This is a genomic window from Bacillus sp. V33-4 (genome assembly GCF_002860225.1).
GTDB lineage: Bacteria > Bacillota > Bacilli > Bacillales > Cytobacillaceae > Bacillus_BJ > Bacillus_BJ canaveralius.
In genome coordinates this window covers 115,343-162,777 of the sequence record NZ_PGVC01000023.1, presented here as the reverse complement: position 1 = coordinate 162,777, position 47,435 = coordinate 115,343, and the positions used below count along the sequence as shown (strand labels likewise).

50 protein-coding genes (1 of these 50 cut by a window edge) are annotated in these 47,435 nt (G+C 44.4%); 30 read left to right on the top strand and 20 right to left on the bottom strand.

Features of this window, described 5'->3' with window-relative positions:
* Positions 1-592: hypothetical protein (locus CVD23_RS21920; RefSeq protein WP_180955610.1), on the top strand; the 592-nt coding region annotated here is incomplete at its 5' end.
* Between the two features lie 55 nt (positions 593-647).
* Here the strand turns inward: CVD23_RS21920 and CVD23_RS09275 are convergent.
* From CVD23_RS09275 to CVD23_RS09230, 10 genes are all read right to left on the bottom strand, one after another.
* Entirely contained in the window at positions 648-1,298 is a 651-nt protein-coding gene (locus tag CVD23_RS09275) for a TetR/AcrR family transcriptional regulator (protein ID WP_101665832.1), read from the bottom strand.
* 79 nt (positions 1,299-1,377) lie between these two features.
* The gene (locus tag CVD23_RS09270) at positions 1,378-2,403 is read right to left on the bottom strand and encodes an ABC transporter permease (RefSeq protein ID WP_101578141.1); all 1,026 of its coding nucleotides are present in this window, start codon (positions 2,401-2,403) and stop codon (positions 1,378-1,380) included.
* Positions 2,400-3,125, bottom strand: coding sequence for an ABC transporter ATP-binding protein (locus CVD23_RS09265; RefSeq protein WP_101665831.1), 726 nt, complete (start codon positions 3,123-3,125; stop codon positions 2,400-2,402). The genes CVD23_RS09270 and CVD23_RS09265 overlap by 4 nt, the downstream gene beginning before the upstream one ends.
* 128 nt (positions 3,126-3,253) lie before the next feature.
* On the bottom strand, positions 3,254-4,156 hold the full coding sequence (locus tag CVD23_RS09260; protein ID WP_101665830.1) for a FixH family protein: 903 nt from the start codon (positions 4,154-4,156) through the stop codon (positions 3,254-3,256).
* Entirely contained in the window at positions 4,140-4,829 is a 690-nt protein-coding gene (locus CVD23_RS09255) for an ABC transporter ATP-binding protein (protein WP_101578138.1), read from the bottom strand. Before CVD23_RS09255 ends, CVD23_RS09260 begins: the two co-directional genes overlap by 17 nt.
* Positions 4,826-5,623 (bottom strand): ABC transporter permease, encoded by a 798-nt coding sequence (locus CVD23_RS09250; RefSeq protein WP_101578137.1) that lies wholly within the window; start codon positions 5,621-5,623, stop codon positions 4,826-4,828. The genes CVD23_RS09255 and CVD23_RS09250 overlap by 4 nt, the downstream gene beginning before the upstream one ends.
* On the bottom strand, positions 5,587-6,930 hold the full coding sequence (gene nosD, locus CVD23_RS09245) for a nitrous oxide reductase family maturation protein NosD (RefSeq protein WP_180955609.1): 1,344 nt from the start codon (positions 6,928-6,930) through the stop codon (positions 5,587-5,589). The genes CVD23_RS09250 and nosD overlap by 37 nt, the downstream gene beginning before the upstream one ends.
* Positions 6,927-7,502 (bottom strand): hypothetical protein, encoded by a 576-nt coding sequence (locus CVD23_RS09240; protein WP_308314931.1) that lies wholly within the window; start codon positions 7,500-7,502, stop codon positions 6,927-6,929. The genes nosD and CVD23_RS09240 overlap by 4 nt, the downstream gene beginning before the upstream one ends.
* 57 nt (positions 7,503-7,559) lie before the next feature.
* A complete protein-coding gene (nosZ, locus tag CVD23_RS09235; protein ID WP_101665828.1) occupies positions 7,560-9,434 on the bottom strand; it encodes a Sec-dependent nitrous-oxide reductase in 1,875 nt (624 codons plus the stop codon).
* Positions 9,435-9,455: 21 nt separating this feature from the next.
* Complete coding sequence (locus tag CVD23_RS09230; RefSeq protein WP_101665827.1) at positions 9,456-9,923, bottom strand: cytochrome C; 468 nt, start codon at positions 9,921-9,923, stop codon at positions 9,456-9,458.
* A 227-nt stretch (positions 9,924-10,150) separates the two neighbouring features.
* Here CVD23_RS09230 and CVD23_RS09225 point away from each other — a divergent pair, with 227 nt between their 5' ends.
* A complete protein-coding gene (locus tag CVD23_RS09225; RefSeq protein WP_101665826.1) occupies positions 10,151-10,894 on the top strand; it encodes a Crp/Fnr family transcriptional regulator in 744 nt (247 codons plus the stop codon).
* A gap of 172 nt (positions 10,895-11,066) precedes the next feature.
* Positions 11,067-11,558: an SRPBCC family protein gene (locus CVD23_RS09220; RefSeq protein WP_257988241.1), complete on the top strand. Its 492-nt coding sequence runs from the start codon at positions 11,067-11,069 to the stop codon at positions 11,556-11,558.
* 32 nt (positions 11,559-11,590) lie between these two features.
* Here CVD23_RS09220 and bshB2 read toward each other — a convergent pair whose 3' ends face one another.
* From bshB2 to pdxK, 3 genes are all read right to left on the bottom strand, one after another.
* A complete protein-coding gene (bshB2, locus tag CVD23_RS09215) occupies positions 11,591-12,259 on the bottom strand; it encodes a bacillithiol biosynthesis deacetylase BshB2 (RefSeq protein WP_101665825.1) in 669 nt (222 codons plus the stop codon).
* Between the two features lie 31 nt (positions 12,260-12,290).
* Entirely contained in the window at positions 12,291-12,638 is a 348-nt protein-coding gene (locus tag CVD23_RS09210) for a YojF family protein (RefSeq protein WP_101665824.1), read from the bottom strand.
* A 218-nt stretch (positions 12,639-12,856) separates the two neighbouring features.
* Complete coding sequence (gene pdxK, locus CVD23_RS09205; protein WP_101665823.1) at positions 12,857-13,675, bottom strand: pyridoxine/pyridoxal/pyridoxamine kinase; 819 nt, start codon at positions 13,673-13,675, stop codon at positions 12,857-12,859.
* A gap of 372 nt (positions 13,676-14,047) precedes the next feature.
* On the opposite strand from pdxK, the gene fdhD reads away from it, so the two are divergent.
* The 11 genes from fdhD to CVD23_RS09150 all read left to right on the top strand — a co-directional run bounded on the left by fdhD (position 14,048) and on the right by CVD23_RS09150 (position 25,858).
* A complete protein-coding gene (fdhD, locus tag CVD23_RS09200) occupies positions 14,048-14,815 on the top strand; it encodes a formate dehydrogenase accessory sulfurtransferase FdhD (protein ID WP_101578129.1) in 768 nt (255 codons plus the stop codon).
* A 47-nt stretch (positions 14,816-14,862) separates the two neighbouring features.
* Positions 14,863-17,841 (top strand): formate dehydrogenase-N subunit alpha, encoded by a 2,979-nt coding sequence (gene fdnG / locus CVD23_RS09195; RefSeq protein WP_101665822.1) that lies wholly within the window; start codon positions 14,863-14,865, stop codon positions 17,839-17,841.
* A 2-nt stretch (positions 17,842-17,843) separates the two neighbouring features.
* Positions 17,844-18,665, top strand: a complete 822-nt coding sequence (locus CVD23_RS09190) for a 4Fe-4S dicluster domain-containing protein (RefSeq protein WP_101665821.1) — start codon at positions 17,844-17,846, stop codon at positions 18,663-18,665.
* Positions 18,655-19,332, top strand: coding sequence for a formate dehydrogenase subunit gamma (locus CVD23_RS09185; RefSeq protein WP_101665820.1), 678 nt, complete (start codon positions 18,655-18,657; stop codon positions 19,330-19,332). Before CVD23_RS09190 ends, CVD23_RS09185 begins: the two co-directional genes overlap by 11 nt.
* 101 nt (positions 19,333-19,433) lie before the next feature.
* Positions 19,434-20,237, top strand: coding sequence for a formate dehydrogenase accessory protein FdhE (locus CVD23_RS09180; protein ID WP_101665819.1), 804 nt, complete (start codon positions 19,434-19,436; stop codon positions 20,235-20,237).
* Positions 20,238-20,257: 20 nt separating this feature from the next.
* Positions 20,258-20,881, top strand: a complete 624-nt coding sequence (mobA, locus tag CVD23_RS09175; RefSeq protein ID WP_101665818.1) for a molybdenum cofactor guanylyltransferase — start codon at positions 20,258-20,260, stop codon at positions 20,879-20,881.
* On the top strand, positions 20,878-22,107 hold the full coding sequence (locus CVD23_RS09170; protein WP_101665817.1) for a molybdopterin molybdotransferase MoeA: 1,230 nt from the start codon (positions 20,878-20,880) through the stop codon (positions 22,105-22,107). Before mobA ends, CVD23_RS09170 begins: the two co-directional genes overlap by 4 nt.
* A 12-nt stretch (positions 22,108-22,119) precedes the next feature.
* Complete coding sequence (locus tag CVD23_RS09165) at positions 22,120-24,042, top strand: molybdopterin biosynthesis protein (protein WP_101665816.1); 1,923 nt, start codon at positions 22,120-22,122, stop codon at positions 24,040-24,042.
* Between the two features lie 31 nt (positions 24,043-24,073).
* The gene (locus CVD23_RS09160; protein WP_101578121.1) at positions 24,074-24,538 is read left to right on the top strand and encodes a molybdenum cofactor biosynthesis protein MoaE; all 465 of its coding nucleotides are present in this window, start codon (positions 24,074-24,076) and stop codon (positions 24,536-24,538) included.
* Complete coding sequence (gene moaD / locus CVD23_RS09155) at positions 24,531-24,764, top strand: molybdopterin converting factor subunit 1 (protein ID WP_101578120.1); 234 nt, start codon at positions 24,531-24,533, stop codon at positions 24,762-24,764. The genes CVD23_RS09160 and moaD overlap by 8 nt, the downstream gene beginning before the upstream one ends.
* Positions 24,765-24,838: 74 nt before the next feature.
* Positions 24,839-25,858, top strand: coding sequence for a thiazole biosynthesis adenylyltransferase ThiF (locus CVD23_RS09150; protein WP_101578119.1), 1,020 nt, complete (start codon positions 24,839-24,841; stop codon positions 25,856-25,858).
* Positions 25,859-26,065: 207 nt separating this feature from the next.
* Here the strand turns inward: CVD23_RS09150 and CVD23_RS09145 are convergent, their stop codons facing one another.
* Positions 26,066-26,398 carry a general stress protein gene (locus CVD23_RS09145; RefSeq protein ID WP_101665815.1) on the bottom strand — a complete coding sequence of 111 codons (333 nt, stop codon included), beginning with the start codon at positions 26,396-26,398 and terminating at the stop codon, positions 26,066-26,068.
* A gap of 199 nt (positions 26,399-26,597) precedes the next feature.
* Between CVD23_RS09145 and CVD23_RS09140 the strand changes: the two genes are divergently transcribed.
* The 3 genes from CVD23_RS09140 (at position 26,598) to CVD23_RS09125 (ending at position 28,266) form a co-directional block, all read left to right on the top strand.
* On the top strand, positions 26,598-27,275 hold the full coding sequence (locus CVD23_RS09140; RefSeq protein WP_101578117.1) for a uracil-DNA glycosylase: 678 nt from the start codon (positions 26,598-26,600) through the stop codon (positions 27,273-27,275).
* A 317-nt stretch (positions 27,276-27,592) separates the two neighbouring features.
* Positions 27,593-27,868: a YwdI family protein gene (locus CVD23_RS09130; protein ID WP_101665814.1), complete on the top strand. Its 276-nt coding sequence runs from the start codon at positions 27,593-27,595 to the stop codon at positions 27,866-27,868.
* A 26-nt stretch (positions 27,869-27,894) separates the two neighbouring features.
* Positions 27,895-28,266: a DUF423 domain-containing protein gene (locus CVD23_RS09125; protein WP_101658080.1), complete on the top strand. Its 372-nt coding sequence runs from the start codon at positions 27,895-27,897 to the stop codon at positions 28,264-28,266.
* A gap of 60 nt (positions 28,267-28,326) precedes the next feature.
* Here the strand turns inward: CVD23_RS09125 and gerQ are convergent, their stop codons facing one another.
* Together gerQ and hemQ are read right to left on the bottom strand one after the other, a co-directional pair.
* Positions 28,327-28,821, bottom strand: coding sequence for a spore coat protein GerQ (gene gerQ, locus CVD23_RS09120; RefSeq protein ID WP_257958410.1), 495 nt, complete (start codon positions 28,819-28,821; stop codon positions 28,327-28,329).
* Positions 28,822-29,022: 201 nt separating this feature from the next.
* The gene (gene hemQ, locus CVD23_RS09115; protein ID WP_101665813.1) at positions 29,023-29,769 is read right to left on the bottom strand and encodes a hydrogen peroxide-dependent heme synthase; all 747 of its coding nucleotides are present in this window, start codon (positions 29,767-29,769) and stop codon (positions 29,023-29,025) included.
* Positions 29,770-30,062: 293 nt separating this feature from the next.
* On the opposite strand from hemQ, the gene pta reads away from it, so the two are divergent.
* Together pta and CVD23_RS09105 are read left to right on the top strand one after the other, a co-directional pair.
* Entirely contained in the window at positions 30,063-31,037 is a 975-nt protein-coding gene (pta, locus tag CVD23_RS09110) for a phosphate acetyltransferase (RefSeq protein ID WP_101665812.1), read from the top strand.
* Positions 31,038-31,187: 150 nt separating this feature from the next.
* Entirely contained in the window at positions 31,188-32,075 is an 888-nt protein-coding gene (locus CVD23_RS09105; protein WP_101665811.1) for a lipoate--protein ligase family protein, read from the top strand.
* Between the two features lie 96 nt (positions 32,076-32,171).
* Here CVD23_RS09105 and CVD23_RS09100 read toward each other — a convergent pair whose 3' ends face one another.
* A complete protein-coding gene (locus CVD23_RS09100; RefSeq protein ID WP_101578111.1) occupies positions 32,172-32,909 on the bottom strand; it encodes an RsfA family transcriptional regulator in 738 nt (245 codons plus the stop codon).
* 275 nt (positions 32,910-33,184) lie between these two features.
* Here CVD23_RS09100 and CVD23_RS09095 point away from each other — a divergent pair, with 275 nt between their 5' ends.
* From CVD23_RS09095 to CVD23_RS09085, 3 genes are all read left to right on the top strand, one after another.
* Positions 33,185-33,409, top strand: coding sequence for a DUF1450 domain-containing protein (locus CVD23_RS09095; protein ID WP_101578110.1), 225 nt, complete (start codon positions 33,185-33,187; stop codon positions 33,407-33,409).
* A gap of 261 nt (positions 33,410-33,670) precedes the next feature.
* Positions 33,671-34,969, top strand: a complete 1,299-nt coding sequence (locus tag CVD23_RS09090) for an HD domain-containing protein (RefSeq protein ID WP_101578109.1) — start codon at positions 33,671-33,673, stop codon at positions 34,967-34,969.
* Between the two features lie 139 nt (positions 34,970-35,108).
* Positions 35,109-35,618, top strand: a complete 510-nt coding sequence (locus tag CVD23_RS09085) for a YwgA family protein (RefSeq protein ID WP_101578108.1) — start codon at positions 35,109-35,111, stop codon at positions 35,616-35,618.
* Positions 35,619-35,686: 68 nt separating this feature from the next.
* Here the strand turns inward: CVD23_RS09085 and CVD23_RS09080 are convergent, their stop codons facing one another.
* Complete coding sequence (locus CVD23_RS09080; protein WP_257985665.1) at positions 35,687-35,890, bottom strand: 2-hydroxymuconate tautomerase; 204 nt, start codon at positions 35,888-35,890, stop codon at positions 35,687-35,689.
* Between the two features lie 280 nt (positions 35,891-36,170).
* On the opposite strand from CVD23_RS09080, the gene CVD23_RS09075 reads away from it, so the two are divergent.
* Together CVD23_RS09075 and CVD23_RS09070 are read left to right on the top strand one after the other, a co-directional pair.
* Positions 36,171-36,827: a site-2 protease family protein gene (locus CVD23_RS09075; RefSeq protein WP_101578106.1), complete on the top strand. Its 657-nt coding sequence runs from the start codon at positions 36,171-36,173 to the stop codon at positions 36,825-36,827.
* A gap of 30 nt (positions 36,828-36,857) precedes the next feature.
* Positions 36,858-37,376 carry a YwhD family protein gene (locus CVD23_RS09070; protein ID WP_101578105.1) on the top strand — a complete coding sequence of 173 codons (519 nt, stop codon included), beginning with the start codon at positions 36,858-36,860 and terminating at the stop codon, positions 37,374-37,376.
* Between the two features lie 164 nt (positions 37,377-37,540).
* Here CVD23_RS09070 and CVD23_RS09065 read toward each other — a convergent pair whose 3' ends face one another.
* Positions 37,541-39,634: a transglycosylase domain-containing protein gene (locus CVD23_RS09065; protein ID WP_257988238.1), complete on the bottom strand. Its 2,094-nt coding sequence runs from the start codon at positions 39,632-39,634 to the stop codon at positions 37,541-37,543.
* Between the two features lie 214 nt (positions 39,635-39,848).
* Here CVD23_RS09065 and speE point away from each other — a divergent pair, with 214 nt between their 5' ends.
* The 5 genes from speE to CVD23_RS09040 all read left to right on the top strand — a co-directional run bounded on the left by speE (position 39,849) and on the right by CVD23_RS09040 (position 44,191).
* Entirely contained in the window at positions 39,849-40,676 is an 828-nt protein-coding gene (gene speE / locus CVD23_RS09060) for a spermidine synthase (protein ID WP_101578104.1), read from the top strand.
* Between the two features lie 64 nt (positions 40,677-40,740).
* Complete coding sequence (speB, locus tag CVD23_RS09055; protein WP_101578103.1) at positions 40,741-41,613, top strand: agmatinase; 873 nt, start codon at positions 40,741-40,743, stop codon at positions 41,611-41,613.
* A 132-nt stretch (positions 41,614-41,745) separates the two neighbouring features.
* Positions 41,746-42,189, top strand: coding sequence for a DUF1934 domain-containing protein (locus CVD23_RS09050; protein WP_101579390.1), 444 nt, complete (start codon positions 41,746-41,748; stop codon positions 42,187-42,189).
* Positions 42,186-43,856, top strand: coding sequence for an arginine--tRNA ligase (argS, locus tag CVD23_RS09045; RefSeq protein WP_101665810.1), 1,671 nt, complete (start codon positions 42,186-42,188; stop codon positions 43,854-43,856). The genes CVD23_RS09050 and argS overlap by 4 nt, the downstream gene beginning before the upstream one ends.
* Before the next feature lie 155 nt (positions 43,857-44,011).
* Positions 44,012-44,191, top strand: coding sequence for a XapX domain-containing protein (locus CVD23_RS09040; RefSeq protein ID WP_101579387.1), 180 nt, complete (start codon positions 44,012-44,014; stop codon positions 44,189-44,191).
* Positions 44,192-44,305: 114 nt separating this feature from the next.
* Here CVD23_RS09040 and cls read toward each other — a convergent pair whose 3' ends face one another.
* Positions 44,306-45,508 carry a cardiolipin synthase gene (gene cls / locus CVD23_RS09035; protein ID WP_101665809.1) on the bottom strand — a complete coding sequence of 401 codons (1,203 nt, stop codon included), beginning with the start codon at positions 45,506-45,508 and terminating at the stop codon, positions 44,306-44,308.
* 252 nt (positions 45,509-45,760) lie between these two features.
* Between cls and CVD23_RS09030 the strand changes: the two genes are divergently transcribed.
* Positions 45,761-47,435, top strand: partial view of a heterodisulfide reductase-related iron-sulfur binding cluster gene (locus CVD23_RS09030; RefSeq protein WP_101665808.1) — the 5' portion only. 437 nt of this gene lie beyond the right edge of the window; the window shows 1,675 of its 2,112 coding nt (coding positions 1-1,675); the start codon lies at positions 45,761-45,763; its stop codon lies off the right edge, out of view.

Below are 47,435 nucleotides of genomic sequence, written 5' to 3'. Positions count from 1 at the left end.
GGTTCGGACAGGGCAAGGCCAAAAAAGCGAAATCCAGTCAGAAAGCGGGTCTGGTTCGGACAGAGCAGGGCCAAAAAAGCGAAATCCAGTCAGAAAGCGAGTCTGGTTCGGACAGAGCAGGGGCAAAAAAGCGAAATCCAGTCAGAAAGCGAGTCAGGTTCGGACAGAGCAGGGCCAAAAAAGCGAAATCCAGTCAGAAAGCGAGTCTGGTTCGGACAGAGCAGGGGTAAAAAAGCGAAATCCAGTCAGAAAGCGGGTCTGGTTCGGACAGCGCAGGGCCAAAAAAGCGAAATCCAGTCAGAAAGCGGGTCTGGTTCGGACAGGGCAAGGCCAAAAAAGCGAAATCGCAGTCACAAAGCGGGTCTGGTTCGGACAGGGGAAAGCCAAAAAAGCTCGATCTAGTCACAAGCGAGTCTGGTTCGGACAGGGCAAGGCCAAAAAAGCTCGATCTAGTCACAAAGCGGGTCTGGTTCGGACAGGGCAAGGCCAAAAAAGCGAAATCCAGTCAGAAAGCGAGTCAGGTTCGGACAGCGCAGGGCCAAAAAAGCGAAAGCCAGTCAGAATGCGGACCAAGGGACAGATAAAGTTTTAATAATTTATGCTTTAACTGGAGTAAAAGGCCCGGATCGCACAGATCCGGGCCTTTACTATCTAGGTGATAAGCCATGCATAATAAACTGGATGGTCCGCTCAATCTCTAAATCATCTTCCCAGTCCTCTTCAGGAAACAGCAGGTAGCGCCCGATTATATAACCGAATATTGTTGATGCTGTAAGCCGGACTACACTGTAAGGAGGGAGATCGATGATTTGCCCCTTAGCCTGGTAGTAATGGATAAGCTCAGTGAATCGTTCGTAAACCTTTTCTGCTAAGTGCTCTTTAAAAAGTTTCTTTAATTCTGGATGGAACGGTATTTCCTGGAAGAGAATCTTGAAAAGCGGCAAATTATTTTTGAAAAATATTACCCTGTTTTCGATCATCGCCCTTAAAAAATCTTCGTAGTTCTCATATCTTGTATTCAGAACTTTATTTAAATCGTTGATCACAAACGGAGCGATAAATTTGGCCATCATCGGAACAACAATTGACAATAACAAGTCTTTTTTTGTTTTATAATGACGGAAAATCGTTCCTTCCGCAACACCAGCTTTCTTGGCAATCTCGCTCGTTGAAGTGGCGGCAAAGCCTTTTTCTGAAAAAGACTCAATCGCGGCGGCGATGATTTTTCTTTGTTTGTCCGTTAAACCATCCTTTTCCTCTTCAAAAAATTCTTCAATGATAGAATCCTGGTCCGACATTTTTTGCTCCCTCATCCGTTATTTGTCCATTAAACAACATTGTAAAGGAATTCATTTTAAAAGTGAATCAGAGTTGATTTTATATTTTACGGTATCTTTTCAATGTAATGATGTTCAAGAACATAAATAGGATAGAGAATCCGGCCAGCACTAGTAAATCTATATAAATCTCACCGAGCCCATACCCGCGCACCATGACGTCCCTTAAAGCATCAGCTGCATAAAATAGGGGCGTGAAAGGGCCAATCCAGCTTAACCAATCAGAAATGGTCTCTAAATTAAATAGACCGGAAAAGAAAATTTGCGGAACGACGACGATTGGAATAAACTGAATCATTTGCAGCTCATTGTTTGCAAAGGCCGATAATAAAATTCCGAGTGTAAGTGCTGATAAAGATAAAATAAGGGTAATCAATAGCACGTATAAGAAGGATCCTTCCATCATCATATTTAAGACATAAATCGCATACCAGGCGATGATTCCCGCCTGCAGCATCGTGAAGATCCCGAAGCCAAGGACGTAGCCAACGACAATTTCCCAGCGTCGGAGTGGACTGGATAGAAGCCTCTCCAATGTCCCGGTTGTTCTTTCGCGCAGAAAAGAAACACCGGCGATCAAAAAAACAAAGAAAAACGCGAAGAAACCAAGCAGCACGGGGCCAAAATAATCAAACTGTCCCATTTCACTGGAGCCGTGGTAATAATCAACCTCCGGTTCAGGTGCGCCATCTTGCTGGAGAGGTTTAAGCGCCCTATTCATCCACTTCATAACAGCTCCATTTACGCTCGGGTCACTTCCTTCAACAACGACAGAAGGTGTTTGCCCATCGAGTTTTAGATATCCATCTATTTCTTGTTCCGATAAATCTGTTTTTGCCTGTTTAGTAGACTCATATTCTGATATTTTGGCATCTTCCAAGTCCATTTGATTGATAACTTGTTCGGGAAAGCCAACCAACCCGATTTTCGGAGTGTAATCATCACCATTAAAGACAAGATGAAGCATTGATAATATTAAGATCGGGGCTAAAATCATCAACGCCATCGTCCGCTTATCACGCAAAAATTGCCGCAAAATTCTTATCACTAATGCACCGATTCTCACGATTTTGCACCTCCATAGCTTAAAAATGCTTCTTCGATAGTGGCAGTCCCCGTATTGGCTTTTAATTCTGCCGCAGATCCAACCGCAATCAGCCGTCCCTCGCGAATCATTCCGAGTCGATCACATTTTTCCGCTTCGTCCATGACATGGGTCGTGACGATAATGGTCGTTCCTTTTCTTTTAAGCGCATAAAAGCTTTCCCAAACGTTTTTTCTTAATACAGGGTCAATGCCGACAGTCGGTTCATCGAGTATGAGCAGCTCGGGTTCATGAAGCAATGCAATCGCGAGCGACAAGCGGCGCTTCATCCCCCCGGAATAATTGGATACGAGCTTTGTCATGTGTTCTGACAGCTGAACGATTTCCATTACTTCATTCATTCTTTGTTGGCGCTCACGGCCTTTTAAACGATAAAGAGAAGCGAAAAACTCGAGGTTTTCCTTTGCTGACAGTTCACCATACAGCGCATCGGACTGAGCCATATACCCAATCCTTTCAATCAGGGACAATGACGGCATTTTTTGATTGAAAATAAAATTACTTCCTTCTGTTGGAGTGTCAAGACCCACTAACTGCTTTACGAGTGTTGTCTTTCCTGCCCCAGAAGGACCAAGAAACCCAAAAATTTCACCCATTTTGATATCCAGGTTAATATCGGCGAGCACTTGCTGATTTCCAAAAGACTTGGAAACATTCTGGATCGATATAATGTTCTTTTCCATACGAAGATCATCTCCTTTATGAAAGTGAGTAATCACTCATTTTTATTTTAAAATGAAATGACTTGTTTGTAAAGTGAGTAATCACTCACTCGTTAAAAAACAAAAAAATGCCCAAAGGCATTTTTTTGTTATAAAAACTCAATCTCCATCGAATTAACCTGTGAAACAAGCAATTCTTCGTATTGTTTCTGTGCAAGGTATTGGATTTCTTGCTCGCTGGCTTTAGGGTTTTCTTTCGTTACTCTTTCAATCAAATCCTGCTGAACCTTTTGCGAGAGAACGATCAGTTCGTATTGCGTCCGCTCGGTATCCCAAAATTTATCTTCGCCAAAGTCATTGATTAACTTTTGTGCTGCTTCCGATTGTTGATATTGCTCCCAGACTTGGTCAATCTCAGCCTTTACTTCATCCGGGGCAGCTTCATGCCCCTTTTCAAGCGCAAGCAGCGCCATGGAACGAAGGCGGATGATTTGTGTCAACAGCTGGTTTTGGTCTTCATTCAACTTTTCCTGGGCATCCCAATAGGCCATTGCCTCTTCCAAAGCTTTTCCTTTATATTTTTCATTATCAGCTTCGCGGCTGATTTCGATATGAAGCTTGTTAATAAAACGGTAAAACTCGAGGTCATCATTGGTGATCCACTCACCGTTTAAGGTGGCAACTCCCTTGGCGCCCTTCACTTCATATTGAACGACTTTCTCCGTTTCTTTGCCGTCCTTTTCCATCGTAAATACGATTTCCCACTTGCCTTCCATTGGCAGTTCCGCCTCGCCGGCATAAATGCCATCTTCCTTTTCGGCAAGGGCAATATCGAAGCTGCCGTGATCCATATTAACCATCGAAAGAGCGGCCGAGACCTTCAATCCTTCGACTGCTTTATCTCCATCGGTTACCTTGATCTCAAACGGGACCGCTTTTTCTTTTGAAAAATAGAGCGGCTTTGTAAAATTCACCTCCCAATCATTACTTTCACTGCAGCCGGATAACAGGATCAAGAGGAAGATGATCAATCCGCTAAACAACTTTTTCATTATCGTAATCCCCCAATCGTTGTGCCTTCATAAATTCAGTTACCGTATACTTTTTAATGATGCTGTTTTCCAAGAATGCGACATGCGTACATACCTGCCTAATCTCATCGAGGTGATGGGATGAAAGGAGGATCGTTTTCCCGGACAGGGATTTCAGCACCTCGAGAATTTCTTGTCGTCCCATCGGATCTATCCCGCTCGTTGGTTCATCAAGAATAAGAATATCTGCATCCTGATAAAGTGTAATCGCAAGGCCGAGCCGCTGCAGCATTCCTTTTGAATACTGCTTTACCTTAGTATCGCGGTCGTCCCAAAGGTTCACTGCTTTTAGCGAAATTTCAATTTCCGCCACATCAGGCTTTCCGCTTGCCGTCCCGGCGAAAAACAACATATTTTCCATGCCTGTTAAAGCAGGATAGAGCATAAATTTTTCGGGAAGAAAGGCAATTTCGTTTTGGAATGTCCGCTTCTTTCCCGTCCGGGTTATATCGTTAATTTTCACCGTTCCCTGTTTAACAGGGAGGAGGCCGAGCAGGCTATTGATAAATGTTGATTTCCCGGCTCCATTTCTTCCGACAAGCGCACAAATCTCACTCTTTTCAATCCGCAGGTCGATATCGGCAAGGACGATTTTTTTGCCAAATCCCTGGGTTAATCCGGTTACTTCAATCATTCATATCCCTCCTTGCGGTGCATCGTAACGGAGGCTGTCATAGAAATTGTCAGCCAGATCACCAGATTTGCTGTTAAAAAGATTGCGGGTTTCGTCCATAGAAACGATTCAAACAGTTTGGACATATGCCCGGATGAGTAGACGCCAAGCCCTGACTCAAGGTAAACGCGCACAGCTTGAATCGGGTTTAGAAAAAAGGCGGCCGAAAAGAGTTTGATATTTTCATAGGATACGTCAGGGAGCAGCGAGAGCAGGACGATATCGTGTAAGAAGAAAAAATAAAACCAAATAAGAACGGTAAAGCCAACAATTTGGATTTTCGACCTGCCAATGCTGCCAACAAAGGCGCCAATTTGTGTGAATACGATCATTAAGCTGAGAACAGCAATGATAAAGGTTAAATAGGCGCTGAAATCGGGTTGAAAATAAATTTTCAGCGGCAGTAAATAGACAAATAACCATATCAATATCAAGCCGGTTAATACAACTTGAATGGCCACGCTCTTTTTAACGAGAAACGTGAAATAGCTTTCCTGTTTGGAGAGCAGCATGATCATTGTTTTTTGTTCTTTTTCCTGATAAACAGAAAAGGCACTGAAAAACAGGCAGAGTACGGGAATTACATAAATAAGTGCATCAAACAGGTTGATCAGGAGGACGTAAAAACCCTGGTCGAATGAAAGAACAGAAGACTGGATCAGCAAGGCGGCCGAAAGCAGAACAATGATGATACCAGCCAGCCAGAATCCTTTTCCTCTTAAGCTTTCCTTCCATTCCTTCCAAATGTAATACATAGTCGATTTCTCCCTCTTATTAAAATCAGCAGAGCAATCACTGCGGCGAAAATAAGCCAACCCTTTTGAAACTCTTTGTTTGTGGTTTGCACAAGCGGATAGTGGTCTTCAAACATTTTGTCATTTTTTTGTAAAAGGCCGTTGATTCTGTCGAACAGCTTTATTGCCGGGCTTTTTAAAAATAAATAGGTTAATTCTTGATCTTCGATTTGTTCATAAAGTGAAGAATAATAGGAAACCGGCTGATCGCCAATCCCGTTTTGGTCCAAGTCAGCTAACGGAAACTGCGGTCCCCAATCGTTTCCTGTTCCATCGGCATTCCATGAATTATCGGCGCTCCCGCCCAGGGTGAGCGCAGGGATGGAATTACCGTGAATTTGATTCTTTGAAAAAACCTGTTCGCTTGAGCTGGCCCACAGTTCAATACCAATTTGATTTTGGATGATGCGGTTATTGGTAATCATGTTTCGTGACGATTGATCTATATATAACCCTCTTTGATTCAGATAGAAAGTGTTATTCTCAATTTCATTGTCGTTAGCTGATAAAATCAGCAAACCGAAGGACCGGTGGCCATAGTTGAAAATAAATTCGTTGTTGGTCAGTGTCAGGCGGTTGGAATTCATCACCGCGGCACCGCCGCTATTTAGGGTAAAGATGTTGCCTTTAAAAATATTATCATCAGAGTACATATAGTGGAGCCCGTATCGTGTTTCACTAATATGATTGTTAATGGTTCGGTTATTGTTTGCATAGTCAAAAAACATTCCGTCCCTTGAGCCTGAGATCCGGTTGTTTTCAAATATATTGTTATTTGAGTAATAAACATGGAGGCCATTGCCCTGTCCGGCAATTTCCCCGTTTCCGCTGCCGGAAATGACGGAGTTTTTGATCGTATTATGATCTGCTTTGCTTAAATAAACGCCGTGATACGAATTTTTAACCGTTAAATTGTCCAATACATTGTGATCTGAATAGATTTTAACGGCAGCATATTCCTCGGCTGAGTTTCGATTCATGCTGCTTCCACTAACAGTAAGATCGTGTAATTCAACTCCAGAGGCATGAATTGAAACAACATTTCCTGTGCCGTCCCCTTTAATGCTCGTTCGAGTCGAACCGATCAGCGTCAGCGCCTTGGAAATTGCGATATTGCCTTGGTAAGTTTTATTTTCCAGCTGAAGGACGGCGCCTTCTTCAGCTGAATCAATCAGCGCCTGTAGATCTTCTGCGGCTGCAGCCCGATCATCAGGCCATCCGAATAGGACAATGGCGGTCATAAAGAAAAAGGCGATCAGCTTTCTCATCTTCGGCGATCCTTCCATAAAGGAATCACAATCAGAATAAACGCCGCCATGATCAGGTATGATCCTATCCCTAGATAGCTCGTTGTAATAAAGTTGGCAATCTGGTTTTCTCCTAACATAGGCGGGACAAAAGGATCTACTTTAATCGGAGCCGTCGGGCTTAAGTTCGTACCAAAATTGTTAAGCCAGCGGTATAAATCGTAAACACCAAGCAATCCGCCCACCATGAAGACGGCGATCAGCCCATAGAGGATTGATTTTCTGCGCAGCAATGCTGTTGCCAGCGTTAAAAGCGCCAGGCCGCCGATTATATAAGCTAAATAGCTTAACTCAGGAAAGTTTTCTTCACTGAATTCGGCCATTCCGATGTAATGATTGAGTCCGTTGACAATGTCAATTTGTCCATCCAGTTTATTTGGATAGACGATGATATTCAATCCTTCCGGATATTGCGGAGCAAAGAACTCCATTCTCCACCACGGAAAGAAAATTGAAGCAGCGACCAGTATTGCCGCACACACAACAAACAGTGATGAGATTCCGGATAATCGCTGTTGTTTCAGGGTAATCACACCTTTCTGAAAACGGGATAAGGGTATCCAAGTGTCATTAGATACCCTTTTCCTGGTTTAGTTCTTCGGTTTTACAAGAAAGTAACCGGTCATTTCCTGATGCAGGGCCGAGCAGAAATTCGTACAATAGAGCGGGAATGTTCCGGCTTTATTGGCCGTAAATTCGATTGTATTGGTCTGTCCAGGCTGCACTTCAATATTCAGGTCATAGCCGTTAATCGCGAAACCGTGAGTGATATCCTGATCGAAATCGATGTTGGTTAAGTGGATAAACACTTTATCCCCTTCGTTAACCGCGATTTCATCAGGGCGCTCTGCTTTTGCATCAAAGATAAATTTGGAACGCATCGCAATTCCATAAACGTGTACTTCATTGCCGTTTCGGACAATTTTCGTATCCTCCTGTTTATAAACGGCATCTTTATTTTTCTCATCCTTTGGATAAACGGAGATCGTTTTAATTTTGTCGGCTTTGATCATCTGTGCATAGTGCGGCTCAGGGTTTACTGGAGCCGATTGAATGACCTCCATCTTCTTGCCGCGTAAATCAATCAGCTGCATTGATTCAGGATGGGAAGGACCGACGGAGAGATAGCTGTCCTTGGCAATTTTATTTAATGCGACAATATATTTTCCATCAGGAGAAACAGAATCGCCTTCGGCTGCGGCAGCATGCCCGGGTGAATATTGGACAGGGACGCGGTCTAATGTCTCTCCTGTAGCCGGATCCCATTTGACGATTTCAGAGGAGATGAACATCGTTGTATAGGCCAATCCTTTATCATCAAACTGGGTGTGGAGCGGCCCAAGCGCATTTTCCGGGTTGACTTCTCTTTCCATGACAGATTCATATTTCAGGACCGGAATACCATTGCGTTCCTCGGCAAAATCACCCTTTTCAATCGCTGCGAACGCTTTTTCAAAGGAAAAAACAGTCATCGCAGGCGCGAGTTTGCCTGACGCAATAAAGTATTTACCGTCGGGCGTAACATCGACTCCGTGAGGCGATTTCGCTACCGGGACTAAATAAATTCCGCCTTTATGCTTTTCCGGGAAAATCATTTTTTGTCCGGTTACTTCGTCGTACTGTCCGTCCTTGACCTTCTGTTCAAGCTCTTTCCAGTTAAACAGAACGATATAATCGCGATCCGCCTGGGAGGCGTTGATTTCAAGGTTTGTTGTCGCTTCTTCGGTATTGTAAGTCGTCAAGACAGCCCAATCAGCCGATCCCTTTTTCCCGGCATCCGATAGATCATAAGACCAAGGCGGCAGAGCCACCTGATAAGCAATGTTCAACTTTTCACTGCTCTGGTCAAATGTGACTGCTGACATAACACCGCGGTACTTCTCGCTGTATTCATCAAGAGGTGCGTACTCTCTGCCAATCGGTACGGCAAAACGGGTCGGCAGGAACATGTACTCGGTGTTTTCAGTTACAAATGCTGCACAGTGAGGGCCGCTGGTATTTGGAACATCGATAATATCTTTTGTTGTAAACGTTTCCAAATTCATCGCGGCTGCACGGCTGTTGCCTACATCTGTGGCAAACATATATTTTCCGTCATATTCACCCTTCGTTTCGGAAAAAGCCGGGTGATGGAGGTCGCCCCATGTGTAATCGCCGAGCATTTCTTTCGTATGAGTATCCCAGCCATAACCGGTTGCTGAATCTTTGGAGAATACCGGAATCGTCCGAATATGGCGCATCGAAGGCACCCCGTAAATAAACATTTGACCGGAATGGCCGCCGGAGGCAAACAAATAATACTCATCTTTTTCGCCAAAAGGTACATACACCTTTTCAGCATTGCTATTATTATTGCTGTCATTTGTTGCTTCGCTGCGCGGTCCGGGTGAAAAATCAGCAAAGAATACCATCGCCGCCATAAAACCAGCTATTAGCCCCGTAACGGCAGGAATCCACTTTTTCATTCAGGCTGCACCACCTTCATCTTATTTTTCTGAAGCTTGTTTCAATAATTCTGCAATCTGGCTGATTTCTTCGTCTGTTAATGGGTTGCCACTAATGACACCCGACATAACAGCCGACGTTGGCTCTTTTAAAAACTCTTGGAGCGGTTTTCCATGCTTTCCTTCAACATTACTGAAAGCCTGGGATAAATCAGGGCCTGTTGCTCCGCCTTTAAGATCGAGAGAAGCTGCGGAGTGGCATCCAAGACAGCCTTTTGTTTGAAGGATATTACCTTCTGCTGCAACGGTTTCCTCCTCCTTGTTACCCTCGCTGTCCGGATTGCTGTTCGCGGCATTATCGCCTTTACTCGATGCCTCTTCCTGCTGCTCGGTCGGGGCTGTCGATTCAGGCGTATCCGTCGTTTTTCCGGAAAACACATCAAACACTAAATAACCGAGTCCAAGCCCCAATAATGCAAATATAACGAAACTGGCTGCCGCTTTTTGCATTGCTTTCCCCCCTTTATGTTTCTACAGTTTTATCCTATCTCGTTACCTTCGTGGGCAAAGTGATAGAAAGCACAGTTTGCAGGGCCGATTGTGAAACTTCTGTGACGTACAAAGCGATCAAGCTGACACGCTCCATGGACACTGATCGTGACAAATCTCACTTTCTAAACATCCAGACTTGGCTAGAATGAAAAGGATAAGGAAATTGGTCGAAGGGGGTAGACAGAATGACCAATTATAAAGAAAGAATACAGTCCAGCCATGCAGTCCGGCCAACTGATATTGAAGATTTTTTGAGGAAAATAGAAGTGTTTAAAAATTTTCCGAGACAATCAATCCAAGTGATAGATAAGCAGATTATCAAGAAAAGCTATAAAAAAGGCGAGCAAATTATTTCCGAGTATGATGAAGCACAAGGGGTGTTTTTTGTTCATTCCGGAATCGTAAAATTAACGAAGCAGGACGAAGAAGGCAACGAGATCATCGTCTGTATGAAAAAGAAAGGGGATATTTTTGCCGAAGCTTGTCTATTCAACCAGGCAGGGAGTCATTACCCGGCCACAGCGAAAATGGTCAAGGACGGTGAAATCTTTTTCTTAAATACGGTTGATTTAGAATATGAGCTGATGATGTCCCCGGAGCTTTCTATTGAAATTATCCGCTATATGAGCGCGGAGCTTCGCGAAATGACTTCGATTATGAGGGACCTTGCTCTGTTGGATGTTTATACAAAAACGTTAAAAACGCTCGAAAGGCTTGCCGCAAAATTTGGTGCAACCCGCTGTAATCGCATTCATATAGAACTGCCTATTACTGTCCAGGAGTTTGCTTCTCTCGTAGGAACATCGCGGGAAAGTGTCAGCCGCGTTTTCTCCAAGCTTAGAAAGGATGGCATTATCGATGTGCGCAGTAAAGAAATCGTTATCATTGACTGGTGCCGGTTTTGCTCATTGTTTCATTCGCGGTTATAGCAGTATATACTTTGGTGCAGCTTAATATTAATCTTTGAATATACCGTTCTATTTTTCGCCGCCAATCAACCTGACACGGAACTCTTGTCAGGACTTTTATTTTTTTAGCAAAAAGTTTGCACAACTGTGCCGGTATGTCACAATCGGGTATAATATGAGCAGATAACTGACAGTGCTCATTCAGCGCGTTGACAGCAATAAAGGAGAAATTGTCCAAATGGCTGATTTCCAAACAAGTATTACGATCGACAAGCCTTTAAACGAAGTATTTGCTTTTATGGTCAATCTGGAAAACTCCCCGGACTTTATGCCGAACCTCATAAAGTCGGAAAAAATAACCGATGGGCCGATAAGCGCCGGCACCAAGTATTTGGAGACAAGATATATCAGCGGGCGGCAGACGGTGGCGGAGGTTGTTTTCACCGAATTTAACGAGAACCGGTCATATACGGTCAAAAGCGAGACAAACGGGCTCGGCGTCGTCTTCGATTATAACTTTCAAGAAGTGGACGAAGCGACCCGGATAGAATTCGCCGCAACTATTGAGACGAGCGGCTTCATTATGAAGCTGACGAAACCGCTGCTAGTCAAAATGATTAAACGTGAAGACGGCAACCAGCTTCAGTATTTAAAAGATATATTGGAAGAAAATAAAACAAATTAAAAAAGAGCCGGCCGGCTCTTTTTTAAATTTGACTATTTAAACTTGTAAATCCAAAACCGCTCGTTATTAATCCATGCCAACGCTTGCGGATCGTTATGCTTTAGCTTTTCTTCCATTTCTGCAGCCATCAGTTGCGTTTGGGACCGATGTGCTTTTATCGTCTCGATTTTGATATCGGCGACTTCGCTTACATCGTTGATGATGTCAGCCTGGCCGAGTTCTTCAACACAATTGTTTGAGAAAGCTACACAGTGAAGCTTCGGGCGGCTGGCCGCAGGTATTTTTTCGAGGGCACGAACGACTGCTGCCCCGGACGCGTCATGATCCGGATGTACCGAATAGCCTGGGTAAAACGTGATCACTAGCGATGGATTTAATTCATCAACCAGAGATGTAATCATGTCTGTCAGCTTTGTTTCATCCTCAAATTCAACCGTTTTATCGCGCAGACCCATCATTCTCAAATCTGCAATCCCAAGGACTTTCGCCGCATTTTGAAGCTCTTGCTTACGAATCAACGGAAGTGTTTCCCGCGTTGCAAATGGGGGGTTCCCCATATTCCGCCCCATTTCGCCGAGCGTCAGACATGCATAAGTTACCGGGGAACCTTGTCGTACATGGGTGGCAATCGTTCCGGACACACCAAATGCTTCATCGTCCGGGTGTGGGAATACGACAAGTACGTGTCTTTCTTTTTCCATTAGATACATTCCTTTCTGGGCGGTAATCGCTCTATTCAAAAGGGGACTGGCTAATTTGCAGGGCAACAGCCAGCTTCCCGTTCGCATCATGACCGGCCATTAACAAACGGTCTGCGCCATCGAATTCATAGTGGGTAATTCCTTCTGCATATACCCAGCCGTACTCAAGCTTCAAGCCGACACGGAATGGCCCGGGTCCAGTAATCCTCCCGTGTTCATACTGAATTTTCGCATTGCGGATATATGCTCCCGCCGAGAAAAACGATTGGTCAACATGGGAAGCGTATGCTCCGTTTGTCGTCTCCATATGGACAAACACTGGTTTGTTGGCAAAGTGATCAATCGCTTTCTGGACTTCTTTTTGACTGACAACCTCCACGTGTACTCCCCCTTTCAAAAAAACTCCTCAATATAAGCTGTATATAAAATCATCATTTTAAACGCGAGTGCTACTTTATATTACTAAATAATAGAGAGAATTGCGAAGCAGCCGCTTTTGAAACATGATTGCTTAGCGCTTCTTTATGTAATAACAAGTTATCTCAAAAAACAGGGCCACATAAACGGCCCTGTCTGACTTACTGATTTTATCTGTGTTCAGCGTTTTCCTGCGCCAAAATGACGGTAGGCTCCGTGCATTGTCGGCCCAACATATTGGTTCAGCTGGAACCCGTGGCTGATCGCTGCAGTGATAAAGTCTTTCGCCACTGCAACTGCGTCAGGAACCGATTTTCCCTTTGCCAGTTCAGCCGTAATTGCTGAGGAATAAGTACAGCCCGCACCGTGCGTGTAGGTGGTTTCAATCCGTTCAGTTTCGTAAAGCGTAAAGTCCGAACCGTCAAAAAGAAGATCAACCGCTTTTTCATGCTCCAGCTTGCTTCCACCTTTGATCAGGACGTATTTCGCCCCTAGTTCGTGGATTTTTAGAGCCGCTTCTTTCATATCGTCAACCGTCTTGATCGGGCCTGTCTTTGCAAGCTGCCATGCTTCAAACAGGTTGGGAGTGACAACCGTTGCCCGCGGCACTAAAATGTCACGCAAAGTTTCTGCAGTCTCCGGATGCAGCACTTCATCTTCCCCTTTGCAAACCATTACAGGGTCGATCACCACGCCCGTAAACTGGTTCTCATCGATGGTCTTTGCAGCCAGTTCAATAATCTCTACCGAACCAAGCATTCCTGTTTTCATCGCATCAAGCCCGACGGAAAGTATCGTTTCGAGCTGCGCTTCAAGCGTCTTGATGTCAATCGGAAAAACATTGTGGTGCCAGTCGTTTTTCGGATCCATGGTCACAATCGTCGTTAACGCGGTCATCCCATACACACCGAGCTCCTGGAATGTTTTTAAATCCGCCTGGATTCCGGCACCGCCGCTCGAATCCGATCCGGCAATCGTTAGTACTTTTTTCATACCCATCTGTTTATGTTCCTCCTTGGAGATTATAGATCATCGCATGTCTTATAGAAATTATAACAATAACAGGGAATATCACAATAAATTCATACTACCGGCTTGCAGTTTTTGAGAAAACTCTAAGATAAGCGGTCACAAAAAATTAACACTGATTAAGAGATTTTGTCACGTTTGCGACAAAATTTTTTTTGTTCTTTTTCATTAAGACCATGTTAATCATGCGTAAAAATCGTTTTTTCTCATTTTGACTATAAAAATACTGCGTAATTATCCATTGTGACAAATGTCGCAGATTGTTTGTTTTTAAGTCTCTTAAAATGAAAGAGGGGAGAAGGTGTTTTTACCTGTATTCTAAAGAGTCTAAGGGGTGGAAGTATGAACGGGAAAGGCTGTCCTGAAGAATATCCGATTACCCTTATCGTCAATGGTAATGAGATAGCTGTATTCCAGCTGACTAACCAGGATCTTGAAGATTGGGTATACGGTTATTTGTATTCAGAGGGATTGATTGAGTCGGCAGATGATATTGAAGAAGTTCAGATCAATGAAGAAACGCTGACACTGTATGCCTCACTGAACAATGAGTTTGCAGAAGAAGCTTTTTTTACAAAAAAGAAACACTATACCGCAGGCTGCGGCAGAGGTGTAACTTTTTTTTCAATGACAGATGTGAAGAAGTTTGAAAAAGTTCATTCTTCTGTCACATATCACTTAAGCTACTTACTTAAAAAACAAAGTGAATTCGCCCGAAACTCACCTTTGTATCTGCAAACAGGCGGTATGCACGGGGCATGCCTTATTGAGGCGGACGGGAAGATCACGATCCGCGAAGACATAGGGCGCCACAACGCTGTCGATAAAATGATTGGTCATGCACTAAGAAAGCGCTTAAATCCAGAAGAGCTCATCTTGCTGACGACCGGAAGGATTTCGTACGAAATGCTTTCAAAAGCAGCGCGATTTGGTTTTGCAATAATCGGTTCGCGAACGGCTGCCACAAAGCAGGCTGTCCAGCTCGCCAAGTTCTTAAATATAGAAGTAGTCGGCTATTTGCGGGGGAAAATGGCGATTCCTTATACTTCATGTGGCCGCATTATTAAAGATTTACGGGAAGTTACTGATGGGGGTTCATCCAATTTTTAGGATTAATTAATAGATGTTCTATTCAAGTAAGAAGAGGGGGATTGTAAATGGAGTTTACTAGAAGGCAATTTTTAAAATTGTCCGGTGCAATGGCAGCTACGATTGCAGTAGTGGAACTTGGCTTTGATGACAAAAAAGCCTGGGCAGATTCGAAGCAATTTAAGATTGCAGAGCTGAAGCCGACACCGACGATTTGCCCATACTGCGGGGTAGGCTGCGGGATTCTTGTTTATTCGCAAGGGGACGATGTCATCTATACAGAAGGGGACCCCGATCATCCGATCAACGAAGGGAGCCTTTGCAGTAAAGGGACAACGGTCCGCCAGGTTTATACTTCGGACCGCAGGATGAAAAAACCGCTGTACCGTGCGCCCGGAAGCAGCAAGTGGGAAGAAGTCGATTGGGATTGGGCGTTGAACCGCATCGCTCAAAAAACGAAGGAAACGCGGGATCGCACGTTCAAAACGAAAGAAAATGGCTTGACTGTCAATAAAACGGAAGCGATCGCAAGCCTTGGCGGTGCAGCTCTGGATAATGAGGAAACTTATTTAATCGGCAAGCTGCTGCGGGCCGGTTTAGGATTAACCTATATTGAACACCAGGCCCGAATATGACACAGCTCAACGGTTGCCGGTCTGGCACCAACATTGGGTCGAGGAGCAATGACGAATCACTGGAACGATCTTCAGCATACCGATGTAGCAATGATTATCGGTGCGAACCCTGCTGAAAATCATCCGATCAGCATGAGATGGATTTTAAAAGCAAAACAAAAAGGCGGAAAAGTAATTTCTGTTGATCCGCGCTATACACGGACATCAACGCAGGCAGATGTTTATGCACCATTACGTTCAGGTGGAGATATCGCCTTTATTGGCGGATTGATCAATTATATTCTTGAAAATAATCTATTCCATAAAGAATATGTGGCAGCCTATACGAATGCCTCTTTAATCGTGGCCGACAGCTACTCGTTTGATGATGGATTATTCAGCGGCTATGATCAATCAACAAGAAGCTATGATAAAAACAAATGGACATTCAAAAAAGGTCCGGATGACAAGTATTTAAGGGATGAAACGCTTCAGGACCCCCACTCTGTCTTCCAGCTGTTGAAAAAGCATTATTCCAGATATGACATTGACACAGTGACGGCTGTAACCGGGACACCGAAGGATGCATATTTGAAGGTAGCTGAGACATTCGCGTCAACCGGAAAGCCAGGCAAAGCGGGAACGATTATGTATGCGATGGGAGCAACCCAGCATACGGTTGGGACGCAAAACGTACGGGCGTATACGATTTTACAGTTGCTGCTTGGCAACATCGGTGTACAGGGCGGTGGCATCAATGCGATGCGCGGCGAGTCAAACGTCCAGGGGTCGACCGATTTTGCACTGCTCTACAATAACGTAAACGGTTATATGGAAGTTCCGACAGCCGCGCCAGAAGAAGCGACCTTAAAGGGTTTTCTTGAAAAGGTAACTCCAAAGGCTGGTTACTGGACAAATAAACCGAAATTTTATGTCAGTATGCTGAAAGCTTACTACGGGGATAACGCCAATCAGAATAATGAATTTGGCTATCAGTATTTACCAAAGCTGACACCGAAAAAAGATTATTCGCATATGAAACTATTCGAAGCGATGTATAAAGGCGAGCTTGAGGGCTTGTTCCTGTTCGGCACAAACCCCGTTGTCGGCGGACCGAACGCAGGCAAAGAAAAAGAGGCACTGAGCAAATTAAAATGGATGGTCGCGATCGACCTTTGGGAAACGGAAACATCCGCCTTCTGGCAAAAAGAGGCTGGATCTGATCCCGCTTCGATTCAAACCGAAGTTTTCCATCTGCCTGCCTGCTCGTCTTTTGAAAAAGAAGGGTCGATTACAAACAGCAGCCGCTGGATGCAATACCGCTGGCAGGCAATTAAACCAAAGCATGAATCAAAAGCCGACCTGGAAATTGTTCATATGCTCGCAACGCGCATCAAGGCATTGTACAAAAACAGCACCAATCCGGCAGACGAGCCAATTAAAGCAATGACCTGGGATTATGGGCATGGCGACCATCCCGACATTGATCTTGTATGCCGCGAAATCAACGGGTATGATATGGCAACGAAAAAGCTGGTGCCGGGCTTTGCGAAACTCGCTGATGATGGATCTACTTGCAGCGGCAACTGGATATACAGCGGTTTTTATCCTGAAGAAGGAAAAAATCTCGCAAAGAGCCGCGATAATAAAGATACGGGCATGGGCAACTTCTTAAATTGGTCGTTTGCATGGCCGGCGAACCGGCGGATTCTGTATAACAGGGCATCAACCGATCCGAGCGGCAAGCCGTGGTCAAGGGACAGGGTAGGAATTTACTGGGATGCTTCGAAAAATCTATGGACAGGAAACGATGTTCCCGATTTCACGAAAGACCGCGCTCCCGATGCTGCAGGCGGAAAAGATGCATTCTTTATGTTGCCGACTGGCCTTGGCGGGATATTTGCCGGGGTGAACGAAGGGCCGTTCCCTGAACATTATGAACCGTTCGAAAGCCCGATTCCAAACGCTTTCTCAAGTATACAGCTAAATCCTGCCGTGAAATTTGGCTTGGAAGAACTGAATCCTAAGGGCGATGCAGCGAAATACCCGTATATTGCGACAACGTACCGGGTTTCTGAGCACTGGCAGTCCGGATCGATGACCAGGAACCAGGAATGGCTCTCAGAGCTGATGTCCCACATGTATATTGAAATCAGCGAGGAGCTTGCCAAAGAAAAAGGGATAAGCAATAAGGACAAAATTATTGTGTCTTCAGCCAGGGGTGAAATCGAGGCTTTCGCAATGGTGACAAAACGCTTTAAGCCTTATACCTTGCAAGGCAAAAAGGTCCACCAGATTGGAATGCCATGGCATTTTGGCTACAAGGGTATCGTCACCGGTGAGACGGCCAATCGCCTGACTCCTCATATTGGTGATGCTAATACGAATATACCGGAATATAAAGCATTCCTGTGCGATGTAAGGAGGGCGTGATCATGGCAGATTACATTAAATTCGTCGATGTGACGAAATGCGATGGGTGCCGGGCTTGCATGGTAGCGTGCAAAAATTGGAATGACCTTCCTGCAGAATTTGAAGACTTTCAAGGAAGCTATCAATCTCATGAAAAGATAACAGCAAACACGTGGAACGTCCTGACCTTCAACGAACAGGAAAATTCTGATGGCGACTTTGACTGGCTATTCCGGCATTCATCCTGCCTGCACTGTGTTCAGGCGGCCTGTGAAAAAGCCTGTCCGGAGGATGCGATCAGCCATACCGAATTTGGTTCGGTCGTGATTGACGCAGACAAGTGTGTAGGCTGTGGATACTGTGTGCAAAACTGTACGTTTGATGTAGTAAAGCTGGCAACCTATCAAGATAAGAATGGCAAGGAATACAAAAAAGCACAAAAATGTACGCTCTGTACGGACCGGCTTGAGCAGGGCCTACAGCCAGCCTGCGTAACAGCCTGTCATACAGAATGCCTCATTTATGGGGACAAGGCAGAGATTTTAGCAGAAGCTGAAAAACGTCTTGCTAACATCAAGGAGCGCTATCCGAATGCAAATATTTATAATCCGCAAGGAATTGATGGAACGATGACGGTTTATTTACTTGCAGATAAACCGGCTGTTTACGGTCTTCCTGAGGATCCGAAAATCCCGCTTTCACAGGTGGTTTGGAAAGATTATGCACAGCCAATCGGGAAAGCGATGCTTGGCGCGACAACAATGGCGGTTATCGGGGCAGTCATTTCGAATTCGTTTTTGAAAAAGAAAGATCCTGAACAGGGAGGCCATGACCATGACCAATAATAATCAAAAAATGGTAAAGCGTTTTAGCAAGCCGGTTATTATTGCCCACTGGCTAAATGCAGGAGCCTTCTTTCTTCTTTATCTAACGGGCCTGCCTATGTACACCGAATTGTTCGACTGGGTCTATGTTGTTTTTGGCGGGCCGGCGGGAGCAAGGCTGGTCCACCGGATTGGCGCAGTCCTGTTTATTCTGCCGGTTGTCTATATTTTGTTGGCCGACCCAAAAAGCTTTTTTTACTGGATCAAGCAGATCCTGACCTGGAAGTCTCATGACTTTCAATTCTTTCTTCAGTTTCCGAAAGAGTTTTTCGGCGGACATGCGAAAGTTCCGAAGCAGGACTTTTATAATGCCGGTGAAAAGCTCAATTCATTGCTGGCGATTATAACCACGATTATGTTAATGGGTTCCGGGTTCATTATGTGGTTCCCAGCTTATTTTTCTCAAAGTATGATTATGTGGGCATACCCGCTTCACAATATCGGCTTGGGACTGTCGATTGCTGTCGTCGTTGGCCATATCTATTTATCGGTCGGCCATCCCAATTCCCGTGTCTCTCTGCGCGGGATGACAAAGGGAGATATTCCCGAAACATATGCAAAAGACCATCATGGCCGCTGGTACGATGATCTGAAGCAAGATGGGTCACCAAAGAAAAAGCAGGCGTAACAAAAAACGATAATCTATCAAAAACAATTCATCGACAACAGTGAAGGTGCTGCCCGCATGGGCGGCCCTTCATAGTTATTAGAAAGAAAAGAGGGGTAACGATGGGAAAAACAAATGTGCTGACAGCCGATTATGAACAGCTCCAGACTGATATTATTACCTTGCATGAACAGTGGCTCGAGCGGATATCCGAAAATCAATTGATTGCGGAGCCGCATCCAGCAAAATATGAATACCCGGTAATTCCCGGATTGGCACTTTCGATAAACTACCAACAATATAAACAGTTTATAATAGAATTATTGGATCTCCTTAACAGCAAGCAGCCGCAAACGATGGAGGCGGCAAAGGGCCTTCCTGCTCTTTTAACAGACGCAATGGCAGAGTCCTGGTTTCATCAGGCAATTTCAATGAACAGCTTTTATTTTGAAAAATTTTCATCTGAATATAATATTCCGCAATGGCTGCCTTTTTTTGCAGCGGAGCATGCTGTGCGCCCTTATTTACAGAAAGCTGCCGCTGAGCTTCGTGAGCAGCTGAAATTGGCTGATCATTCACATGGCTGCCCGGCATGCGGAGAGCCGGCCCGGCTTGCCGTCATCGGGAAAAAAGGAAAAAAAGAGCTAACTTGCCCGCGTTGCTGCTATAGTTGGGAAGAAAAGAAAATCAGCTGTGCCCAGTGTGGAAATGATGATCATCATCAAATGCTCATACTTAAAATTGAAGATGATGAAAGTATGCAAATCCATGTGTGTAAAGCCTGTAATGGGTATACAAAAGTAGTTGATACAAAAAGGCTGCTGAAGAAAGAGCACTCTGCAATATTGGACTTGAAGTCGATCCATCTTGATTATATAGCGCAGGAAAGAGGGTATGGGATTCCCGGTTCTATTGAAACACATTAAAAAGCAATGGGGTGATCGATTTGCAAGCGACCGGAATTATTCTTGCAGGCGGGAAATCAAGCAGAATGGGTACTAACAAGGCATTTTTGGAGGTCGGTAACCAGGCTGTTATCGAACGGATTATTGCCGAGCTTTCGAAAATAGTCAGTGACCTTGTGGTGGTGACGAACCACTTTACAGAATACCAATCTTTAGGTGTGCCGATGACAGAGGATAACTGGAAAGGAAAAGGACCGCTTGCAGGGATGGAAGCCGGCCTTTTGGCATCAAAGCATGACAAAAATCTTGTCGTTGCTTGTGATATGCCTTTCATTTCTGTTAAACTCGGTCAATTCTTGCTGGAACAGCTTAATCAGTACGAAGCAGTTGTGCCGGAAATAAACAGCCGGCTCCATCCCCTTTTTGCTGCTTACAGTAAAGAGACTGTGCCGTCGATCCAGGAATCATTATCAGAAGATCAGCTCAAAATTAGAAGTTTTCTCCACAGGGTCAATTCCAAAATATTTAAAGAACATGAACTTTCCGGTCTGGGGCTTGATGGTGCCTCATTATATAATATGAATAATCCTGATGAGTACAGACAAGCTTTACAATTAGCAAAACAATTCAAGCAAGACGGACAAAAAGGCAGCGATCAGCGATGAAATTTTTCCAGGTTAAATCAGTTGAGGAAACCTTCCAGTTAATTCACGAAAATATTCAACCAATTACCGATAAAAAGACTAAGCCGTTATTGGAAGCACTTCATTACGTCTTAGCTGAAGATATATATGTACAAGAAAATGTCCCGGAATTTCGCCGTTCCTCCGTGGACGGTTTTGCTTGTTTCGCCAGGGACACTTTCGGATCGTCCGAAAGCATGCCGGGGTTTTTAAAATTAACAGCTGAGGTGCAGATGGGTGAGGTACCTCCTTTTCCCCTCAAGCGCGGGGAAGCGATCTATGTTCCAACAGGAGGAATGCTTCCAGAAGGCAGCGATGCAGTGATCATGATTGAAAACTGTGAAAATCTCGATGGCCTGATCAACCTGTACCGCCAAGTCGCTCCCGGGGAGAATGTGATTTCTGTGGGGGAAGACTTAAGTAAAGGTGAGCTTTTGCTTGCTGAAGGAACGATGCTTCGCTCCCAGGAGCTTGGGGCACTCGCATCACAAGGAATTACCGAAGTCGCGGTTTACCGGAAGCCGGTAGTTGCCTATTTGTCTTCAGGGGACGAAATTGTTCCAATTGAAACCAAAGCGGCTGGCTATGGCAAGGTAAGGGACATGAACGGAGTTATGATTGGTGCCAAGGCGGCTGAATGGGGATTGGACTTTCACTATGGCGGCATTGTCAAGGACGATTATCAAGAGCTTGAAAAGAGATCAAGCCAGCTGCTTGAACAGGCCGATTGTTTAGTCATCTCCGGAGGAAGTTCGGTCGGAACAAAAGACTATTCAGCCAGTGTTATCCAATCTCTTGGCGCTCCTGGCATATTTGTTCACGGTATTTCAATCAAACCCGGGAAGCCGACAATTCTTGCAAATGCGAACGGCAAACCGATTATCGGTTTACCGGGCCATCCTGCATCGGCGCTGATCATTTTTGATCTGTTTGGAAAAGCAGTGGTTGCCCGTCTGCAAGGGGAGGGATCTTCAGAAAAACAGCTTATTTATGCAAAAGCAACAAAAAATATCGCATCTACACCGGGCCGCACGGATTACATCCGCGCTTCCCTTTTTCTAAAGGATGGAGAATGGCAGGCAGAGCCTATTCTTGGTAAATCAGGCCTCATCTCGACACTTATAAAAAGTGAAGGACTGATTGAAATTCCTGCACCGAGTGAAGGGGTTCAAAAAGGAGAGACCGTCCCAGTCAGATTATTTAAATAAGGTGTGAGAAGAATGGCTAAACATAACAACTATAAACGAAAAATATATCTCCAGAACACGCCTCGCGAACAGGCAAAAAAGGAATTGCTCGACAAATATGAACCTGACAGGTTAACCGAATATGTAAAAAGTGCAGATTCGCTCGGCCGGGTTACCGCAGAGCCTATTTTCGCCCGTTTTTCGATGCCTCACTTTCATGCAGCCGCGATGGATGGGATTGCAGTAAAAGCTGAAGCAACTTTTTCCGCCCATGAATCAAACCCGGTTCAGTTAAACCGAAGTGAAGACTTTGTCTTTGTTGATACAGGCAATCCTGTTCCTTCGCCTTACAACGCGGTCATTATGATCGAAAATGTCGAAGAAATCGATGAAGAGACTGTCGAAATTATTGAGCCTGCCGCACCATGGCAGCATATTCGCCCGATCGGCGAGGATATTGTCCAGGAGGAGATGCTGTTTCCGCAAGGACATGCAGTCAGGCCGGCAGATATCGGTGCCCTGCTGGCTTCAGGTGCGATTGAAATCCCGGTTATAAAGAAGCCGTTGGTGACAATTATTCCGACAGGAAATGAGCTGGTCCAGCCAGAGCTTGCTCCTGTCCCGGAAAAACTGATCGAATTTAACGGGATGGTTTTTGCCAATTTTATTCGCGAATGGGGCGGAGAGCCTCTGATTGAAAAGATCGTCAAAGATGACCCGTCCCTGATCCGTACAGCGTTATTAACTGCTGTCGCAAGTTCTGATATCGTGGTCATTAACGCCGGATCTTCAGCAGGTTCGCGCGATTACACCGTCCATATTATCGGGGAATTAGGCACAGTATACACGCACGGGGTGGCAACACGCCCGGGAAAACCAGTGATTCTCGGGGAAATTAACGGGACAATCGTCGTCGGTGTTCCGGGGTATCCGGTTTCAGCTTATTTGGCGCTTGAGTGGTTTGTCAGGCCGCTCATCTGCAAGCATTTGCACATACATGAACCTGAACGCCCGAAACTGCTGGTCACGCTTGGAAGGCGGATTGTGTCAACAATGGGTGCCGAAGATTTTATCAGGATGAATATCGGTTACGTGAACGGGAAGTATATCGCCAACCCGCTAACGAGAGCAGCGGGAGTAACCATGTCATTTGTCCGCGCCGATGGCATCCTTGTCGTACCCCCAAACCAGCTCGGCTACGAGCAGGGGGAGAGTGTTGAAGTGGAGCTATTTAAGCCGGTAAGCGAAATAGCGGGAGCAATTGTTTTTAATGGCAGCCATGATTTAACGATTGATTTGTTGTCAGCTGCAGTTAAGAAGCACAATCCCCACATGAAAATTGTCTCTTCCCATGTCGGAAGCATGGCCGGTTTAGTCGCGATTAAAAAAGGGGAAGCGCATATAGCCGGGACCCATCTTCTTGACCCGGAAACAAAACAATACAACCTTCCTTATATTAAAAGATTCCTGCCCGGCCATGAGCTTGTTCTCTACCCTTTTCTGAAACGGAAGCAAGGGTGGCTTCTCCCTCCGGGCAATCCACTGTCTATTCAAACGATAAACGATATAATAGAAAAAAAGGCAGACTATGTGAACCGGCAAAATGGTGCCGGTACGAGAGTCCTATTCGATCTTCTTTTGAACGATGCGGGCTTTTCCCCTGAACAGGTAAACGGTTATGATCGGGAAATGTTCTCACATCTGAGCGTAGCAGCAGAAGTCAAAAATAATCTGAACGCTGCAGGATTGGGTATTTACCCGGCTGCAAAAGCAATGGGTCTCGATTTTGTTCCATTATCAGATGAAAGCTATGATTTGCTGATGACGAGAGAGTTTTTTGAAAGTGAACAGGGCAGATGGTTAATCTCGATTATTAAATCAAAGGAATTCGAGGAACAAGTCAACAGAATTGGCGGCTATTCACTGCAAGTGGATGCAAAACCGATTATAATATAAATATCAATCGGCAATGGAAGAGGTGACAATCATGAAATACGAGATGACGAAGGAACCGATTAATATCCAATCGGTTATAGATAAAGTAGTCCAGCGGGAAGCCGGTGCGATCACGACATTTATTGGTACAGTCCGTGAATTCACACACGGCAAAAAAACTCTTTACCTCGTTTATGAATCATATGAGACGATGGCGGTAAAGAAGCTTGAGCAAATTGGCAAAGAGATTGCAGAGCGCTGGCCCGAAGCACAAACAGCGATCACCCATCGGATCGGCCGCCTTGACATTACCGATGTTGCCGTTGTGATAGCAGTATCGACCCCGCACCGGGCAGACGCCTATGAGGCGAACCGTTATGCAATTGAGCGCATCAAGGAAATTGTCCCAATCTGGAAAAAAGAGTATTGGGAAGATGGCGAAAAATGGATTGGCAATCAGCTAGAAACTGTTCAATATCCGGCAGGGGGGCCAGAGGAAGGTGATTTGAATGAATAAAATCCTGTTCTTTGCCCATCTTCGCGATATTGCCGGGGAAGAATCGATTATGTTAAATGTAGCCGGAAAAACGGTGTCCGAGTTAAAAGAAATAATCGCTGAAAAGTACTTAGTCGAAAAGCTCGATACGGTCATGACGGCTATTAATGAAGAATTCGCCAGCAATGAAGAAATCATCTACGAGGGCGATGTGATTGCCTTCATCCCTCCGGTCAGCGGCGGCTAAAACAGTCAGGCAATTTGCCTGGCACAAATCAACAAACAAGGAAGCGTCTCGCAAAAATATTGGGAGTTGTTATCATGTCAGAACGGTATTCGCGGCAAGTATTATTTCCTTCGATTGGAGAAGCTGGTCAGCAAAAAATCAGCCAAAAACATGTATTGATTATTGGAGCCGGTGCATTGGGATCAGGAAATGCTGAAACACTGGCACGCGCTGGAATTGGCAGGCTGACAATTGTGGATAGGGATTACGTGGAAGCCAGCAACCTTCAGCGTCAACAGCTATATACAGAAGCAGATGCCGCTGAAAAGCTTCCGAAAGCAGTAGCGGCAGAAAAGCGCCTGAGAGCGATTAACTCCGAAGTGTCAATTCGTTCGATCATTGGTGATGCTACACCGGAAATGCTCGAAGAACTTATCGCGGGAGTCGACTTAATTCTTGATTCCACTGATAATTTTGAAACCAGGATGGCTCTTAATGACATATCGCAAAAATATAATATCCCGTGGATTTATGGTGCATGCGTCAGCAGCTTTGGCATGAGCTTTTCGATATTGCCTGGCCGGACTCCATGCCTGAACTGCTTGCTTAAAACCGTCCCAATTCAAGGACTTACTTGCGATACGGCCGGAATTATTGCTCCTGCGGTCCAGATGGTCATTGCCCATCAGACAGCTGAAGCCCTGAAAATATTAGTTGAGGATTGGGGAGCGATCCGAACCTCGTTTGTCAGCTTTGATTTATGGCGCAATCAATATACAAGCATGAAAATGACAAAGGCGAAAGACAAAGGCTGCCTGTCGTGCGGGGACATAAAAACCTTTCCTTATTTGGAAAGTGAAAACCACACCAAAACAACGGTGCTTTGCGGAAGGGATACGGTACAAATTCGGCCGCCGCACCAACAACAAATCAACTTAAACGACTTGGCAGGCCAGCTTCAACGCCTTGGATACCGTATAAATGGCAATCCATATTTGATTTCGGCTGAAGCGGACGAAAAGCGCATCGTCATTTTTCACGATGGTCGGGCGCTTATCCACGGTACAAAAGATTTATCACAGGCAAAGACCATTTATCAGCGGCTGCTTGGTTAATAGAGATTTGCACAATCAAAAAGCGAGGGATCACAAAACTTTCTTTGTGACCCTCGCTTTTCGATGTCCAGCTCCGACGTACAGGACGTACTGGTGCCGACGTTGCCACAAGGACGTGGCGTTCTTGTCGGCCAGCGCTTGTCGGGGCTGAACGATAGGAACAAACGGCTTTTGGTTTGTTTCCGCAAGGCGCTTCCGCTTTTCGTTTTAATGAACAGTTTCATCTGAAGCGACAATGACTAGTTTTCCTTTGTCCAATTCCACTTCATATCGATCAGCTTCTGATTGACTTAAACCAAGTGAACGTAATTTTGAACGAAGCTCATCACCGCGAGATTTAAACATATTGCCAACCGAATCAAGCAAGCCTTGCTCTTGTAAACCGACGTCTCCTGTGTCAGTGGCATCGGTCATGTGCTCTGAACGGTTTTTATCGTGGGCGAAAATATAAATATCTTCTTTCGAATAACCTTCTGATTGCAATGCTCCGATCATATCAGTGGCTTGAACACCGTTTTCGACTAATTGTACTTTATACATAAAAAATTCCTCCTTGTCATTAATAGTGGGAAACTTGATGAACTGTTTCCTCGTATAGTATGTTTATAACCGTTGTACATAAAAATAAACTTCTTGTTTTAAGTTGATGATTTTGTAAATAAAGAAAAGGGTAGTTGATAGTATCTTATGAAAGAGTTGTCTTCATGACTTTATATCGTGATCAGGAGGAGTTTAAGCTATGGGAATAATATTGGATAATGACTGGGCCGAGCTGCTTGAACCGGAATTTAACAGTCCCTATTATATAAAGCTGAGCGAGTTTTTAAAGAAAGAATATCAACAGAAAACCGTACACCCGGATCAACACGACGTTTTTAACGCGCTTCGCTTTACACCTTATCAAAACGTGAAAGTGGTTTTGCTCGGACAGGACCCTTACCATGGCCCGAACCAGGCGCACGGTTTGAGCTTCTCGGTTAAACCCGGAGTAGCAATTCCCCCCTCGTTGAAAAATATGTATAAAGAACTGCACGATGATCTCGGCTGTCCTATTGCGAACAACGGCTATTTGCGAAAATGGGCCGACCAGGGTGTATTGCTGCTAAATGCCGTGTTAACGGTTCGCGACGGTGAAGCGAACTCTCATCGCGGAAAAGGCTGGGAGTTGTTTACTGACCGGATTATTACGTTATTAAGTGAACGGGAGGAACCGGTTATTTTTTTATTGTGGGGGCGTCCCGCTCAAGAGAAGCAAAAGCTGATTGATACGGACAGGCATTACATTATTCTGTCATCCCATCCAAGTCCATTGTCGGCAAGAAGGGGCTTCTTTGGCAGCCGTCCTTTTTCAAAAGTGAACCAGATATTAAGACAAATGGGAGAAAAAGAAATAGACTGGAAAATTGACAATATTTGATAAGAAACGACATGTTTCACGTGAAACTGTCACCAGTATTGCGCGGTGTTAAGATCATCGATTATACGTTACAATAAGAGAAAAAGTTGAAAAATAAGGGATGGTTATTTTTGGAGAAACAACGGATAAACTGTATAAAGTGCCGTTATTATTATGTGACATGGGACCCGAAATTTCCAAAGGGCTGTAAAGCATACGAATTTAAATCAAGGAACCTGCCCTCCCTTGAAGTGTTCCGGGCTTCCGGAAAACCATGTCTTCGCCATGAAACGAAATAGTAACAGAAGCTTGATCTTTTTTAATATAGAGGTGTAGCGATGAACGATATATCGATTCAGAAGTTAATCGGGAAAATAGAGGAAGAATTAGTGCTGGCAAAACGGGAAGGTGCTGATGCTCGCGTGCGTGAACGAATTTATGCTATAAAAGCCTTATGTGAAATCATTCTTGATGATCACGCCCCGAAGCGGCATCAGCCCCAGGAATCTGCAGCTGCACGGCATGAATTCCAGCCTGCGCCGCTGGCGGTGCAGCAGCCAAAAAAACTTGAGATGGAAGACGGGGCCAACGGTGATTCATTGTTTGATTTCTAAAAAGTCGGGATGTGAGGAGATAGTATATGAAACTTTTTATAATCATTGGCGCCATTAATGCGTTTTTATCTGTCGCTTTGGGAGCGTTTGGCGCGCATGGGCTTGAAGGCAGGATTGAACCGAAGTATTTGGAAACTTGGCAAACAGGGGTAACCTATCAAATGTTTCATGCTACAGGCTTGTTGATCGTCGCCATCCTATTAGGAAAGGTACCTGCCAGCTCTTTATTAACCTGGTCGGGCTGGCTGATGCTGATCGGTATCATATTATTCTCGGGCAGCCTATACGTCCTCAGTGTCACCCGCATTGGCATGCTCGGCGCCATTACCCCGTTCGGCGGACTATCATTTTTAGCCGCATGGCTCCTGTTGATGATATTCGCCATCAAATCTTTGTGACATGAAAAAAGCTTTGCCGAAAACAGGCAAAGCTTTTTTGATAGATAAGTATTTCCTCTCCTACCGCGGAGAATAGGAGGCCAATCCCGGCGTAGCGCCAAATGGATATTCATATTCAATTTCTTCCTCAAAAGTAACATAATCGAGATTTACCATAAGCAGCAAATAGCGCATGCCTGTCTGGGGATCACTCAGGATCAGATGATCGCGTCCAGCCGCTTCAATGATCCCTTTGAAAACTTTCGCATTCCACTCAGGATTGTTTTCAAAGGTCATATAAACCGTTGCCAGCTTTCCTCTGTTCAACCGTAAGATATTTTCAACGTATGATTCCTCCAGAGGCAGCATCCCAGGAATTTGAGGTCCCCCGGTTGGTACTGTTCCTGGTTGAGCCGGTCCGCCTGGTGTCATTTGCGGATAGACCCCCGGTGACACTAAACCTTGGGCGCCGTAAGGCTGTGTGGGCCCGACGCCGGCGTTTCCGTAATAAGGCTGTTGAATTTGCCGATAGCCGCCATAGTTTTCGTATGGGTTAGAGTTCATAGGCTTCATCATTTTCCCTCCTGACATTCATTTGAAATTGATTCATAACTCCTGTTATGGGAAATAACTGCCATCCTTGCATCTCTCTCTGCAACCCGTCCTGTGGTGGTGAGATGAGTTCGGCATTAAAACCCTCACTATTTCATTCATATGAGAGGCTTTAAAGATTAATGCAAAAAAAAGCCCCCGGCATGGCCGGGAGCTCAGGAAAAATTAGTTTACATGAAGAAACTTTTCAATCTTTTCTTCTTCCAAAAGGTTACCGACGAAGAAAGCGCCAAATTCACCGTAACGCGCACTTACTTCATCAAAACGCATTTCATAAACAAGCTTCTTAAACTGCAGGACCTCATCTGCAAACAATGTAACGCCCCACTCATAATCGTCAAAGCCGACTGAGCCTGTGATCACTTGTTTTACGATACCGGCATACTGGCGGCCGATCATGCCATGGCTGCGCATCAGGCTGCGGCGTTCTTCCATCGGCAGCATGTACCAGTTATCATTGCCTTGCCGCCGCTTGTCCATCGGATAAAAGCAAACATGCTTTGTTTTAGGCAGAATCGGATACAAACGGGCTTGGACTTGCGGGTTTTGATACGGATCTTCATCGGCAGGTAAATAATTGCTTAATTCGACTACAGATACGTAAGAGTGGGCCGGAGTTGTAAATTCAGCTAATTTCGTTTTGTTGAATTCTGTTTCAATTTCATTCAACTCTTCCATGGTCGGCCTTAAAATCATCATCATAAAGTCAGCTTTTTGACCAACAATTGTGTATAAAGCATGGCTGCCCTCTTTGCGCTCCTGGGCAGCACTCCATTTTTCAACAAGGCCTAAATATTCATGAATGGCTGCCTGACGTTCGTCGCTTGAAAGCATCTTCCAGGTAGTCCAATCGACCGTGCGGAAATCATGCAAGCAATACCAGCCATCGAGAGTTTGTGCTGCTTCACTCATTCATATCACTCCTAAAAAGACTAAATTCAAACAATACTATACCACAGTTTCTCCGCGAAGCGTGTGAACAAAACCTCAACTAAGACAATATTTTCCGTTTAGAAAAGTCGTGAAAAGGATATTTTGTAAAAGAGTACAAATATTAAAGATGATTCGGTCGAAGTTTAGTGATTATTAGAAACTTTTAGAATACAAAAACATTTGGGCTGGAACCGTTGTCAGTGACTTAACTTCTTGAAATTTGCGCGGGTTACAGTATTCTAAAAGGATAGAGAAATGAAGGAGGAGTACATATGAGCGATTTATTTACTGCCTTAAAGGAAAAAGTAAGCGGGCAAAATAAAAAAATTGTTTTTCCCGAAGGTTTGGATGAGCGGATCCTGACAGCAGCAGGCAGACTAGCTTCAGAAAAACTATTAACCCCTATTTTGATCGGAAATATCGAGGAAATCCAGGCAAAGGCAAAGGATCTTGGTGTATCTCTTGATGCTGTAGAAATTTATGATCCAAACAACTTTATGATGATGGATGAACTCATTGCTTCTTTCGTGGAAAGACGAAAAGGTAAAGCAACAGAAGAAGAAGCGCGCAAAATTCTTCATGATGAAAATTACTTTGGCACGATGCTCGTCTATGCCAATCGGGCGGATGGGCTTGTCAGCGGTGCGGCCCATTCAACAGCGGATACGGTAAGGCCTGCCCTGCAGATTATTAAAACGAAAGAAGGCGTGCGCAAAACATCGGGTGTTTTCATTATGGTTCGCAACGATGAAAAGTACGTTTTTGCCGATTGTGCGATTAACATTGCTCCCGACAGCCAGGATTTAGCTGAAATTGCGATTGAAAGTGCAAAAACAGCAAGAATGTTTGATATCGAACCTCGCGTCGCAATGCTAAGCTTTTCTACAAAAGGCTCGGCCAAATCTCCTGAAACGGAAAAGGTAGCAGCAGCGGTTCAAGAGGCAAAGCTGCGTGACCCTTTACTTGTTCTTGATGGAGAATTTCAGTTTGATGCTGCATTCGTTCCGGCGGTTGCCGAGAAAAAGGCTCCTGATTCTCCACTGCAAGGAGATGCGAACGTGTTCATCTTCCCAAGCCTTGAAGCTGGAAATATTGGTTATAAAATCGCGCAGCGCTTAGGGAAATTTGAAGCGATCGGCCCGATCCTGCAAGGATTGAACCGTCCGGTAAACGACTTGTCCCGCGGCTGTAATGAGGAAGATGTATACAAGCTTGCCTTGATTACGGCTGCCCAGACACTGCAATAAATAGCAAATAACAACCAAACCGGGTCAGCCCTTATGAAGGCTGGCTCTTTTATTTAAACCGGACGAGATCCTGCCTTACAAGGTTTTACAGGGGTCTATGCTATAATAAACAGGATGATAGTATGTAGTATTTATGAAGGAGTAACAGACATGGACGAGGCGCTTGGATTATTGCGTCAAAAACAATGGAGATTAATTGACCAATCGAGTGTTGGGGTCCATTTTAATGCCCTCCAATCGTTTGGTATGGATGATACATTATGTGCTTCTGTTGGATCAGGTTCATCTCCGGCAACAGCGAGAGCATGGGTCCATCATAATACTGTCGTTTTAGGAATACAGGATAGCAGGCTTCCTTTTCTGGAGGCTGGCATCGAATATCTGGAATCGGCAGGTTATCAATCTATTGTTAGGAATTCGGGAGGTTTGGCAGTTGTTCTTGACGAAGGGGTCCTAAACCTGTCGCTTATTTTCCCGGATACTGAAAAAGGGATTGATATCAATCGTGGTTATGCGGCGGTCTGGTTCCTGGTCAAAGAAATGTTTGCTGATTTTAACAAAAATATCGAAGCAGGAGAAATTTCCGGTTCTTATTGTCCTGGCAGCTATGATTTAAGCATTGATGGCAAGAAGTTCGCGGGAATTTCGCAACGGCGCATTCGAAACGGAGTTGCAGTTCAAATCTATTTATGCATTTCGGGCAGCGGTACTGCAAGGGCAAGGCTGCTTAAAGAATTCTATGCAAAGGCAAAAAAAGACGAATCAACAAAGTTTCAGTATCCTGAAATTGTTCCTGCTGTGATGGCCTCCCTTTCGGAGTTGCTCGGCGTAAGCCTGACGGTGCCTGAGGTAATGCTGCGGTTTATGAAAGTATTAAAGCAGCACAGTGAACAGCTCGCCAGCGGCCAGCTTAGCCCGGAAGAAATTCCACTCTTTGAAGGCTACTACATGAGAGTGGCTGAACGCAACGATAAAATTCTCGCAAACCCGGTCAACGGATTATCCAAAATCGAAGCTCAGAAAAGCCGTGAACAGTAAAAGTTCACGGCTTTTCTTGGAATCGGCATGTGCTGCCTCTCTCCTTCTCCACGTTTCTATTAAGTTTAGAAGTTAATAACGTGCTCCTTTTCGGCGCTATTCTGCCACTTTTTCAAGATTGCCGTTCCTATCCATCTTAAATTTAGTGGCTGGACGCTCTTCTTCTTCAAATAACGCGAGTTTTCTGGCTCGATTCATAATTTTCATTAACATCTCGTAATCTTCCTGAATCATAACCGTATCCTGTTCAAGACTTTCGATTTTTCCGGTCAACTCTTCGTTTTCCTTTTTCAATTCGGCAATTTCGCGTTTTAATCTTTCATTCTCGCTCTTCAGGATGTCACCATGCAAGTTCGAGGTATTTATGTTTTGCAAGTAGGCAATTACCATATCAAGATTAAGTGCAGTGGTTGTTACGGCTGGAATGGCAGGTTCATAATCAAATTCAGGAACGTATGCTTCGCGGGCGTCGACCGTTTCAACAAAATCAGTAGAATCAGTTGTTTCAACCGGCTCTCCCGTCTCAATAGGTGTAAACACTTCTATGGTCGGGGCTGGAGGATTGTACAGCAGCTTTTTCTTGCCGCTCTGGTCTTTTCCGAGAATTCTTTGCCTTTGTTTACGCTGCTTTTTTGCGATCTGAAGCGCTTTTTCATAACGGTGGCGGACGACTGCATTCCATCTAAAGCCGCACGCTGCGGATGTTCTATTAAGTTTGTCTCCGACCTCTTCAAAAGCGTTTAATTGAGTACTGCCTTCCCTGACGTGGCGCAAAACGGTTTCCGCCAGCAATAAATCATTTTCTTCTGTCCATGCATCTTGACGAATTTTCATTTCTACACTCCCTTTTACATCTTTGAAAATTAATTAATGTTCTAATCTAATCTTTTCCGACTTTTTCTGTTTTTATACAAAGCAGTTGCAAGGATAGTAGATTTTTTATAAAATATTTTTCCGTTTCGATAGAAATGGTTAACTATGCTGGGAAAAATAGCAATTCCACGCTGTTCTGTATATATTTTCGGCTTGCATTAAGATGCGATAAAATGTAAAATACCCTTTAGCCAGTAACGAGGTTTATGCATACCGCGGAAAGGGTTGTAAAATAAATGGCAAACGAATTTCGTGTTTGCGACGATTGTCAGGCAGTAAGCTTAAAGACGCTGATCCCCCAGTTAAAAGAAGTGGATCCTGAAGCGAAAATAGAGATTGGCTGCCAGTCCTATTGTGGACCAGGCCGAAAAAAAACATTCGCTTTTGTAAATAACCGGCCTTTGGCTGCCTTAACAGAACCTGAATTAATCGAAAAAATACAAAAGAAGCTGAATAAATAAAATCACCTTTGGATATTCGTCCTCAGGTGATTTTTTATGGTTAAACGAATTTGGCCAGGAGTATGGCGTGATGTACCAACAGCGCGGGTATATCACCCGATCTATTTCCAAAGCGCTTGTTAGACTTTACGAGAAATGCGTCGAATTTTGCAGAAATACAAGGTGATTTGCCGGAAGAAACCGGATATAATATGAATATATAAGTGTTCCATGAGCATGGGGTTCGCCCCATAGAAGGGATAAATAGAGAGAGGCGACAGAATGGCTTATTCGGCTGAGAAGTTAAGCGAAGAAAAGGTATTCAAGGATCCGGTTCACCGCTATATTCACGTCCGTGACCGCGTGATCTGGGACTTGATCGGTACGAAGGAGTTTCAACGCCTCCGCAGGATTAAACAGCTTGGAACAACCTATTTAACGTTTCATGGTGCTGAGCACAGCCGTTTTAATCATTCACTCGGAGTTTATGAGATTATCCGCCGCATCGTTGATGGCGTGTTTAATGGCAGGCCGGAGTGGAACAGCGATGAGCGCTTGCTTTCATTGTGTGCCGGACTGTTGCATGATTTGGGACATGGTCCGTTTTCCCATTCTTTTGAAAAAGTTTTTGACCTCGATCATGAACAATTTACCCAGGAGATTCTCCTCGGAGGTACAGAGGTCAATCAAGTTTTAGCGAAAGTAGCCAGCGATTTTCCGAAAAAAGTCGCTGAAGTGATTGCGAAAACATATAAAAACAAACTGGTTGTCAGTTTGATCTCAAGTCAAATTGATGCTGACCGGATGGATTACCTGCAGCGTGATGCCTATTATACTGGAGTAAGCTACGGCCATTTTGATATGGAACGAATCCTCCGGGTCATGCGTCCGCGCGAGGATCAGGTCGTTTTTAAACAGAGCGGAATGCATGCGGTGGAAGACTATATTATGAGCCGCTATCAAATGTACTGGCAGGTTTATTTTCATCCAGTAACGCGAAGTGCTGAAGTGGTCCTCACAAAAATCCTCCACCGGGCCAAGGATCTTCATGAAAAATCCTATTCGTTTAAGTTCGATCCCTTCCATTTCTATTCCCTTTTTGATGGGAAAGTTACTCTTGAAGATTACTTGAGGTTGGATGAAGCTGTATTCCTTTATTATTTTCAAATATGGCAGGATGAAGAGGATGAAATTTTAAGCGATCTTTGCAGGCGCTTTATGAATCGGAACCTCTTTAAATACATCGAATTCGATCCGGCAAAAGAATACAAAAAGCTTCATGAGTTGTCGTCTTTGTTCGTTAAGGCAGGAATTGATCCGGAATATTATTTGGTGGTCGACTCTTCTTCAGACCTGCCTTATGATTTCTATCGCCCGGGTGAAGAGGAGGAAAGGCTGCCGATTCACCTGCAGTTGAAAAACGGTGATATCCGCGAATTGTCAAGGCTATCGGAAATTGTCGAATCTGTATCGGGAAAAAGAAGAACCGACCATAAGCTCTATTTTCCGGAAGATATGCTAATGGATGATTCTGTGAACCATAATATTAAACAACATATTCGGGAGCTTCTCGAACTATAGGGAAAATGGGGCGGAATTGACAATATAACTTACAGTAAGCAGAACCCGGTATCTTATGCCCGGAGTTCAGTAATTACTGGATCACTACATAACGACTAAAACGGATATCTGTAATAATTGGGGTAGGAGATGACGGATTTTGCTAAAAGACCATGCTAAATTAATGTATGCAGTTGCGGCTGCTGAGGAAATAGTCGGCAGAAAAAAGCTGCAGAAAATCATTTATATTGCCAAGAAAGTATCGTTTCCTTTTCAGGAAAGATTCCAATTTCATTTTTACGGCCCATATTCGGAGGAGCTTACTCTAAGAGTCGAAGAACTGTGCAATATGGGGTTTCTGCATGAGCAGAAAGAAAAAACGGGCGGCTATTTTCAATACCGCTACTCTTTGACAGAGTCAGGGAAAGAATTTTTGAGTTCCAATCAAGTGGTCATACCTTGCCTTGAGGATTGCCTAATTGATATGAACAGCCAGAATGCTAGATTTCTCGAGCTTGTTTCCACTGTATTGTATTTTGATAATCTTTCACGAGCTGAGGTCAGCGAAAAAGTATTTACGCTAAAAAGCAAGCAGCACTATACAGAAGAAGAAATTGAAAGTGCCTATCAGTATATTGAAGAACTGAAACAAAAAGCTAAACTTCAGTAGGATCTTTAACTTTAGCGAAAAAGCTAAGCGCCCGTACATAAGGATGCTTAGCTTTTTTATCTGCAAGCCTATTCGTCGCTTAACCGTTTTCCAGCCACACCATAATGGTTTTTAGACATTTCTTCGATAAAAACAACAATTTTCTCTGGTGCAGCCCCGGTTGTTTCGCTAACGGCTTCGGTAACTTTTTCGACTAGCGCCCTTTTTTGCTCTTCATTTCTTCCTTCAAGCATTTTAACGGTTACATAAGGCATGGTTGATTTCCTCCAAATTTCGTTTATTAACGGGGGATATTGTCCGTTTTAACGATTTTACCATATCAAACGGGATTATCCCCCTCTTGACGCTTGTTAAAGCAGGGAATCTTAAAGTTCGCACAGGCTTTTTTCAATATCTCCATTTTTCACTTTAACGCCGGTTTCATGTATACTTTACTTAATACTCGCGATTCCTATCTGTATCAACTTAGAGCAAGATCAGAGCGAACCATATGATTGCAGACAGGAACGATATAAGTAAAAAACGAAGCGTTTCATAAAGGAGACAGGATCATTGGAACAATTTCTTGCCTTTCCACTTGAGCAAATTCCCTATGTGGCGGCAACGCTTATCATCGCACTTACGGTACATGAATTCGCCCACGCATATACAGCCTACAAATTTGGTGATGAGACCGCAAAAAAACAAGGCAGACTGACCTTAAACCCGATTCAGCACCTGGATCCGGTCGGAACCATCTTGATTTTTATTGCGGGATTCGGCTGGGCTCGTCCTGTTCCCGTGAACCGGTTTTTCTTTAAAAATCCAAAGCTGGCCGGCATCACTGTTTCAGTTGCGGGTCCACTCAGCAATCTCGTTCTCACAGTGATTGGCTTTGCCTTATTATATGGATTGGCCTCAGCCGGCCTGGCCAATAGTCTGCCGGAGTTCATCCCCGAGTTTTTGGAAATGTTTATCCGGCTAAACTTAATTCTGTTTGTATTCAATTTACTGCCGCTTCCGCCATTGGACGGTTACCGGATTATCGAAGATCTGGCACCGCGGCAGCTTCGGGCTAAAATGACGCAGTTCGAAACATACGGTTCGTTAATATTTATTATCCTGGTAATTACACCGCTAGGCGATTATACGATTCAACCCGTTTTTAATATCTTCTTTCCGGTGATTTTTAACGGGCTTGACCAGTTTTTTTACCAGTTATTTCTATGATAAGGGACCTGTTACAAGGAGGATGCACATATGGAAGAAAAGAAAAAGAAATCGATCGGTTTTAATATTATTAAAAGTGACCCAACTGATGGACACGGCGGTTTTGGTGGAGGATCTTTAAGCCTTGACAATGTTTCGCCGGTGATTGTTGATGTAGAAGAAGGCGAAGCCGTTGTAGATGTTGGAGCGTTGCATGCCAGAAGTGTTGTCGAAAAAGGGATCAAGTTTCTTGCTAACAAGGAAGACGTTCCAAACGGAAAACCATACTGGCTTGTTTGGGTAACGATAGACCGGAAAGAAACAGGACCGTACTATGCCGGGGTGACAGCCTGTGAAATGACGGTTGACCGGGCGATTAGAAGGGGTTACAAATTGCTGCCGGAGCATGTAAACCGTCTGGATAAATCGATTAAGCGCCACATCATCGTTGAGCATATGGACAACAGGTCAAAAGAGATTTTAGCAAAATTTCTGCAAAACCATGATCAAGGAATGTGGAATCGTTCGGAACCTGAGCTGCGGGAAGGCTTAACGCGCAGCGCACAGTAATTTCCTTTTATTTATGGATTTGTGACAAATTGGTGAATTATTTGTGATAAGTACTTGCCCAATTCTGATAAAAAAAGTAAACTATTTAACAACGTGAACACGTTAGAACTAGGACAGGAAAACCCCCGGGAATCAGCCCCCGGGGGTTTTTTATACGAAAAAAATTACGGAATCCACTCAAATATTTTCTTATACCATGGTGCTTTTGCTTTCGGATGTTTCGGCTCCGTGGATCGATTGTTTCCATCCTCGATATGCTCTGTACAATAGTCGACCGGCTCAGTACCTGCCGCGAAATAAGTTAACCGTTTTATCGGACAGTCTTCCGTCGCTAATTTTCCATTGACCGGATTCACATATACACCGACAACCCCTTTTGGAGGTTTGAACGCTTTGATTGGTTCATTCTCCAGTGCCTGTTCCATAAAATGGACCCAGACGTTTTTCGCATACGATTTTTCGGCGGTGAGCTCAATCGGTTTTCCTTTATCATACCCTGTCCAAACGGCCGTAACGAGCTGCGGGGCAAAGCCAATCATCCAGCTATCCGTATCGGTGGAACCTGATTTTCCTGCATACAATCGCGTCATGTCTTTGATGATCGTATCCCCTGTTACGGTTGTGTAGCCGTTTAGCTTCCTGTCAAACACACCGGTCATCATATGGGTCATCACAAACGCAAGATCCGGACGGAGAATCGTTTCCTTTGAATTTTTATACTCATAAATCACTTCACCGCGGTGGTTTTCGACTCGTTCAATGAACACTGGGGCTACCTTTTTTCCGCCATTGGCAAGCAGGCTGTATGCATTTGCCATGTCGATAACGCGCACCCCGGAGGTGCCAAGCGCAAGGGATGGCACATCCGACATTTTAGTAGAAATGCCAAAGTCCTTTATCGTCTCAACAAGCGATTTTTCACCCATTAAGAGATGAGTTTTTACGGCAAATACATTATCTGAAACCGCAAGTGCCTGGGCCATCGTAATATCATCTTCTGCGTAAAGGTTGTTATAATTATGCGGGGTGTAATCAGCCATTCCCTCTTCAAATTGAAAGGTTGTTTTTTCGCTTCTCATTGTACTTGACGGTGTGAATCCCTCATCAAGTGCCTGGTAATATAGCAATGGCTTGATCGTTGAGCCAGGCTGGCGTATAGCCTGGACGGCCCGGTTAAAAGAGCTTTGCCGATAATCCCTGCCCCCAACCATTGCTTTAACATGGCCGTTGCCTGGATTCATCGCGACAAGACCAAGCTGAATCTCAGAATCCTTTGAGATCAAATTTTTAACGGTCTTTTCCGCGATTTCCTGCTGTTCGAGATTAAGGGTTGTATACACTTTGAGACCGCCAAGTGCAATCGTGCGGTCATCTAGCTTCAACTCGGTTTTCAACGCGTTTCTGACTGAGTCCTGGAAATATGCAGCGGTTTCGGTTTGTAAATGAAGATGCTGTCCAGTTAGCGTTAACGGCGCTGCTGCAGCTTGTTCAGCTGCTTCTTTCTTCAGGTAGCCGTCCTCGACCATCGAATTTAATATCACCTTTTGCCGTTCCGTTGCTTTTTCCATTGAAGCGAACGGGGAATAAACACCGGGACCCTTCGGAATGCCCGCAAGCAAAGCGGCTTCGCCAACGGATAATTCCCCGGCGCTTTTGCCAAAATAAAATTGACTTGCTGCTTCAACACCATAAGCGCCGTTTCCATAATAAATGGTATTTAAATATCCTTCCAATATATCTTTTTTTGAATAATTGATTTCCAAACGAATCGTATAAAAGGCCTCAAGAATTTTCCGTTTCCACGTCTTCTCATGCGCAAGAAACAAGTTACGCGCATATTGCTGAGTAATTGTGCTTGCTCCCTGCACTTTAGAAAGAGCTTTTAGATCAGCCAGGGCAGCACCGGCGATTCGCTTGTAATCAAAGCCATGATGTTCATGGAAGCTTTTATCCTCAATCGAGACAGTTGCTTCAATTAACGAAGGGGAAATATCTTCAAGCGGAACCCAGTAGCGTTTCTGGCCGCTGTTGCTTTCACCGAGAACGGTTCCGTCATCCGTGTAATACAATGTCGATTGCGGAACTGCGAGCGGCGGCGCTCCCAATATTTTTGCATATCCCAATATACCGGTAATAAGGACAACCATGAAGGCAATTCCTATTAAACTGATGATCAAAAATGCTCTTACGTACTTGATTGTTTTGCGAAACCGACGATCGGTCATAATCTCGATAGGAATCACCCCCTGTTTTTCCATTAATAAAATGCTCAGCCACAAAGCTATTATCAGTATGAAAAAAACAGCCGGGTTTTAAACATTGCCTATGATAAAACAATTTTTTTCTTGCATTTTTGCTAGATTCCTCTATACTTTTTCTCATGTTTGTAATTAACCGGTTGGGGAACATTATAAAGTGAAGCAGAATCGGTGTTTACATAGATTGCAGCGTAATAACGAAAGGATGATAAATATGGGACTTTGGTTTACAGAAAAACAAACAGATAATTTTGGGATTACGATGAAGGTAAAACGCACTTTACATACAGAACAAACAGACTTTCAAAAGCTCGATATGGTCGAAACAGAAGAATGGGGCAATATGCTGCTTCTTGACGATATGGTCATGACTTCTGTAAAAGATGAATTTGTTTACCATGAGATGGTGGCGCATATACCTTTATTTACACACCCGAACCCTGAAAATGTTCTTGTCGTCGGCGGTGGTGACGGCGGCGTCATTCGCGAAGTTTTAAAGCACCCGAGCGTTAAAAAAGCGACACTCGTTGATATTGACGGCAAAGTCATTGAATACTCGAAAAAGTACCTGCCTGAAATCGCCGGCAAGCTTGATGATGAGCGTGTCGACGTCAAGGTTGGAGATGGCTTTATGCATATCGCCGAAAGTGAAAACGAATATGATGTCATTATGGTTGATTCGACAGAGCCTGTCGGACCTGCCGTGAACCTGTTTACAAAAGGGTTCTATGCCGGAATTTCAAAAGCGTTGAAAGAGGATGGCATTTTTGTGGCTCAATCAGATAATCCGTGGTTTAAAGCAGACTTGATCCGCAGTGTGCAAAAGGACGTCAAAGAAATATTCCCGATTACCCGGCTTTATGTTGCAAATATCCCGACATATCCAAGCGGGTTATGGGCGTTTACGATTGGATCGAAAAAGTATGATCCACTCGAAGTAAGCGACGATCGATTTCATGATATCGATACGAAGTACTATACGAAAGAGCTTCACAAAGCAGCTTTCGTATTGCCAAAATTCGTCAGTGACTTAACAAAGTAATTTTCAGGGAGGACGGCCATGAGCTGCAGGGCTGTCCAGATTACATATAAAGTGGGGTTTTTCCATGCGTTTTGATGAAGCATATTCAGGCAATGTCTTTATTAAGAGCCATCCGGATTATAATGAAAGCGAAGCCGTCATCTATGGCATGCCGATGGATTGGACGGTAAGCTATCGCCCCGGCTCCCGGTTTGGCCCATCCCGGATCAGGGAAGTGTCAATCGGTCTCGAAGAATACAGCCCATATCTCGACAGGGAGCTTGAGGATGTTAAATACTTTGATGCCGGGGATATTCCGCTTCCATTCGGAAATCCGCAAAAAAGCATTGAAGCGATTGAAGAGTTCGTCGGGAAGATTCTTGCCGACGGAAAGTTTCCGCTCGGAATGGGCGGCGAGCATTTAGTATCATGGCCGGTCATAAAAGCGATGTACAAAAAATATCCGGATCTTGCCATTATCCATATGGACGCCCATACAGATTTGCGGGAGCATTACGAAGGTGAGCCGCTTTCCCACTCGACACCGATTCGGAAGGCAGCAGCATTGCTCGGTCCCGGGAACATCTATTCCTTTGGAATTCGTTCAGGAATGAAGGAGGAGTTTGAGTGGGCCAAACAAGCAGGGCTTCATATTTCAAAATTTGAAGTCCATAAGCCATTAAAGGAAATCCTGCCGACGCTCGCCGGCCGCCCTGTATACGTCACAATTGATATTGATGTATTGGACCCTGCCCACGCCCCGGGAACCGGTACTGTCGATGCTGGCGGAATCACATCCAGGGAACTGCTGGCGTCCATCCACGAAATTGCCGGATCAGATGTTCGTGTAGTTGGCGCAGACCTTGTCGAAGTCGCCCCTGTCTATGACCCATCCGAACAAACAGCCAATACGGCAAGCAAGCTGCTTCGTGAAATGATTCTCGGCTGGATTAAATAAGAAAAAATGAAACGGAGACAGCTCGTCTCCGTTTTTTAGTGCGGCAAAAATTGAGGCTTTCTTGCACTTTTAACTCAAAATATTTATACTTAGAAAGTTATAATAAAGTAGAAAAAAGGACGTGTTTTGCCGTTGTCGAACAACCCAGCGGAACAAATGCCCGTTAAAATAAATGTAAAAACAATTATTCAGCAAGACAACGATCAGGAGACTTATGAACTGACCACATTTGGCAAACACTTTCACAAGGATAACGACACCTATCTTCAATATGAAGAGGCGATGGAAGAAGGCCAAATAAAAACGATTGTAAAAATAGCTGGAAGCGATGCGTTGATCTTAAGAAGCGGTGCCATCAAGATGAGGCTCGCGCTCAGCCGCGGCCAAAAAAGAGCTGGCAGCTATGAAACCCCGTACGGAACTTTCAGAACCTCGGCGACTGTGAAAAGATTAGAGCATATCGTTAAGGACCAGGCTTGCTCCGGGTCGCTCGAATTGTTATACGATTTTTTTATGGAAAATGACAAGGCCGGGACTTACCAAATGACAATTACATACGAGGAGGAAGGGCAATGAACATAGTTGAGCAAGTCCAAAGCAAACTAAAGCAAGAAATAAAAGCTGCGGTTGTCAAAGCCAATCTGGCAGCGGAACAGGATGTTCCCGATGTGATTTTGGAGATTCCAAAAGAAAAATCACACGGCGATTATTCGACGAATATGGCGATGCAGCTGGCGCGCATCGCTAAAAAAGCACCGCGCACAATTGCGGAAGAATTGATCAGCCATTTTGACCGATCTAAAGCCTCGATTGACAAAATAGAAATAGCGGGCCCTGGCTTTATTAATTTTTATATGAATAACAGTTACCTGATAGACTTGATTCCCACGATCATTGAACAGGATAATAAATATGGCGAAACGACGACCGGAAACGGCCAAAGAGTCCAGGTTGAGTTCGTTTCAGCGAATCCAACCGGTGACCTCCATCTCGGTCATGCCAGGGGTGCCGCTGTTGGTGATTCGTTATGTAACATATTGGAAAAAGCAGGTTATCATGTTTCCCGTGAATACTATATTAATGACGCTGGTAACCAGGTCAACAATCTTGCCCTCTCAGTAGAAGCCCGTTACTTTCAGGCGCTTGGGCTGGACAAGCCGATGCCTGAGGACGGTTACCATGGCGAAGATATCATCAGAATCGGGAAAGCACTGGCCGAGGAATTTGGCGATAAATATGTAAATGCAGACGAACAGGAACGATTCGATTTTTTCCGCGAATATGGATTGAAGTATGAGATGGAAAAACTAAAGAACGATCTTGAAAACTTCAGGGTTCCGTTTGATGTCTGGTATTCAGAGACGTCTTTATACCATAATGGCAAAATTGAGGCCGCGCTGCAGACTCTGAGGGAAAACGGCTATATATACGAACAGGATGGCGCGGTCTGGTTCCGTTCCACAGAGCTTGGTGATGACAAAGATCGGGTCTTGATCAAGCAGGATGGCTCTTATACTTATTTAACACCGGATATTGCCTACCATAAAGATAAGCTTGAGAGAGGTTTTGAGAAGCTGATTAATATATGGGGAGCTGACCACCACGGTTATATTCCGCGGATGAAAGCGGCGATTCAAGCACTCGGTTATGCGCGGGATGCCCTCGAGGTGGAGATCATCCAGCTCGTCCATCTGTATAAAAATGGTGAGAAGATGAAGATGAGCAAGCGGACAGGCAAAGCCGTCACGATGCGTGACCTTGTTGACGAGGTCGGCCTCGACGCGACCCGCTATTACTTTGCAATGAGAAGTCCCGATACCCATTTGGACTTTGATCTTGACCTGGCTGTTTCCCAATCGAACGAAAATCCTGTTTACTATGCTCAATATGCGCATGCCCGAATCAGCAGCATTTTGCGCCAGGCTGGCGAACAGGGGTTGACGTATTCAGGTGAGGCGGATTTCTCGCTCATTCAGGCCGAAAAAGAAATCGATCTGTTGAAAAAGCTTGGTGAATTCCCGCAGGCTGTCACAGAAGCTGCCGAAAAGCGGATGCCGCATCGGATTACAAACTATATTTATGAACTGGCTTCAGCGTTTCACAGCTTTTATAATGCCGAAAAGGTGCTCGATCCAGAGCAGGAATCCCTGACAAAAGCGCGCTTGGCTTTAGTGAAATCGGTGCAAATCACGTTAAGAAATGCCCTTGCCTTAATCGGCGTTTCAGCACCGGAAAAAATGTAACATACAACCAGGCTTCCGTGCAGCGGAAGCCTTTAGTATTCCGAAGCTTGGTTACGGCTTAAGCTCTAATCGAATTTTAAAGTACAGGGAACAATATCATTAGGGTTATGGCACGGTGGCCAGCAAAAATTAGAGCCATGAGAGGAAGTTTTAATATGAAGGTTGTTATTTTGGCATTGATTACGGGGTTCATAGTCGGATTTATTTTTGCGTTATTCAAGCTGCCGATCCCTGCACCGCCGGCATTGGCAGGAATAACAGGAATTGTCGGGATTTATTTGGGCTTCAAAGTATTTGAAATGATCACGCCATGGATTCAAAACCTTACTAAATGATCGCAAATAGGAGACTGGCTGGACAGGCCCGGTCTCTATTTGCGTTCATGTTGGTTAAATGGTTGGAATAGACCTGGTGTATTCTGAAGAATATCCAGGCAATCAATCTGCTTATTACAAGAAAAAAGAGATCGCTTTCGCGGCTTGTTCTTTGATCGACCTCAAAAGATTGGGTTTGTTGAGCTCGCTTAATGTGATCTGCTTGGAATTAAGTAAATCGATTTCGAGTATATTGCGAACTCTTTCAATGAAAGCGCGGTCAAAGATAAAGCAGTTGATTTCATGGTTTAAAAATATGCTTCTTTTATCGAAATTTGCCGTGCCGATATCGCAGATTTTATCGTCGATTACAATTACCTTTGCATGGTAAAAGCCTTTCATATAATCATAGACTTCGGCACCCTCCTGAATGAGCCGCCTTAAGTATCGAAAAGAAGCTTCTTTTACAAACAAATGGTCGGTCATATGGGGGACAAGCACCTTCAGCCTTACCCCGCGCTTCAGTGCTTTCAACAAATCAGCAAAAATTCGTTTGCTTGGAATGAAGTAGGGGGTGCCGATAATAATTGTCGACTCAGCCTTGCGGATTAAAGCTGAAAAAGTTTCCTCCAAATAAAATCCTTCTGACGGAAGCACCTGATGGCGGCTGTTGCCCTTTTCAAGCTCAGGAAAGTAAATGGAATTATTCAGCAAGTTTGTCTTCGTCGCCATCCGCCAATCCTTTAAAAATTCCCTTTGTAAATCCGCTGCTCCCTCTCCGGAAATTTTCAGGTGGTAGTCGCGCCAAGGCTTTAATTTTGGGTCCTGGTCAATGTATTCTTTTCCAATGTTGAAGCCGCCCATATATCCGGTTTTGCCGTCAATAATCGTCATTTTTCGGTGGTTTCGCACTTGTGAACTATAGAAAAGGAACGGCAATCTCGGGATGTGGCAAAATGCAAATTTAATATTTGCCCTTTTCAAATCCTCTATGACACGGCGGGAAATGTTTCTGCATCCCATCCAGTCCAGCAGCAGTCGCACCTCTACTCCGCTCTGCGCTTTACTTTTCAGGATCGCAAAAAATTCTTTGCTGATTAAATCGACTTTTACGATATAAAAAAGAATATGTATATGATGATTCGCGTTTTTAAGCAGCGAAAAATAGTCGGAAAATAATTCGGGTCCTGTTGTAAATATTTGCAGATTGCTCTCCCTGATTGGATAATTTATTCTCGTTATTCTCGCAAGCTGCGCCTTGCGGCCAAACTGGAAATCAAGGGATATCCAAATTGCCAGCAATAAAAGAGCGCCCAGTATAATTAATAAAATTTTCAACGATATCCGCTCCCCCAGTCACTTTCTTTTATATTTTCCTAAAATAAAGCTTCTATGAATGTTTCCTTGAGTGACCCTGACGGGAAATGGGTCTTAAGCAATAAATAAAAATTATTGACTGAATGCTCATTCATTATATAATAGAACTATAAGATGAATTCAGAAAATTTGATTGTTTGAAAATTTTTATCAAATGGTGATTGGCACTTTGCTGATTCCCATCAATTTTCAGGGAAGGGAGCTTATCCGACAATGAATGGGTTACTGTGGATCAATTTGATTGCATTCTTGTTTGTAACCGCTTACGCTATCAGCTTGTTTGTATATGTGGTTAAAACCAGGATTGCTTTTATTAAACTGGGAAAAAAATCCGAATTTGACAGCCGGCTCAAGGATCGCCTTGAAAACATTTGGGTGAATGTGTTCGGCCAAAAGAAGCTCTTGAAGGATAAAAAGAGCGGTGCCATTCACGTCATGTTTTTTTATGGGTTTTTACTCGTCCAATTTGGTGCGATCGACTTCATCTGGAAAGGCTTTAAGCCAGGCTCGCACCTTCCGCTCGGCCCGCTTTATCCGGGATTTACTTTTTTTCAGGAGCTTGTAACGTTAATGGTGCTAATTGCGGTTGTTTGGGCCTTCTACCGCCGTTATGTTGAAAAGCTCGTCCGCCTGAAAAGAGGCTTTAAATCCGGGCTTGTACTCTTATTCATTGGCGGCCTTATGCTGTCAGTGCTGATTGGAAACGGGATGAGCATGATCTGGCACGGGCATGAAACTGCCTGGACTGAGCCAGTAGCTTCCGTAATTGCGTCGGGCTTCACCGCAATCGGTGAAACGGCTTCGATCGTTATTTTCTATATTGCATGGTGGATACATTTATTGTTCCTGCTTGCTTTTCTTGTCTATGTGCCCCAATCAAAGCATGCTCATTTAATTGCCGGGCCTGCCAATGTATACTTCGATCGCCTTGAAGACAAAGGAAAGCTTAAGAAAATTGATTTCGAAGATGAATCTCAGGAGTCATTTGGTGTTGGCAAAATCGAGGATTTCAACCAGCTGCAATTAATCGATTTGTACGCTTGTGTCGAGTGCGGCCGCTGTACAAATATGTGCCCGGCAACGGGGACAGGTAAAATGCTGTCGCCGATGGACTTGATTGTCAAGCTCCGTGACCATCTGACCTTCCACGGTGCGGCGATTACATCCAAACAGCCATGGGTTCCGACCTTTGCTTTTTCGCATACAAAGGGAAACCAAATTGCGCTTGCTTCTGCTGGCCAGGGGGCAGAGGAATCGGCTGCCGGACTTGCTTATCATCCAAGCCTGATCGGCGAAGTGATAACCGAAGAAGAAATCTGGGCTTGTACGACGTGCCGGAACTGCGAAGACCAGTGCCCGGTTATGAATGAACATGTCGACAAAATTATCGATCTGCGCCGTTATCTAGTTTTGACCGAGGGGAAAATGGATCCCGATGCACAACGGGCAATGACGAATATTGAGCGCCAGGGGAATCCGTGGGGACTGAACCGCAAAGAGCGCGAAGAATGGCGTGAGGTCCGCGACGATGTCCACATTCCAACCGTTAAGGAAATGCAAAAAGCAAGCGAAGAATTTGAATATTTATTCTGGGTCGGCTCGATGGGGTCATACGATAACCGCAGCCAAAAAATTGCACTTTCGTTTGCTCGGCTGTTAAATGAAGCAGGCGTCAAGTTTGCGATTTTAGGAAACAAAGAGAAGAATTCAGGTGATACGCCGCGCCGTCTTGGGAATGAGTTTTTGTTCCAGGAGTTGGCCGCGAAAAATATTGAAGAATTTGAAAAGAACGAAGTGAAAAAGATCGTCACGATCGATCCGCATGCTTATAACATTTTCAAAAATGAGTACCCTGATTTCGGATTAACTGCCGAGGTTTATCACCACA

Excerpts from the sequence above, each read along its gene's own strand:
- CVD23_RS09275 (WP_101665832.1), bottom strand. The coding sequence starts at position 1,298 with ATGTCGGACCAGGATTCTATCATTGAAGAATTTTTTGAAGAGGAAAAG.
- CVD23_RS09265 (WP_101665831.1), bottom strand. The coding sequence starts at position 3,125 with ATGGAAAAGAACATTATATCGATCCAGAATGTTTCCAAGTCTTTTGGA.
- CVD23_RS09260 (WP_101665830.1), bottom strand. The coding sequence starts at position 4,156 with ATGAAAAAGTTGTTTAGCGGATTGATCATCTTCCTCTTGATCCTGTTA.
- CVD23_RS09255 (WP_101578138.1), bottom strand. The coding sequence starts at position 4,829 with ATGATTGAAGTAACCGGATTAACCCAGGGATTTGGCAAAAAAATCGTC.
- CVD23_RS09250 (WP_101578137.1), bottom strand. The coding sequence starts at position 5,623 with ATGTATTACATTTGGAAGGAATGGAAGGAAAGCTTAAGAGGAAAAGGA.
- nosD (WP_180955609.1), bottom strand. The coding sequence starts at position 6,930 with ATGAGAAAGCTGATCGCCTTTTTCTTTATGACCGCCATTGTCCTATTC.
- nosZ (WP_101665828.1), bottom strand. The coding sequence starts at position 9,434 with ATGAAAAAGTGGATTCCTGCCGTTACGGGGCTAATAGCTGGTTTTATG.
- CVD23_RS09230 (WP_101665827.1), bottom strand. The coding sequence starts at position 9,923 with ATGCAAAAAGCGGCAGCCAGTTTCGTTATATTTGCATTATTGGGGCTT.
- CVD23_RS09225 (WP_101665826.1), top strand. The coding sequence starts at position 10,151 with ATGACCAATTATAAAGAAAGAATACAGTCCAGCCATGCAGTCCGGCCA.
- bshB2 (WP_101665825.1), bottom strand. The coding sequence starts at position 12,259 with ATGGAAAAAGAAAGACACGTACTTGTCGTATTCCCACACCCGGACGAT.
- pdxK (WP_101665823.1), bottom strand. The coding sequence starts at position 13,675 with ATGGGTATGAAAAAAGTACTAACGATTGCCGGATCGGATTCGAGCGGC.
- fdhD (WP_101578129.1), top strand. The coding sequence starts at position 14,048 with ATGAACGGGAAAGGCTGTCCTGAAGAATATCCGATTACCCTTATCGTC.
- CVD23_RS09190 (WP_101665821.1), top strand. The coding sequence starts at position 17,844 with ATGGCAGATTACATTAAATTCGTCGATGTGACGAAATGCGATGGGTGC.
- CVD23_RS09185 (WP_101665820.1), top strand. The coding sequence starts at position 18,655 with ATGACCAATAATAATCAAAAAATGGTAAAGCGTTTTAGCAAGCCGGTT.
- CVD23_RS09180 (WP_101665819.1), top strand. The coding sequence starts at position 19,434 with ATGGGAAAAACAAATGTGCTGACAGCCGATTATGAACAGCTCCAGACT.
- CVD23_RS09170 (WP_101665817.1), top strand. The coding sequence starts at position 20,878 with ATGAAATTTTTCCAGGTTAAATCAGTTGAGGAAACCTTCCAGTTAATT.
- CVD23_RS09165 (WP_101665816.1), top strand. The coding sequence starts at position 22,120 with ATGGCTAAACATAACAACTATAAACGAAAAATATATCTCCAGAACACG.
- CVD23_RS09160 (WP_101578121.1), top strand. The coding sequence starts at position 24,074 with ATGAAATACGAGATGACGAAGGAACCGATTAATATCCAATCGGTTATA.
- moaD (WP_101578120.1), top strand. The coding sequence starts at position 24,531 with ATGAATAAAATCCTGTTCTTTGCCCATCTTCGCGATATTGCCGGGGAA.
- CVD23_RS09150 (WP_101578119.1), top strand. The coding sequence starts at position 24,839 with ATGTCAGAACGGTATTCGCGGCAAGTATTATTTCCTTCGATTGGAGAA.
- CVD23_RS09145 (WP_101665815.1), bottom strand. The coding sequence starts at position 26,398 with ATGTATAAAGTACAATTAGTCGAAAACGGTGTTCAAGCCACTGATATG.
- CVD23_RS09140 (WP_101578117.1), top strand. The coding sequence starts at position 26,598 with ATGGGAATAATATTGGATAATGACTGGGCCGAGCTGCTTGAACCGGAA.
- CVD23_RS09130 (WP_101665814.1), top strand. The coding sequence starts at position 27,593 with ATGAACGATATATCGATTCAGAAGTTAATCGGGAAAATAGAGGAAGAA.
- CVD23_RS09125 (WP_101658080.1), top strand. The coding sequence starts at position 27,895 with ATGAAACTTTTTATAATCATTGGCGCCATTAATGCGTTTTTATCTGTC.
- gerQ (WP_257958410.1), bottom strand. The coding sequence starts at position 28,821 with ATGATGAAGCCTATGAACTCTAACCCATACGAAAACTATGGCGGCTAT.
- hemQ (WP_101665813.1), bottom strand. The coding sequence starts at position 29,769 with ATGAGTGAAGCAGCACAAACTCTCGATGGCTGGTATTGCTTGCATGAT.
- pta (WP_101665812.1), top strand. The coding sequence starts at position 30,063 with ATGAGCGATTTATTTACTGCCTTAAAGGAAAAAGTAAGCGGGCAAAAT.
- CVD23_RS09105 (WP_101665811.1), top strand. The coding sequence starts at position 31,188 with ATGGACGAGGCGCTTGGATTATTGCGTCAAAAACAATGGAGATTAATT.
- CVD23_RS09100 (WP_101578111.1), bottom strand. The coding sequence starts at position 32,909 with ATGAAAATTCGTCAAGATGCATGGACAGAAGAAAATGATTTATTGCTG.
- CVD23_RS09095 (WP_101578110.1), top strand. The coding sequence starts at position 33,185 with ATGGCAAACGAATTTCGTGTTTGCGACGATTGTCAGGCAGTAAGCTTA.
- CVD23_RS09090 (WP_101578109.1), top strand. The coding sequence starts at position 33,671 with ATGGCTTATTCGGCTGAGAAGTTAAGCGAAGAAAAGGTATTCAAGGAT.
- CVD23_RS09070 (WP_101578105.1), top strand. The coding sequence starts at position 36,858 with ATGGAAGAAAAGAAAAAGAAATCGATCGGTTTTAATATTATTAAAAGT.
- CVD23_RS09065 (WP_257988238.1), bottom strand. The coding sequence starts at position 39,634 with ATGGAAAAACAGGGGGTGATTCCTATCGAGATTATGACCGATCGTCGG.
- speE (WP_101578104.1), top strand. The coding sequence starts at position 39,849 with ATGGGACTTTGGTTTACAGAAAAACAAACAGATAATTTTGGGATTACG.
- speB (WP_101578103.1), top strand. The coding sequence starts at position 40,741 with ATGCGTTTTGATGAAGCATATTCAGGCAATGTCTTTATTAAGAGCCAT.
- argS (WP_101665810.1), top strand. The coding sequence starts at position 42,186 with ATGAACATAGTTGAGCAAGTCCAAAGCAAACTAAAGCAAGAAATAAAA.
- CVD23_RS09040 (WP_101579387.1), top strand. The coding sequence starts at position 44,012 with ATGAAGGTTGTTATTTTGGCATTGATTACGGGGTTCATAGTCGGATTT.